Consider the following 42002-nt stretch of genomic DNA (forward strand, 5'->3'; position numbering starts at 1 on the left):
CTACGGGCGCAACCGGTGCCACAGGTGCTCAAGGCTCTACGGGCGCAACCGGTGCCACAGGTGCTCAAGGCTCTACGGGCGCAACCGGTGCTACAGGTGCTCAAGGCTCTACGGGCGCAACCGGTGCCACAGGTGCTCAAGGCTCTACGGGCGCAACCGGTGCCACCGGTGCTCAAGGCTCTACCGGTGCCACAGGTGCTCAAGGCTCTACCGGTGCCACAGGTGCTCAAGGCTCTACCGGTGCAACGGGTGCAACCGGTGCTCAAGGCTCTACTGGTGCAACAGGCGCAACGGGTGCTCAAGGCTCTACTGGTGCAACCGGTGCCACTGGTGCTCAAGGGGCGACGGGCGCTCAAGGCGCAACTGGTACTAGTGGTACTAACGGTACTAATGGTCAAGGCTTCTTCGATTGGTTCTCTCAAACAATCGGTGATGTACAAGGTGATGGCGACATCGACCAATTTGACGTACAAGCTTGGTTGAAGGGTGACAAAGGCGATACTGGCGCAACCGGTGCTCAAGGTTCTACTGGCGCAACGGGTGCTACTGGTGCTCAAGGCTCTACCGGCGCAACTGGAGCAACGGGTGCTCAAGGCTCTACAGGCGCTCAAGGCTCTACCGGTGCAACTGGAGCAACAGGTGCTCAAGGTTCTACCGGTGCTCAAGGAGCTAAGGGGGCACAGGGCGATAAAGGTATGACTGGTGCTCAAGGTTCTACTGGCGCAACGGGTGCTACCGGTGCTCAAGGTTCTACTGGTGCTCAAGGCTCTACGGGTGCAACCGGCGCAACGGGTGCTCAAGGTTCTAAAGGTGCTCAAGGTTCTACCGGTGCTCAAGGTTCTACCGGTGCTCAAGGCTCTACGGGTGCTCAAGGTTCTACCGGTGCTCAAGGCTCTACGGGTGCTCAAGGTTCTAAAGGTGCTCAAGGCTCTACGGGTGCTCAAGGTTCTAAAGGTGCTCAAGGTGCTCAAGGTGCAACTGGCGGAATGGGCGGTGGTTGTGATTGGGGTTGGGGTTGGGGCTGGTGCTAATCTTTAGCCCAAGCTAAACTTGATCCTAGTTTGATCTAAAGAAACCCCGCAGTGAAAATTGCGGGGTTTCTTTTTTGGGTTACGTTTATCTTGAAAATTGGCAATTCGTTAGCAGTTAAGGCTAACTAACAAGAAAAAAGTCATCACTGATCGCTAAGGTGCTATTTATGCAACAGGATTTATCTGTCGTGCTTCTCCGGCATTTAAAGCCGATTTTAACCATGCTACGCCAAACGATTTTAACTTGCCCAGATGAGGTTTTTTCTGGAGATAAACTACTTGTACGTGAGCAGCTTTATCATTCTTTAGTAGGCATGGATATTTGGTTTAGCCATGAACCCAGTCAATATCCATTTCATCAGATTCTAGATATGGAAGCTGCGCAAATGCATAAGATCGCGCCAGAATCCGTTTCAAGACGTTTTTTACTATCTTATTTGGGAAAAGTAGAGCATAAGCTTGCGAATATGCCCATGAATACTGAGAAGTTACTAGAGAAGCGCGAAATAGATGGTGAAGAAATAACTTATCTAGATCAATGCTTTATACAGATTCGCCATGTACAGCATCATCTCGGTGAGATCGATGAGATCATGCGTGATAATCAATTGCCTTTACTCAAGTGGCAGGGTTATGGTAAGGGAACACAATAAATAGATTTATATTAAGATAACTAACCTAGGTTATTAAGTAAAATTTTGATATTTTTTATAAATTTTTAGATTTTGAATATAACTGACTAATTGTTTGATTATAAAAAAGAAGAGACAGTAGTTATGCGCTTTAGTATTTTTACTCCTACTCACAAGCCAACCTTTATTGGCGAGGCTTTTGATAGTTTATTAGCTCAAACGTTTAAAGATTGGGAATGGGTGATTGTACCTAATGGGACTGCAGTCATTCCAGAACATATTGCTAACCACCCACAAGTACGGGTTGTCCGAGCACCTGATGATATTGCGGTTAAAGGTGTCGGCTCTTTAAAACGGTTTGCCTGTGGCAATTGTCACGGCGACTATTTTGTGGAGCTTGATCATGACGATTTACTCACCCCTGATGCTTTGCAAGTCATTGATGCACGTGCTCAAGCGACGGATGCAGGTTTTCTGTATTCAGATTTTACCAATTTTCGGGTGGATCATTCATGCCAGATCTTTTATGCGAGCCATGGTTGGGAGAGTTATCCGTTTAATTGGCAAGATAAGCGCTATACCGCGATGCGTGCCTTTGAAACGGATGCCAGTTCTTTGCATCAAATTTTCTATGCACCTAATCATGTGCGTGTCTGGTCGCGTGAGGCTTATGAAAAAGCGGGTGGACATGACCCAGAACTGCATGTAGTCGATGATCATGATTTGATTTGTCGTACTTATTTAGTAGGTGCGCATTTTGAATATATCCCGAAGTGTTTGTATTTGTACCGCTTATTGGAAAATGAAGATAACACCTATCTACGCTTTAATGCTGATATTCAGCGTATGCAGCAGGAAGTTTCTAATAAATATATTTATCGGATGATTGCTGAGTGGTGTCGGCGTAATAACCTGCAAATGCTGGATTTAGGTGGCGCACATAATTCACCTCCCGGTTTTACCAGTGTGGATTTAGTGGATGCGGATGTAAATTGTGATATTCGTAAAGGTTTGCCGTTCCCAGATAATTCCATTGGCTGTGTACGTGCTTATGATTTCTTAGAACATATGCCACATTGTGCTGACTCAAGCTGTGATCATGGCGCTTCTGGTGGGTCGTTATGTACGGTGGGCTTGATGAATGAAATCTATCGGGTGTTAGTACCCGGTGGTTGGTTAGTCTCGCGGACACCTTCTACGGATGGGCGTGGTGCTTTCCAAGATCCGACCCATATTTCATTCTGGAATCAGAATTCATTCTGGTATTACACCAATCGCGAGCAAGCCACTTATGTACGCGGGATTACTTGCCGTTTCCAAGATACACGCTTGTGGCAAGGCTTCCCGACAGACTGGCACAAAGAAAGCAATATTCTTTATGTCTATGCAGATTTGGTGGCTTTGAAAGGCCAACGCCAACCCGGCCTAGTAAAAATTTAACTAGGCGGCAAGGCTAAAGAAAAGGCGCGAATTTCGCGCCTTTTTTGTTTGATGCCTTTGATCTTAATCAGGCTATATCAAAGAAGAACATATGGAAAAGACGGCTATTTTTCATATTGTCACCGAAATAAGCCGAAGCAGCATGTACGCGTTTCGCATCGAAAATCACCAATCGATTGTAGACATTGCCAACCGTGTCTACTAAATCCCAACGAGTTTTGTCATAGAAGTTACCAGCGAACATTTCATCAAACAGCTCATCTGCAGATTTGTTATGTTTTTTGCAATCCGCCGGTGTTGGATAGGCCATCAGACCATTGAGTTTGCTTTTATAAAAGCTGGTGCCGCATTCTGGTGGAGCATCAGGGGTAAGAAAAACTACTGCAGCATAGCTTTGATTGTCGGTGTGATAAACTAAAGGTTCTTCGGCAGTACAGTATTGGAAAACACCGTTATAAATATGGCTTTCCCAAACGCTTATTTTTCTACCTAAAAGCTTTTCAAAAGTTTCTTTAGTGCCTTCAAAAATAGTCTTTACCTCAGTACGCGAGCCTTTGTGGTATTTAACATTGGGGTTAAAATCTAAGGTCATGGCATATTCGCGTACTGCATCCGGGTCGCTATAAAAATTATCGACTACCACCACAGCAGGTGGATGTGGATCAATACGAATAGCTGGATGTATAGGCTTGGCAGGCTGTGAAACCTGTTTAGCGGCTACTTGGCTGTTTTGCCTAATCTCAGCAAAGACTTTGTAGGCTGACTCGCCTTGGAATTTGACACTGAAGGTGATGGTGGCAAAAACTTCATCTGGGGTCAGAATAAACTTAAAACCGGTTTGGGTGCCTTCAGGCAGCTTGTAGAAATTGTTGACATCATGGCGCACCTCGAGATTGATCAGTTCACTGCTGTAATTTTCGGAAGTGTCCACGCGAATCGACTCAATCGTGCGACCCGTACTAAAGATCCAGCCTGCTAGAAAGTAAGTGCGGTCATAGCTATCTAAATGATCAAGATGAAATTTAATATCTTCTAATAATGTTTCATGCATAGCGCTCAACCCGTCATTTTTGTAAATAGAATAATTAAGTTCTCAAATTATTATCCTCGCTACAAATAAGGGTAAAGCAGTCAACGACAAACTGCTGGAGCTACCTGATAGTTAGTTGGTAGGAGTGAATTAGTTGATTTTATTCTCAGGTTTGATCAAACGGGGTATAGGTTCAGGGTTTTTAGCAAGGTGTGTAACTTGGTTCGAGCGTTCTTGCTTAAGGCGTAGTAAATATCCTCCTAAGGTTCCACTCGCTGTGCCCAGCAGTAAAACACCTATCGTCACAAATTGAGTTAGCAGTAAAAAGCCTCCTAGACTGGCCGCTCCAGCTACTGCTAAGCCGACCTTAAAGTTGGCTTGTGCAGTGGTACGCTTAATTTCTTGTTGAACTTGTTGTTGGGCTTCTTTTGTCACTTGATGCTTAGCGCGTTCTGCATTGACCTTAATTTTTTCACGCTCACGTGCATGGTTTTCTTGCAAGCGCATCATTTCATCTTTACGTTGATGATTAGACAGCGCGCTAAACCATAAAGCCATTAAACTGGCTATAATTGCTAGAGGAACTGCAATACGCAACCAACCCCAGCCAGCCAGTTGTTCGGGGGCGAGCAACATTAAACTCACGGTAATGATCTCAAGCAACAGCAGGCCGGGAAGAAACTTTAGCATCGGATAGACTCATTCTGATCAGCATCGAGATAGGGTATCATTCGCGCTTTGCTTGGCAAAGTTAAGACCTTGCCAGACTTTTCAACAAATCTTTATAGCCACAGTAATTAATAAACTATGACTCAATTCGTCCATCTGCGCTTACATACGGAATATTCATTGGTTGATAGCACGATTCGTATCAAGCCTTTGATGAAAGCAGTTGAGAAGTCTGGCATGGCGGCGGTGGCAATCACCGATCAGAATAATTTCTTTGGCCTAGTTAAGTTCTATAAAACCGCAATGGGGGCGGGTATTAAGCCAATCTTTGGGGTGGATTTACTGCTTGCGAATGAGCAATCCGACCAGCTCTTTCATATCATTCTGCTTTGCCAAAATAATACAGGCTATCGAAATTTAACGCGTTTGATTTCTAAAGCTTGGCAACAAGGTCAAGTTTTGGGTGTGCCCAGAGTACAACGCGCTTGGGTGAAAGAGTTTAGCGAAGGCGTGATTATGCTGTCGGGTGGGCGTGAGGGCGATGTCGGACAAGCCTTACTCATGGGGAATAGAGATTTAGCCGAAAAGCGTTTGCAAGAATGGCAAGCGGCCTTTCCTGAGCGCTACTATTTAGAGCTGCAGCGCACTGGTCGGGAAGGTGAAGAGGATTATATTCACGCCGCCATTGATCTAGCAGTTAAGTATCAAGTGCCTGTAGTGGCCACCAATGATGTGCGCTTTATAGCTAGTAGTGACTTTGATGCTCACGAAGCGCGGGTTTGTATCAATAGTGGTCATGTGCTAGCTGATCCTAAACGCCCTAAAAACTATAGCCAACAGCAATATTTACGCTCACCTACAGAAATGCAGGAGTTATTTGCGGATATTCCCTCCGCGATTGCGAACACCGTGGAGGTTGCCAAGCGCTGTAATGTCTCCCTGACTTTGGGTAAAAATTATCTTCCACAGTTTCCGATTCCTGCAGGTATGACGACCGAAGCCTATTTCTGCAAAGTCGGTGAGGAAGGTTTAGAGGAACGTTTAGATTTTCTCTTCGGTGAGCAATTTCCGCGTGGTACGCCGGAGTTTGCTGAAAAGCGTAAGCCTTATGATGAGCGTCTGAAGATTGAGTTAGACGTGATTAATAAAATGGGTTTCCCCGGCTACTTTCTGATTGTTGCTGACTTTATTCAATGGGCTAAAGACAATGATATTCCGGTAGGGCCTGGACGGGGATCGGGTGCGGGTTCGTTAGTCGCGTATGCTTTAAAGATTACTGATCTGGATCCACTGGCTTACGACTTATTATTTGAGCGCTTCTTAAATCCTGAACGGGTATCCATGCCAGATTTTGATATCGACTTCTGCATGGATAATCGCGATAAAGTGATTGATTATGTGGCGCAAGCTTACGGACGTAATCAAGTCTCGCAAATTGTTACCTTCGGTTCGATGGCCGCCAAAGCAGTGGTACGTGACGTGGGACGGGTACTCAGCCATCCTTATGGTTTTGTGGATCGGGTGGCTAAATTAATTCCTTTCGTACTCGGCATTACTTTAGAGGATGCCCTCGGGCGTTCAGCTAAATCCAAAGAGGATGCAGAGCGGGTTTCTCCGGAGCTTATCGAGCTTTACGAAAAAGATGAGGAAGTGAAAGCGCTTATGGATATGGCGCTGTCCCTAGAGGGTTTAACTCGTAATACTGGTAAACACGCGGGTGGCGTGCTGATTGCACCCTCTGACTTAACTGATTTCACCCCGATCCTCTGTGATGAGGCAGGTAAGGGGGTAGTGTCACAATATGATAAGGATGATGTCGAGGCAGTCGGTTTAGTTAAGTTCGATTTTTTAGGTTTGCGTAATCTCACCATTATTCAGTGGGCACTAGAGACTATTAATCGCCAGCAGGCGGCGAAACATTTACCTTTGGTCGACATCAATCGGATTCCCCTTGATGATCAAGCCTCTTTCGATTTACTCAAAGCACAGAAAACCACTGCTGTCTTCCAGTTGGAATCGCGTGGGATGAAAGATTTGATTCGCCGTTTACAGCCGGATGTGTTTGAAGATGTCATTGCGCTCGTAGCACTTTTTCGTCCGGGGCCTTTGCAATCAGGGATGGTGGATGACTTTATCAATCGGAAAAAAGGGATTGCTAAAGTTGAATACCCGCACCCCAGTTTAGAGCAAATTCTCAAACCCACCTATGGGGTCATCGTTTACCAAGAGCAGGTCATGCAGATCGCACAGGTACTAGCGAATTATACGCTAGGTGGTGCGGACATGCTGCGACGTGCGATGGGCAAGAAAAAACCTGAGGAGATGGCCAAGCAGCGTTCTATTTTTATGGAGGGTGCTCGTGCTAATCAAATCGACGAAAATCAAGCCGGTTTCATCTTCGATTTGATGGAAAAGTTCGCTGAGTATGGTTTCAATAAATCGCATTCTGCAGCCTATGCACTCGTTGCTTTTCAAACAGCTTGGCTGAAAGCACATTATCCGGCAGCTTTTATGGCAGCGGTGTTATCTGCGGATATGGATAATACTGATAAAGTAGTCATGCTGTTAGATGATTGTAAGAAGTTAGGCGTAAAAACTTTAGCACCTGACTTAAATAAGTCCGAATATCATTTCATTGTCGATGATAAAGGTAACGTTATTTATGGCTTAGGTGCAGTGAAAGGGGCGGGTGAGTCGGCCATTTCGGTGATTATGGAAGAGCGTGCCGCCAACGGATCTTATAAGTCATTACTCGATTTTTGTCAGCGTATTTACTCGCATAAGGTCACCCGTCGGGTACTCGAAACTTTGATTAAAGCGGGTGTATTGGATTCTTTGCCAGGTTCACGGCATGCCAAAATCGAGTTTCTGCCTGAAGCACTGAAGCGCGCTGAGCAATATCATCGCGATCAAGGAGTTGGGCAGGTAGATTTATTTGGCGGCGCGATGATAAGCCACAGGGTTGAAACAGCTATGCCAGATCTACCGGAGTGGCCTGAAAAAGAGCGCTTGCGTTTAGAAAAGGAAACCCTAGGTTTATATTTAACTGGTCATCCCCTAGATGAATACGAGCAAGAGTTGCACGCTGTTAGTAAAATGAACCTACGCGAGATTATGGAGTACGATGGCAGTGGCTCACAGCGTTATGCAAAAGAGCCAGTTTTGTTTGGTGCTTTAATTGCGAATATTCGTGTGCAGGCTTCAGATCGAGGTAAGCGCTATTTTGTGAAGCTGGAAGATCGTACTGTCTCGGAATATGAAATCTTATTATTCGCTGACACCTTTACTCAATTTGGGCATCTTTTAGAAAAAGAAGCGATTGTCGCGATAGAAGGTACCGTTAGTGTAGATCAACGTACCGGTTCATCCCGTCTAAGAATAGACTCGATTTATGATATGCAAACTTTGCGTGAAAGTTTTCTACGGCGTTTAAAATTACGGGTGGATGCTCAGCAAGTCGTAGCAGGTTTGATGGAGGATTTACAAACTTGGCTAGTGGAAGCGTCTGAGCCGCGTTATCCGGTTTTATTGGATTATTGTAATCAGAGTGCGCGTGCTGAGTTACGCTTAGATGATAAGTTTTATATCCCTTTGCATGACAATAACTTACGGAGTTTGCGCCAGAAGCTAGGGCAAGATGCAGTACAATTAATTTTTTAACGCTAGGTCACTATGTCGGCACTTAAGTACCTTCCTAATCTAATCACCATCGCGCGCATTATTTCAGTAGTGCCGGTAGCTTGGCTATTATGGATAGGTTCTTATCATACGGCTTTAATCTTATTGGTGTTAGCGGGGTTAAGTGATGGTTTAGATGGCTACTTAGCTCGACGTTATCAATGGTTTACCCCTTTAGGTGCTTTGCTTGATCCACTGGCTGATAAGCTCTTTATTGTGACGATTATGTTGGTATTTGGCTTTAAGGGTTTCCTACCGTGGTGGATAGTATGGCTGATTTTTGGGCGTGACGTGCTTATTGTTGCAGGTGCTATGCTGTATCGCTGGGTAACGGGTGCTTTAGAAATGAGGCCTTTATTTATTAGTAAAGTGAACACAGCCTTACAACTGATTTTGTTAGCAGCTACTTTATTACATGTTGGCTTCTATCCTTTGCCACAGGGGGTAATAGATAATTTAGAGTTGTTAGTAGCAACTAGCACTATCATCAGTGGAGCCGCTTATGTATTTTTCTGGAGTTATTATGCCTTTGCAAATAAAAAGCAGGTCTAACTGATGGATTCAAAATTTTGGTTTTGGCTCATTGTCCTAACCATTGCTGCGACTTTGTTCTATCTGCTCTCACCCATGTTGACCCCTTTCTTTGTTGCAGCGCTCTTGGCTTATCTAGGCGATCCGTTAGTAGATCGGTTAGAAGGTATGAAGCTCTCACGTACTCTATCGGTTACTGTGGTTTTTGTAGTAATATCATTGATTATTCTAGTCTTTTTTCTATTTTTAGTACCGCTACTTGAGATGCAAATTAAGCGGCTCGGTGAGAGGTTACCGGGTTATTTAGATTGGTCTTTGGGGATGTTTGGAGCTTATTTACAGGATCAGCTAGGTGTTGACCCAGCGATTTTGCAGGGTGAAAAACTCAAAGAATTGGTCACTTCTAACTGGCAGCAGACCGGTGGCTTAATCAAAAGCGTGATTCAAACCGTTTCTAAATCAGGCTTCATGATTGTTGGTTGGATTGGTACCTTGGCGCTTATTCCTGTCATTTTGTTTTATTTACTACGCGACTGGGACAATCTCGTCGCTTATATTCACGATTTGCTACCACGCTCTGTAGAGCCAACTGTATCTAGCTTGGCAAAAGAGTCAGATGAAATGTTGGGGGCTTTTTTGCGTGGTCAGTTTATGGTAATGATCGCACTTAGTATTTTATACTGGTTAGGCTTAAGCTTAATTGGCTTAGATTTCGCACTCTTAATTGGTTTTATTGCAGGCTCAGTGAGCTTCGTGCCTTACTTAGGGCTGATCGTAGGGATTACTATCGCTGGTATTGCTGTGTTGTTTCAGACCCAGGATCCCCTGAACTTGCTCTGGGTATTAGGTGTATTTGTGGTGGTGCAAGTTATTGAAGGCTCGATACTCACACCTTGGCTAGTGGGGGAGCGGATCGGTTTGCATCCTGTAGCGGTTATCTTTGCCGTCTTAGCGGGTGGACAATTGTTTGGATTTGTTGGTGTCTTATTGGCCTTGCCAGTAGCCGCTATCTTGGTGGTCATCATGCGGCATCTGCACGAAAAATATAAGCAAAGTAATGTTTACACTGATGCATCGCCACCATGAATCAGCTTACTTTAAAAATTGCTTTATTAGACGGTTTTGATTTCGATTCATTTTATCCGATGCAGCAGAATCGAGATGCATTGGCACTGTTGCATTCGGCGTTCTGGCAATCTTTTCAGCAGGTTTTTTTATATGGCGAGGTAGGCAGTGGCAAGTCCCACTTACTCCAAGCTTGTTGCTATAAAGCCCAGGAAACTAGTAATGCTGCGTCCTATTTTTCACTAAAGCAATTAGCCCCTTATGGTGTGCGCGTTTTAGAGGGCTTAGATCGCTGTACCTTACTAGCAATTGACGATTTAGATCATGTTATTGGAAACTTAGAGTGGGAGACTGCAGTTTTTCACTTGATTAATCGCTGCCGGCAAAATGGGCAACCTTTATTACTGGCAGCTCACACTAATCCGCACCAAATAAACTGCTTATTACCTGATTTAGGCTCACGTTTAATTTGGGGGCCAGCTTATAGGATCTACAATTTAGACGAAATGAGTGCTTTAGAAGCGTTTAAATGGCGAGCCTATAAGCGAGGTTTGCAAATACCAGAGCACATTATAAAATATATCAATAAAAATTTCCCTAAGGATATTCAGTCTTTAATGTTAGTCTTAGATCAACTTGATAAAGCTAGTTTGCATAAAGGCAGGAAGATTACTCGTAACTTAATTCAAGAAATCTTCCCAGATAATACCCTAAGTCACTTAATCCAATAAAAAGTCTTCATCGAAAATATCCTTCAAGCGCCTTTGCAGAGCTTGCTTCTCTAGATAATCTTCAATATTGCGTCTAACTACATGAGGTTTAGTTTTTTTATTAGGCTCTGTAATTAATGGAGTTGATACTTCTTCCTGTTCATAGTCATTCTCATGGTCACGCATGCTAAGCACTCCTAGATCTTTTTTTATATTATGTGTTGAGTATAGCTTGGCTAGATGAATTTTTGCTGAGTAAAATATTTATCTAACATTAACGCTTAGGCAATTGTTCAGTTACTTTAACAAATTGCTCAGGATTTTTGTAACCTTGTACGCGAATCTTCCTGATTTCCTTACCATTAGCGTCAAAAAACAAAATAGCCGGTGGTCCAGGAACGGTGAATTTTGCCGCTAAAGCCCGATCTTGCTCATCTTGCGCAGAAACATCAGCTCTTAATATCTGCACTCCTTGTAAACTCTTTACGACATTCGCATCGATAAAAGTAACTTTTTCTAGAGTTTCGCAATCAGGACACCAAGTTGCTGTAAAGTCTAGCATAGTAGCTTGTTGATTTTGTTTAGCGAGCGCTAATTTAGCCTCTAAGTCATTAACACTTTTAATTGTTTGAAAATTTAAGTGGTTAGTTTGTACAGGATTGGCAGCAAGGGTCAAAACACCTTTTAAGGGCTGGAATAGATTAGTACTCCCTACCGCCACACCTAATAGCTGCATTGCACCATAAAATACCATAATAAGACCAAGACTTTTCCAGAAGCGCTTCCAGCCCGTGGATTCCTCAGAAATTTTATCTAATGCTCCCATGTAAATGCCTGAAGCGACTAGCAAAGTTCCAGTTAAGGCCATGGTCACCTCAATGGGGATAATGCGCTTAAGCATCGAGATGGCCAATCCCAACATAATCATGCCAAAGATTGCCTTAGTGGTATCCATCCAAGTACCAGCACGTGGAAGTAAATGACCTGCTGAAGTACCCACAATCAATAAAGGGATACCCATCGCAAAACCCATCGTGAATAGGGCTATGCCCCCTAAAAAGGCGTCTTTGGTTTGAGCAATATAGGTCAAAGCGCCAGCTAGAGGTGGTGCTACGCAGGGACCAACAATGAGCGTGGAGATAAAGCCCATGATGGCTGCACCCAATAAACTTCCGCCTCGTTGTTTATTACTGAATTCGTTTAGACGCGACTGTAGGCTAGTTGGCATTTGGAGATCGAAAAAGCCAAACATTGAAAAAGCCAAAATGACAAACAGCGTAGCAAAAATACCAATGGCGACTGGATGTTGGAGAGTAGTCTGTAAATTGGCGCCAAACAAGCCAAAGAAAACGCCAATTAGTGCATAAGCGATAGAACTAGCGGTCACATAAGCTAAAGACAGAAAGAAGGCTTTGCGTGCAGATAGGTCAGATTGACCTGCTATCACCCCCGATAAAATCGGGAACATAGGGAATACACAAGGGGTAAAAGCTAACAACAGACCACCGCCAAAGAAAATAAGTAAGGTCCCAAATAAACTAGCTCCTTCTAATGCAGAGGTATAAGCATCGTTTTGAGTAGTTTGTGGGGCTTTAGTGTCTGGTAGGCTTTCTAGCTTAGGAGGTGCAGTACTTAGATCTAAATCCACCAATTGTTTAACAGGTGGATAACAAATCCCCGTGCTGTCAGAGCAGCCTTGGTATTCAGTAACAACCGTAAGTTTTTTAGGGGGTGCAACGTCGGTTTCAGTTTGGCGAATAGGAATACTGACATCGAGTGAGCTCGTGTAAACCTCTAGACTGCCATAATAATCGTCCTTGACCATTTCGCCTGCAGGAAAAAGTGGAGGGTCTAGATGGAAATCCGCGTTACCCTGTATCGAGAAACTAATTCTGCTACGGTATAACTGATGATCAGGCTGAATATCCCAGTGAGCAACTAAAGTTTTCTGGTCAACTGCTACTAAACTATATTTAAACGCCTGATCAAGCGGTAAAGGTTCAACAGCAGGGTCAGCAGTTGCGGCTAGAGGTTTAATCTGTTTTGGTTTTGCAGTATCAATACTGGTGGTGGTTTCGACAGAAGCAATTTCACTTTGATTAGTCTTTGAACTGGCAGGAGCGGCGTTCTCAAAAGCTGCTAGTTGTAGCTTAATTATTTTCTTTTGTGGTGGGTAGCATAAACCAGCATCTGCACAACCTTGGTATTTAGTTTCAAGTTCTAGTTCGAGAGCTTGTTGAACTTTATCAGAGCGCGTTATAGGTATATCGATTGCAAAATCTTTATGATAAACCTCCATTTGCCCAAAATTAGCATCTGTCTTGGAATCACCTGTAGGGAAAGCAAGTTGCTCTAAATCTGGCAGTTGAATTTCTGGATGTTTAGAGCTTAGGTCAATCTTTTTGCGGTAAAGATAGTAGCCGTCAGCAATTTTCCAAGTGACTCGTATCTGCTCTTTGTCAAGGGGTTCGGCAGAAACTTTGAAGGCTTGGTCAACCTGCAATGGTTCTGGGAAGGCTGCTGTATTCAAACTTAAGATGAATAAAAAGCAGATTAGAATCAGATTTTTCATGCCAAGGAAGCTCTTTTGTATCCAATCAAAAGCAACAACATTAAAGTACAGGAGTTCAGCCCTTGATGGGCAAGCGGTAAACTGTTAGATATCCCTTGTCTACAGTTCAACCTGAGCTAATCTCCGCTTAGGTCTGGGAAGCTGCTTATAGTAGATTAAATAGTTGCTAACAGCAAAGCTCTTCATGGAAAGTGCACAAACTTGCTGGGATATCAGTTATAGAGCTTTAAGTAGGTGTTGGGTTTCGGAATTTTTGACACAGAGATCATGTTGATAAAAGCCTGACTAGCAGACTTTTATCGCTGACTGCTTTAGTAATTTAGCCGATTAAATCAGTAAATCGGCTAAAGTTTTACCAGCGTTCAAGGCTTGCTCGACCCATATTGGACGACGGCCACGGCCTGTCCAAGTATTTTCTGAGTTTTCTGGATTGCGATATTTCGGTTGGACAGGTTTGCGCACTGATTTAGCTTCTAATATTTCTTGCAAGGTAAAACCAGAGTTGTCAACAAGTTCGTCTAACTTTCTACGTACATCTAATAATTCAGTTTGCTTACGATTACTGATGGCATGTTCGATGTTATATTTTAGCTTGCCTAATTCAGCAACACTTAAAGAATCTAAATTTATGTTTGCCATGTTATTACTTTCTCTCTACAGTTGTTCAGAAACTGTTAAAATATACTTTACCATTAAATAATGTCAACTATAACAAGATTGAAATTTACTGAGTTTTTCAAAGATTGTTCTTAAAAAATTAACTTGCTGCTAAGAAAAAATAACTAACATCGTTTTAGAGTTGATCATTTTTTTTACAATTTTTACAATAAGTATATTGATTTGAGCACTGAGATACGATAGGCGGTGTAGCATCTTTGAACATATCCATGTATAGTCATAAGTGTAATTAATATAAAAATAATTTAATCCTGACTGTGGGGGCGCAATGCGTTTCTTCAAAACCTTCTTCTCATTGACATTACTAGTGGTTGGTCTAGGAGTAGGCACTTGGCAGTCTATTTATGGTAATACCACTAGCTTTCCAGCCATTTTATGGATTTTATTAGGCTTGTTGGTGGGGCAGACGGTAATTTTATTTCTGCATAGTAATTTGAGCTGGAGCAATACTTTACTCGGTTTAGCGACCAAAAATTTTAGCACTTATGCGTCTTGTTCTAGCACTGATGGTTACCTAGCCACAGAGAATAGCCCAACGGAATGGATTCTTGAGGAGTTAGCAGGTGGTGTCATTACGGTCAGTAGTGAGGGCGCAATCATCTATTTAAACAAAAGTGCAGAAGTGCTTATTGGGCACAGCCATGAAGAGGTTGTGGGTAAAGCTATTCACAACATAGTACAAATTGAAGATGCTCAGGGTAAAGCTATTGTCCCAAGGGTCATGGACGTGCATAAAGCTCACCCACAACATTTATTGCAATTTGGGCAAGTAAAATTAACATCTAGGGTAGGTAAGGTACGCTATGTAGAGCTATACACTACACACTTACATGATCCAGCTAATACTCTGGTTTTTATTTTTCGTGATGTGACCGCTGATCGTAAAGTAATAAATAGGCTTTATCAGCAAGCTTCCCATGATGCCTTAACAGGATTAATGAATCGGCGTAGCTTTGAGGAGTATTTAGAGCAGGTTGCTCATGATGATTCGGGGCTGCTTAAGACCCATGTGCTAGTCAGTATTGACTTAGATAACTTCAAAATTGTCAACGACACTTGTGGACATCAAGCGGGTGATGAGTTGCTTAAGCAAGTTGCACAGATTTTTCAACGGTTTGTACGACAAACTGACAAAGTAGCTCGCATGGGCGGTGATGAGTTCACTATTTTCTTAGAAAATTGTGCTTTAGAAAAGGCGCGCGCGATTATGGACTCCATATTCATAGAGTTGCGTAATTTCCGCTTTAGCTGGGAAGGTAAAATCTTCAGTGTCACTGCTAGTGTTGGGCTAGTCGAGTTTATTCCAGCTCCTGAACTCACCTTAAAAAATCTTTTCGCTGATGCAGATAGAGCCTGCTATACAGCTAAAGCCTTAGGACGGAATCAAACTTTTGCGCATCTTAATTCAGAGGAGGTTTATCAGTCAGAGCAGCGGCATACTGACTGGGGTAAGGTCTTAGAAAAAGCGCTGGAAAATGATAGGTTTATCTTGTTTGTACAACCTATTATGCCGTTACAAGCTACTAGTCAGTTTGCTTCCCATCAATATGAAGTTCTGTTACGACTACCTTTTAGAAAGCACCTGTTAAGTCCAGGAAGCTTCTTACCTGCTGCTGACCGTCTAGATATGATGACTAGGATTGATCGTTGGATCATTCGTAAAGTTTTGGAGATGATCACTACTACTAATCTATGTAGTAAGGAAGGCATAGAGCCAAGGTTGATGATTAATCTATCATCACAAGCAGTACAAGAGCCTGAGCTATTTGAGTTCATTCATGCAGAAATCATTAAACATAAGGTTAATCCTGCTTTATTGTGTTTTGAAATTGCTGAGTCAGTGGCTATAGCCAATTTTGTACAGACTAAGCGACTGATGAAGGCTTTACATGGTTTAGGTTGTCATTTAGTCTTAGACGATTTCGGTAGTGGCTTTTCATCCTTAAATTATGTGCGCGATCTCCCACTCAGTTACCTCAAGATCGATGGGAATTTTGTGCATAACTTAGTTTCTAATCCGGTGGATGCAGCCATGATTAAAGCAGTTCATGAAGTTGGACAAGTAATGAACCTCCTTACGATTGCTGAATTGGTTGAGGACGCAGAAACCTTAGAGCGTTTGCGAGGGATTGGGGTAGATTTCGCGCAAGGCTACTATTGTGGGAAACCTTTTCCCTTTAAACATCTATGTGCGCAAAGGGTTGAGTTACCTCAGTCAGTTAGAAAAATAGCTTAAGCCCTTATATTCATCGTTTTTGCTTGAAAAATGGTGTAAAAACTCAATACTAAGTTCTATCTTGCTACAAAAGGACTTTGTTTTTGCGTACCTTACCCATCTTAGCGTTATTATTTTTTGCAGTACCCTTGGTTGAGATCTATTTGCTGATCCAAGTAGGGCAAGTGATTGGCGCTTTACCCACAATTCTATTAGTAATTGCCACCTCAGTGTTGGGTGCTTATTTATTAAAGCAACAAGGCCTAGCGGCGTTGACGCGTTTCCAAAATAATTTACGTCAAGGCCAGCTACCTGCTGACGAATTGAAGGAAGGTATCTTCATTGTTTTAGGCGGTATCTTGCTCATGACTCCCGGATTTTTCACGGATTTTCTGGGGTTATTTTGTCTATTACCACCTACCCGTAAGCTTCTCATGAAGCTGTTTGCGAAGCGTTTGCAGCGTCAGTCAGGCGCGGTTTACAACGATGTCTATATCCACAGTAATACCCGTGTTCAAGAGACCAGTGCTACGCGTCCTACCCCTGTTGCTTTGGAAGGTGAGTATGTTCGTAAGCAGGAACCTTAAAATTTTTTCATTTTCTTACCCTTGACTTTGCTCAAGTCGCCCTTATTATTAGCACTCGTTAACACTGAGTGCTAACAGGTTGAAGATTCCCTGCTAGCCCCAAAATAAATCCTGATTCAATAAATCCAAGGAGTATCCACAATGAGTATTCGTCCTTTGCATGATCGCGTTGTTGTGCGTCGCATGGAAGAAGAGCGCAAGACCGCCAGCGGTATCATCATCCCCGATAATGCAACTGAGAAACCAGATCGTGGCGAAGTTTTAGCCGTTGGCCCAGGTAAAGCAAGTGATAACGGTGAGCGTATCGCTCCGCAAGTTAAAGTTGGCGACAAAGTACTGTTCGGCAAATATGCCGGTACTGCAGTGAAAGTCGATGGTCAAGAAGTATTGATCATGCGTGAAGAAGACATTTTGGCTGTTATTGCTTAATTCACCCAGCTAACTGATTTAAAGAGGATTAAAAAGAATGAGTGCTAAAGACGTACGTTTTGGTGATGATGCGCGTTCACGGATGGTGAAAGGCGTTAATGTATTAGCCAATGCAGTTAAAGTAACTTTAGGTCCTAAAGGCCGTAACGTTGTTTTAGAAAAATCTTTCGGTGCACCGACTGTTACGAAAGACGGTGTGTCAGTTGCCAAAGAAATCGAACTCGAAGACAAGTTCGAGAACATGGGTGCGCAATTAGTGAAAGAAGTTGCTTCTAAAACTTCTGATGCTGCCGGTGATGGTACAACAACTGCGACGGTATTAGCGCAAGCTATCGTGCGTGAAGGCATGAAATCCGTGACTGCAGGCATGAATCCAATGGATCTAAAGCGTGGTATCGACAAAGCAGTGACCGCTGCTGTTGAAAAATTACATTCTATGTCTAAGCCTTGCGAAGACAATAATGCTATTGCTCAAGTCGGTACCATTTCTGCTAACTCGGATGAATCTATCGGTACGATCATTGCTAATGCAATGGATAAAGTCGGTAAAGAAGGCGTTATCACCGTTGAAGAAGGTAACTCTTTAGAGAACGAATTAGCTGTGGTTGAAGGTATGCAGTTTGATCGTGGCTACCTGTCTCCTTACTTCGTGAACAATCAACAAAGCATGACTGCTGAGTTGGATAGCCCTTATATTCTGTTGCACGACAAAAAAATCTCTAATATCCGCGAATTATTGCCCGCTTTAGAAGGCGCTGCAAAATCAGGCAAGCCTTTATTGATTATTGCTGAAGATATCGAAGGCGAAGCCTTAGCCACTTTAGTCGTGAACAATATGCGTGGCATCGTGAAAGTAGCTGCAGTCAAAGCGCCCGGTTTTGGTGATCGTCGTAAAGCGATGTTACAAGACTTAGCCATTCTGACAGGTGCAACAGTCATTTCTGAAGAAGTGGGCATGAGCTTAGACAATGTGACTTTAGAGGACTTAGGCCAAGCGAAGCGTGTGGTCATCACTAAAGAAGACACCACTGTGATCGATGGCGTTGGTTCTGCTGATGATATCAAAGCTCGCGTTGAGCAAATCCGTGCGCAAATGGAAGTGACTACTTCTGATTATGACCGCGAAAAATTGCAAGAGCGTATGGCTAAATTGGCTGGTGGTGTAGCGGTTATTAAAGTAGGCGCTGCGACTGAAGTCGAAATGAAAGAGAAGAAAGCTCGCGTAGAAGATGCTCTGCATGCAACACGCGCTGCGGTTGAAGAAGGCGTAGTTCCAGGCGGTGGTGTTGCATTGGTACGCGCTTTACAAGCGATTGGTAGCTTAAAAGGCGAAAACCACGAGCAAGATGTGGGTATCCAAATCGCTATGCGTGCTATGGAAGAGCCTTTACGTCAAATCTGTGCCAATGCAGGTGACGAGCCTTCAGTGATTCTGAATGCAGTTAAAGCGAGTGAAGGTAACCAAGGTTATAACGCACGTACTTCTGAGTACGGTGATATGATCGCTATGGGTATCTTAGATCCTACTAAAGTAACACGTACAGCTCTACAAAATGCTGCATCTGTAGCAGGTCTAATCATCACTACTGAAGCGATGGTGGCTGAATTACCAAAGAAAGAGGCGGCTCCAGCCATGCCAGACATGGGTGGCATGGGCGGCATGATGTAATTTAAGACTTAAGCAGTCTTGATAAGAAAAAGGCTCCAATCGGAGCCTTTTTTCTTTAAGGAGCTAACTTATTTACGCTCACTATCAGGGATTTCTTCTTCAGTTGGTGCTGCTAAACCGCGTACATTTAAAACACCTTGATTATTAATTGTACCTGCGGTCACTGAGATGGGTTGAGGAGAGGGTAGTACCATTTCTACAGGCAGTTCTTCAGCTTGAGTAGCAACGGGTGGGGTTGGCTCGACCAATGCAGGTTGGCTAATTGTTGGCGGGAGTGGCTGCTCGATCATTTCTACCTGAGCGGGCCCGCCTTCGATGATCTGCTCTGTTGGCTGTTGTGCAGGTGGTACGGGACGTGGACGCACGGGTTTAGTCACAGTCTGTAAGGGCGTAGCAGCTTCAGGATTTTGTACAGGTGCTGCACTAACAATTGGTTGCCCAATCGCTGTTTCGTTGGTAGGTGGGGCTGCTTGATCCAATAAGGTTAGATCATCATTTGCGGTTACAGAGCGCTCACCTTCAGCAGGGAATGGCGCAACAATAGCAGATTGTTGAACAACTGCTTGTTCGGCCGCAGTTAAATTAGTTTCTGTCGCTGGTCTTTGGCTGTTAGGGGTTTGCGCCTGCTGTGCTTCCACAGCTTGCCGGTAGTCTTGTTCTAAAGAGCTTTGGGCTTTAGATAGACCAGTCAAATTGTATTTGCGAATTAAACGACTGGTTTCATCCAAATAATCGCCTGCTTTGCTGAGCTTATTGCGATCTAAATTAGTTTTAATTTGTGCTTGGCGTGCTTGCACCACATCTTCTAAGAGTAAGCGTCCTTCAGCGTTGTTGGGCAGAACAAACATGAGCTTATTCAGATAAGCAAGGGCATTATTCTCACTCTCTTCTTTACTCAAATTGCCACGTTTGATCGCTGCTTTTGCTTGTTGCAATAGCTCGTCAGCCTCGCGTTGTTCGCGCTCCCGAATTTCCAAGATGCTTTCTAAACGTACTTGTTCTTCAATTCGATCCGTTAAAGTGAATTCACGAATCAAATCATCAGTTTGACTTAAAGAGGTTTTAGCTTCTTCAGGTCTATTCAGATTGAGGTGGTTTTCAGTCTGCTGCTGCTGTTGCGCAATGATTTTATTTAGCAAAGCACGCGCATTGGGGTCTTGTCGGTTAACTGTCCACGCTTGGCGTAAAGTTGCTAAGGCACCATCAGTGCCAGTGGTATTGCCAGCATTAAACGCTGCAGTGGCTTTTAAAATCAATTGCGTGAGTTGCGCTTGCTGTTCGGGATTGGCTTCAGAGCTTGCTTCAGAACTAGTAGCAGGTAGGCTGGTTTCTGTATTAGTGGCGCTAAGTGTGGCTTGATCGGGCATTACATTAACGGCTGCTCTTGAGTCAGTTGTCGTGCTGTCGGTAGTAGTTGTAGCTTCAGTAGTAATAATGGGATTGGAGGGTGCTGCTAAGGTATTCGTACCAGCAGTGTTAGTCGGAGCGGTAATCGTTGAGGCAGCAGTTGTATTAGTTGAAGAGTCGTTGACTAAACCGACCTCTTCAGTTGGTCGGCTAGCGGTATCAGTTTTGCCAACCTGCGCTTCGGTAAGGGGAGCTGGCAGCGGGTTAACAGATGCTTGTGTTTGCTCGCTTGGCGTAGATTCATTGAGTAAACCATTGAATGTTGAAACTAAATGATAGCTGGCATAAACCACTACACCTAGAGCGGCTAACGCTGCTAATGGTAATAAAGCCTTGCGATAGTGTTTGCGCCCTAAGGCCTTTAATAAAGCTTCGGGGTTTTCTGGGCGTTGGTTGCGCTGTAGCGATAGTGCTTGACTTAAAACTTGTTGCGCTTCGGTTTTAAGTTTGGGATTAATGGTGAAGGGTATTCCACGTGCCAAAGCAGTTAAAGTACTTTGCTGACCATAAGGGGGGTGCAAGCTTGATAGCATCTGATAGAGGCAAGCCATTGAGAAGCTATCATCTTCAGTGACCGGCAGATCACCGACCGCTACAGAGGGGCTTAGCCATGACGAATGTAAAGCTAAAGGTGAGCGCACACCCGTTTGTTGTAAAAGTAGTGAATGCATGATTTTAACGAGCGGTGCATTCAGTAAAACATAGCCCTGATCCGTGCGCATAGTGCTACCCGGTTCGAAATAACCAAAAGCGCCGGCTTGCACATTACTTAAGGCATGACTGACGGCCTCGGTTAGCTTAAAAGCTTGATCAGGCGCTAAGCCTCGCTTGTCAATTTCATTAAAATACTCGCTCAGCAAGCTGCCTTGAGTATTCGCGCAGCTAAACCAGTAGTTATCTTCGGCACTGCCCCATGCCAGAATAGTTGGATAGGCTGCCGCCGGTGGCGCTGGGCGTGACATGACGGCAGACCATGCTTTAGCAAAGTCCGGTAGAGTGCTAATGGCTGGGGCTGCTAACACGAGCAGAACCATATGATCTTGTTCACCTTGCGTGGGGGTGTATAGATCATCAGCCCAATACACATCAGCTAAAGCGGTAGAGGACATTTTTCGGCGTACACTAAAACGGTTATCAATTAAAAATAAGTCCGTGGGTGACGCTACGGTTTTTACTGAGGTCGACATGGTTTCAATTGCCCATCAAGTCGCGATAGATTAAGAATAGCAGGCAAGTATAGAGCATTCAGCCGGTACATAGCACCTAAGCTAGATTAAATGCAGTACTATCAGGATACTTAGTCAACTGGAGGATTCCAATTGTTCAGTTTAACTTGCTTAAAGCTCATCTCGTTTAGTGTTTTACAAAATCTGCCCTTAGTTCCGCCCACTGATTTGTTTGTATAGGAGCCAGTTATGCCCGCTGCATCCTTCTTTGCCTTTGATACCATAGCACTGCATGCAGGTTACCAACCTGAACCACTCTATGGCGGTCGTGCGGTGCCGATTTATCAAACTACTAGCTATGCTTTTAGTGAGGCTAACAAGGGGGCTGCCCTATTTAATGTCGAACAAGGTGGGCATATTTATAGTCGCATGAGTAACCCCACTGTGGCTGTTTTAGAGCAGCGCTTAGCCGCTTTAGAAGGAGGTGTTGGCTGTGTCTGCACGGCATCAGGTATGAGTGCTTTATTCACCACGTTTTTAAGTTTGTGCTCGGCGGGCGATCACATTGTTGCTGCCGCACAAATCTATGGTTCAACAGCCACTTTATTGGGCCATACTTTAAAGCGTTGCGGAATTAACACTAGTTTCGTGGATATTAATGATCATGCAGCCGTGGAGGCTGCTATTCAAAGTAATACCAAATTAGTTTTTTGTGAATCTATCGGTAATCCAGCTTTAGATATTGCTGACTTACCTACACTAGCAGTAATCACCCAAGCACAAGCTCTGCCTTTAGTCGTGGATGCTACCTTCGCTACTCCAGCTTTGGCCAAATCTATCGAGCTAGGAGCAAATATTGTCGTACATTCTTTAACTAAGTGGATTGGTGGCAGCGGGAATGCTTTAGGTGGCGCTATTATTGACGGTGGAAATTTTAATTGGGGTACTGAGCAGCGCGCTTTTCCAACTCTCACCGAGGATTATGCGCCCTTCCAAGGTTTAAATTTCTGGGAAGAGTTTGGTCCTGCGGCTTTTAGTATGCGTGTCCGCGCTGAAGCTATGCGTGATTTTGGTGCAGCCTTAAGTCCGCTGAATGCTTTTTTACTGCTGCAAGGTTTAGAAACCTTAAATTTACGTATGGCTAAGCATGTAGATAATGCACGTGTTTTAGCAGAATGGCTGACTCAGCAAGCGGGAGTGGCTTGGGTAAATTATCCGGGTCTAAGTACGCATCCGCAGTATAGCTTAGCTCAAAAGTTGATGCCCAAAGGGGCAGGTTCTATTTTAAGCTTTGGCATTCAAGGTGGTTTAGCAGCCGGTTTAGCTTTTATGGATGCTTTACAGCTCGCCACTAATCTCGCGAATGTAGGCGATTCGCGTACATTAGTATTACATCCTGCGTCAACGACCCATTCCCGTTTAGATTCCCAAGCACAACAGGCGGCGGGTATTAGTGCAGATCTATTACGCGTTTCGGTCGGCTTGGAGGCATTACAGGATATTCAAGCCGATTTCAGTCGCGGCTTAAAGGCCGCTGCGAAATTCGCTAAGGAGTAAGTCGTGTATCTAGACTTCCAACAAGCACGCATTTATCTAGGCACAGGCGGTAAAGTATTTGATGTGAATTTGCCAACAATACTCTTTTTACATGGAAGTGGCATGGATCATCGCGCTTGGCAGCTCCAAACCCGTTGGTTTGCATTTCATGGTTTTTCTGTACTTGCCCCTGATTTTCCTGCACATAGTCTTTCCACGGGGCAAGCTTTAAGTTCTATTCAAGCCGCCGCCCTTTGGGTTTGGGATTTAATTGATCAATTGCAGATTAAGACTGTGAGCTTGGTGGGTCATTCCCAAGGAGCTTTAATAGCGTTAGAGGCGGCTGCTTCTCAACCAAAACGAGTTCGTTCGCTGAGCTTGATTGCAACTGGAGCCGCAATTCCAGTAAATGATCAGCTTTTGCAGTTGGCTAGTAAGAATAAACCATCGGCAGTGGCTGCGATGCTGAATTGGGGTTTTGGCAAAGCTTATCAATTGGGATGCTCACAAGTACCGGGTTTAGCTCCCTTAGCGATAGCGGGGCAAATTATGCAACAGAATCCGCTCGCCATTGATTTAGCGGCCTGTCAGGCTTATCAAAACGGTGAGCAAGCTGCAAAACAAATCACTGCCCCCACCCAATTAATTTTTGGCGAATATGATCGCATGACTCCCCTTAAGGCAGGACGAGCCTTAGCGGGAGTCTTACCAAATCTACAGAGTCATACGGAATTAGCTTCAGGGCATATGTTGCCAGTGGAAGAGCCTGCAGCTTGTTTACAGTTATTGCGTGATTTTATTAAGCCACTTGCCTTAAAGGAATGATGCATTTATTAATAGGTTTAGCCTTGCTATTAATTGGTTTTTCAGTGATCAATGCAGGCTTATTAGTGCTCTATGCATGGCGTCAGTCTAGTCAAGCGGTGACTTATTTAAGTGTCGTGTTACTAGCCATTTTGGCAGCTATCCAACTCTTAAATTTTAGCTATTTAGAATTTGGCACTGAGTGGGTGCATAGTCGCTTTTATAATGCTCTACTGTTCATGGTGGCACCGACTTTTTATCTACTCAGTGCACCCTTGTTAGAGGCAAAAATCCAGCCATTTGCTGAGCGTTGGCAGCATTTTTTACCTGTTCTCCTAGCGCTAATTTTGCCACCGGCTTGGGCTTTGCCCTTAGCTTTTGTGGTCGGTTCGGGGTATTTGGTGCTTTTAGGTTTCAATATTTATGCTTTACGCGCGCAACGTAGTCGTTTCCGCTTAGAGCTCTTGGGTTTAGCACTGATGTTTGTGCTGGCAATTTTGGTTATTGTACTCGGAGTGAGTAATGCCTTAGTGCCGGATCAAGTATTTTTTAGTTTATATGCGGCTGCGATTGGCTGTGGCTTTGTCTTGGTGAGTGCGGTGTTAAGTTTTGCTCCACAATTACCCACTGAAGTCGCTGAGGCAGCACGTGAGACTTATGCGGTTTCTACCTTAAGTAAAGTCGATTGTGAGGCTGCTTTACAGGTATTGCAGCAACTTATGCACATGCAAAAACTGTATCAGAACACAGAGCTAGATTTGCCTAGTTTGTCGGAGGCTCTAGGTTTAAGCCATTATCAATTATCCGAATTGATCAATACTCGTTTGGGCAAAAGTTTCTCGCGCTATTTACGCGAGCAGCGCGTGGAGGCCGCTAAGCTGCAATTAATCCATGAACCGAAAGCCACCGTACTAGGGATTGGTTTAGCGGTCGGATTCAGTTCACAGTCGAATTTTTATGAAGCCTTCCGCGAAATTGTTGGCATGACACCGGGGCAGTTTCGTAAATTAAACCAAAAATCCATTCCGAAATGATCAAAACGGAAGTATAACCAACAATTTTGCCTTAGCTTAGCTCTAAATTCATGCAAAAAGGAGCGGCTATGAAAGTATTAGTTACGGGTGCTAGTGGGTTTATTGGTGGAGCGATTAAAGCAGCCTTGGAACGAGCTGGGCATATGGTTGTACCGATTGCTCGCCGCTATGGAGTCAATTTCAATGAAATGCTAGAGCCGAAGCAATGGATTCCATATTTGGCAGGTGTAGATGTGGTGATCAATGCGGTCGGCATTATTGCGGAAACTCGTGGGCAGTCATTTGAAAATCTGCATACCCGTGCACCCTTAGCATTATTTAAAGCGAGTGAGCAGCAAGGGGTTAAACGGGTTATCCAAATCTCTGCCCTTGGTGTTGAGCAGGCTTTTGTACCCTATCAGCAGAGTAAAAAGGCCGCCGATGAAGGTTTGCAAGCCTTAAACCTAGATTGGTTTGTGCTGCGGCCCTCTTTGGTTTATGGAGCCGGTGGCTCTAGTGATGCTATGTTTCGCCGCTTAGCGGCTTTACCCATCATTAGTTTGCCCGGTGGGGGGCAACAACGGATTCAGCCCGTGAATGTTAGCGATCTGGTGGCGACGGTGCTGCATTGTCTGACCGCAGAGCCTAGCAAACAAGTGATCAATGTCGTTGGCCCCAAAGAATATACTTTGGAAACTTGGCTACAAGCTTTGCGAGCGCAACAAGGGAAAAAGCCAGCGCTGACCCTTTCGATTCCTTGGTCTTTAATTATGCTGAGTGCAAAGCTTGGCCATAAGCTGATTCCTGTGCTGCATCCAGACAATATGCGCATGCTGGAAAAGGGTAACACCGCGGATGTCTCAGGTTTTAAGCAGTTTCTGGGGCGTATGCCGCTGGAGCTAGGGCAAGTTGCATGAGCTATCTTAGTCTCAAATATCTACATATTTTAAGCATGGTACTGCTGTTTGGTACGGGCTTAGGGAGTGCTTTTTATAAATGGATGGCGGATCGTAGCGGAAATCTTGCGCATATTGCAGTGATGAATCGACATGTGGTACTAGCTGATTGGCTCTTTACTACACCAACGATTATTTTTCAGCCCATTAGCGGTTTGTGGATGGTGTATCTCTTACATTATCCACTCACTACACCATGGATTATGTGGAGCTTAGTTTTGTATGGGGTAGCGGGCGTTTGTTGGCTACCTGTCGTTTGGTTGCAAATTCAAATGCGCCACTTGTCCGAGCAAGCTTTAGCCACACAGACCGATTTACCCGCTTTATATTGGCGTTATGCGCGCTATTGGTTTTGGCTAGGCGTACCAGCTTTTATTGCCATGCTGTTTATTGTGTTATTGATGGTGTTTAAATTTACGGGGGTAGCATAAGCGTGGCAGCAGTTTCTATTATGCAACAGGCTTTGGGGACACAATGGAGTGCCTTGGCTCCTGCTCTAAAAATGCATTACATGACAGCGGGTAATCGAGATGTAGGGGTACTCAGTATTGAATATCCCAAGTGGATGCAATGGCCCCTGAATTTTTTACGCTTATTCGGTACTTTGATTAATCAGCAAGCGCAACATACGCCGACACAGGTCAGCAAACGTATGCTTGGCGAACAACAGGTCTGGCAGCGTCGTGTCGAGTTACCCAAGCGAGTCCTAGCTTTTGATAGTGTTTGGCAGTATTGCGGTGGTAATGAGTTGATTGAGTACGTCAAACCTTACTTGGGCTTAAAAATGGCAGTTAAAGTACAAGAGGGTAAACTCTATTATGAGGGGCGTGCTTATATCTTGAAATTAGGCAGTTTACTGATTCCTATCCCTGAAGCTTTAGTCTTAGGGCATACCACGATTGAAGAAGTCGGGGTTGATGAACAACATTTCACGATGGATTTTCGCTTAAAGCATCCGCTGTTTGGGCAGGTTTATCGTTATTCGGGGCGTTTTCGTACCGAGGTCATGCCTTCTTAATAAATCCGTTGCCCTACTGTACTAGCTTGTTTAAACAGCTTCTTATGTGCAGCACTATTAATCAAGAAAGCATCACTCGGTAATTCTAGGCTGCTTAACAAGTGTTCTTGTAGCTTGTCTTGATTGAATATCCAGCCACGCACTTGAACTGCAATCACATACACCGGATAGTTCGGGAAATGCTCTAGCTCTTTTTGTGCAAGCCAAATAGCTTTGACTTTTTTCTGCTTGGCTAAGCTATCAAGTAGCATAGGTTTCAAGCTGGTAATAGCATGGATGCTAGGATCAATTAAGACATCGTTAGGATGCAGGTGTGCACGCTCTTGATGCGCTGCCGCCATCATATCGGTAGCCGCTTCTAAATGGAGTAACCAACGCCTACTTTGTTCTAGATCATTCTGTTTAGTATAAAAACGCCAAGCGGCTTCAGCCGCCGCTGGTTGCAGCTTGGGTTGCAACATGGCTTCTTCTAAATAGCTAATTCCCTGAGGATCATCACGCTCTAGGAGTAACTGTCCAATTGCTAAATCCGCTTCAGTATCTTCTGGGTGATATTCAGCGTATTTTTGATACAAGGGTAGAGCATCTTTTTCAGGTAAATATTTGGCGGTCAGTTCAGCTAATTGCCAACGTTCTTTAGGCGTTAAATCTTCGTATAAACGCATTCTTAACTGATTGACTGTTTCGCGTGCAAGTTTCGAGCGCTCATGTAATTCATCCCATTGAGCGCCATGTGTTTCGATCCATTCCCGATTAAAATGTTTAAGCACTTGCTCTAGTTCTGGCTCTAACCAAGTAATGGCTTTGGCTTCATGTACATAGTTTGCGGGCAGATTGTTGAATTTGAGTGCTTTCAAACGCTCCATTAAAGCCGGATGGGTATCGCTAGAGTCAGTTTTGCGACTTAAAGCGGCCCGTAAATAACGTTTAAAATCTTCATTATTCAGATTAGCTTGCTGATAGAACTGCCTAAGTAGACTGTAAATTTGGCTTTCAGCTTGGGCTTGTGTGTAAGGCCGCTCGAATAGTGGTTTCCAAAAATGCTGCTGGGTAAATTCGCCTAAGACGTTTAAGGAGACTAAAGCAGAAGCTGCTGCTTCGCGAGAACTGAGTTGGCTGGCAATGTAGTCTGCTTCATATTCGTTAGCACGCGCTAATACATAAGAGTAGCCTGCAAAGTAGGGCGCATACCAATTGAAAAATTTACTAATTAAACCCGTGCCTAAGGCATTAGCTTGCATGAAAGATTGGTTGATTTGCGTCCAGCTCTGGCGGAGTCGATAAATTTTTCCGGCAAATTTACTATGATTACCCGACAAATGTGCTAATTCATGGGCTAGTACCGAGCGTGCTTGTTGCACAGAGAGGGCGAGTAGTAATTCTAGGCCGATGATGAGCGTATTTTGAGTAGGGCCGATTAAACCCATGCGTGGTGTTTGTACCAGAGCTGCATTGAGTTCTGTATTAAGCAGGATCTGGTGAATCGGTGGAGTATTTAAAGTTTTGCTGATTTGATCCACTTCTTCCCAGATCTTAGGATACTGCTTGCGCTCTAGGCGGTAACCTTTTGGGCTAGGAATGCGGATTACAAGCGACCTGAACAAGATCCAAATTAAAGCGCAAACAACCAAAATCAATTTGGTTTTGAGCAGCAGCAAGAGCAAGGCAGAGCTAGTGAAGGCCAACCAAGCAGTGCCTCCCGCTAATAGCACTAAGCTGAAGAGCAGACCTAAAATCACTGCATAACCTAGATAGACTAGATGTTGCAGGCGACGTTTATAAGCGACTGGTTGCAGACGGAGTTCATGCTCAGCTTTGGCGACTAAGCTTTCAAAGTAGAGACGCTGTTCGGTTGTTGTTTTCATTGGGGCTAGGGTAGCGAAATCTCTGTTTAGCCTAACAAACTGCTGAGCTTGTTGATGCTTTTTCCGATTGATGGCTAGTTCCAGCACTGATTTAAAAGATTGCATAGCAGGCTTTTCAAACTGTGGACTTCTTTAGCAAAGAACCTAGCTGTGCTAGTATGCGCGCGCATTGCAGTTCACAACAGGTTCAGCCTCCCACTATGGCACGATACATATTTATTACTGGCGGTGTCGTTTCTTCCCTTGGCAAAGGCATCGCAGCCGCCTCTCTTGGTGCAATCCTCGAAGCGCGTGGCCTCAAGGTCACGATGATGAAACTAGACCCCTATATTAACGTCGATCCCGGTACGATGAGCCCTTTTCAACATGGCGAGGTGTTCGTCACTAATGATGGCGCTGAGACCGATTTAGACTTAGGGCACTATGAGCGCTTTGTGGGATTTACCGCAACGCGCTACAACAATTTCACCACGGGTCGCATTTATGAAGCTGTGATTCGTAAAGAGCGCCAAGGTGAATACTTAGGCGCGACGGTGCAAGTCATCCCGCATATTACCGATGAGATTAAAAGCAGCGTGCGCGCGGGCGCGGGCGATGCGGATATTGCGATGGTCGAAATCGGTGGTACGGTTGGCGATATTGAATCTCTACCCTTTATGGAAGCGATTCGGCAGATGGGCGTGGAAGAAGGGCGCAACAATGCCTTATATATCCATTTAACCCTCTTGCCCTATGTGGCTGCGGCAGGTGAACTTAAAACCAAGCCCACGCAGCACTCCGTCAAGGAATTACGTTCGATAGGAATTCAGCCCGATATTTTGCTCTGTCGCAGTGAAAAAGCCTTGCCCGAAAATGAGCGCCGCAAGATAGCTCTTTTCACTAATGTCGAAGAGCGTGCTGTCATTTCAGCAATTGATGTCGATAATATCTACAAAATGCCCTTGTGGTTACACGCGCAGAAGCTAGACCGGATTGTGGTAGAGCGCTTTGGCTTAAGTAATCTGCCGGATGCGGATTTGACTGACTGGAAAAATGTCGTGAATGCGATGGAGTTTCCAGAAGCTGAAGTCAGCATTGCCATGGTGGGTAAATATGTTGATCTCACCGAATCCTATAAATCCTTAAATGAAGCCTTGCGTCATGCGGGGATTCAAACCCATACCAAAGTTAAAATTAATTACATCGACTCAGAAAAGCTGGAGTCGGATGAAGATTCGCCAGAGATGGATATTGTTAAAGCAGCCGATGCGATTTTAGTCCCCGGTGGCTTCGGCAAGCGTGGTGTGGAAGGCAAAATTCGTGCAGTTCAATACGCGCGTGAAAACAGAATACCTTATTTAGGGATTTGTTTAGGCATGCAGGTCGCGGTGATCGAATACGCGCGGCATTGTGCGAATCTTTTGGGGGCGCATAGTACTGAATTCGTGAAAGATACCGCGCATCCGGTGATTGGTTTAATTACCGAATGGCAAAATCAGGATGGTTCGGTGGAAACGCGTACTGAAACTTCGGACATGGGTGGAACCATGCGTTTAGGTGGGCAAACTTGTCATTTAGTCCCCGGTTCTTTGGCTAACAAGGCTTATGGGGCAAGTGATATTGTAGAGCGTCATCGCCATCGCTATGAATTTAATAATAATTATCGTAAGGTACTCGAAGAACACGGTTTAAGTTTTTCGGCGATGTCGGCGGATAGTAGCTTAGTGGAAATGATCGAATTAAAGGATCATCCATGGTTTTTGGCCTGTCAATTCCATCCAGAGTTTACGTCCCGTCCGCGTCAAGGCCATCCGTTATTTAGTAGCTTTATTCGTGCCGCCCGTGCTCAGCACGAAGCTAAAGGGGCTTAAGTATGCAAATCTGTGGATTTGAGGTCGGTTTAGAACAGCCTTTTTTTCTAATTTCTGGTCCCTGTTCGATTGAAGGTGACGGTTTAGCTTTAGAAACAGCACAAAAGCTGAAAGAAATCACGGTACGCTTAAAGATTCCTTTTATCTATAAGTCTTCGTTTGATAAAGCCAATCGCTCTTCGCATAACAGTCGGCGCGGTGTAGGAATTGAAGAGGGCTTGCGGATTTTGGAGCGAGTCAAGCGCGAAATTGGCGTGCCAGTTCTCACGGATGTGCATGAAGATACGCCGATGGATGAAGTAGCGAGTGTCGTTGACGTGTTACAAACGCCCGCATTTTTGTGTCGCCAAACGAATTTCATTCAAAGCGTGGCGCGTACCGGTAAGCCCGTAAATATCAAAAAAGGCCAATTCTTAGCACCTTGGGATATGACCAATGTGGTTGAGAAAGCGCGGGCTGTGGGTAATCAGCAGATTATGGTTTGTGAGCGTGGCTATACCTTTGGCTATAACAATTTAGTATCGGATATGCGTAGCCTTGCGATTATGCGCACGACCCATTGCCCCGTCGTATTTGATGCGACGCATTCAGTGCAGTTGCCGGGTGGACAGGGAAGTGTCTCCGGTGGTGAGCGTCAGCATGTACCGGTGTTAGCCCGAGCTGCGGTGGCGGTCGGGATTGCGGGTTTATTTATGGAATCGCATCCAGATCCTGCGAATGCTTGGAGTGACGGCCCGAATTCTTGGCCGCTCGATAAAATGGAAGCGCTGTTAGCATCTTTAGTCGAGCTGGATCAAGTGGTTAAAGCTAAACCATTCATTGAACAAACTTTGTAAATTTTCTAGGGATTAAGATCATGTCTGAAATCATCTCTGTATTAGCCCGTGAAGTGATCGACTCACGCGGCAATCCTACGGTTGAAGCCGATGTTAAATTAGCCAGCGGTGCGCTAGGACGTGCTGCAGTGCCATCCGGTGCTTCGACCGGCTCGCGTGAAGCTATTGAATTACGCGATGGTGGTTCACGCTATTTAGGCAAGGGCGTACAAAAAGCCGTTGCTAATGTGAATGGCGAAATTGCGGCAGCTTTAAAAGGTCATGAAGTCACTGATCAAGCGGGTATTGATCAAATCATGTTAGAGCTGGATGGCACTGAAAACAAAGCGCGTTTAGGTGCGAATGCTTTATTAGCGGTGTCGATGGCGGCTGCTCATGCGGGCGCGAAAGAGCAGGGCTTACCGCTGTACCAATACCTGAAAAAATCGGACACTTACAAGTTGCCCGTGCCAATGATGAATATCATCAATGGGGGTGCGCATGCGGATAATAGCGTTGATTTACAAGAATTTATGATTCTGCCGGTCACTGCACCTTCGATGGAAGAAGCGATTCGTTATGGTGCAGAAGTCTTCCATAATTTGAAATCGGTATTGAAAAAGCGGGGTTTAAACACGGCGGTGGGCGATGAAGGTGGTTTCGCACCGGATTTATCTTCCAATGAACAAGCGATTGAAGTTATTTTAGAAGCGATTAATAAAGCTGGCTTTAAAGTCGGTGAAGATATTTGGTTAGGCTTAGATGTAGCTAGCTCTGAATTCTATAAAGATGGTAAATACGTTTTAGAGTCCGAAAATCGCAGTTTCACCGCTGAAGGTTTCACCGAGTATTTACATAATTGGGTACGTCAATATCCGATTTTAAGTATTGAAGATGGCATGGCAGAAGGCGATTGGGCGGGCTGGAAACATCTGACGGATGTATTAGGCAGCAAAGTGCAAATCGTTGGTGATGATTTATTCGTAACCAATACCAAAATCCTGCAAGAAGGGATTGATAAAGGTATCGCTAACTCCATCCTGATTAAAGTAAACCAAATTGGTACTTTAACTGAGACCTTAGCCGCCATCCAAATGGCACATAATGCGGGTTATACCGCAGTCGTTTCGCATCGCTCCGGTGAAACGGAAGATTCAACAATTGCGGATATTGCAGTGGCAACGGGGGCAGGACAGATTAAAACCGGCTCTTTATCACGTTCAGATCGTATTGCGAAATACAATCAATTGCTGCGTATTTCGGGTGAATTGGGTAGCCGTGGCATTTATGCGGGTAAGTCAGCATTTAAGCAGTTTAACTAATTAAATTCGCTTTGAGTATTCATACAGGGCATCTGCGCAAGTGGTTGCCCTTTTTTATATCATATCAGCAGGGCTTCTAACACTAATTCCCGGTGTGTTCAGTACATGGGTATAAATCATCGTCGTCGACACATCTGAATGTCCCAACAACTCCTGCACCGTGCGAATGTCATAACCGGATTCGAGCAAATGGGTAGCAAACGAATGGCGGAACGTATGGCTGGTAGCGTGTTTGGTGATGCCCGCTTGTTTCACCGCCCGACGAATGATTTTCTGCAAACTGGTTTCATGCAGATGATGGCGACGCACCACCCCAGAGCGTGGGTCAGCAGCGACACCACTGGAAGGAAACACGTATTGCCAACGTAATTCTTTCGCCGCATTTTGGTATTTACGCCCCAAGGCATCAGGCAAGTACACTTCGCCAAACCCGTTTTTTAAATCCAGTTGGTGTTGACGCTCGACAAAATCGATTTGTTGTTTAAGCGCCTCTTTGAAACGTTCAGGCAATGGCACTATCCGATCTTTAAACCCTTTGGCATTGCGGATCAGCAGTTGGTTGTAATCAAAATCCACATCCAGAATCCGCAGGGTCACGCATTCCATGAGGCGTAAACCGCCACCGTAGAGCAGTCCGGTCATTAAATGATGCGTCCCTTGCAGGTGTTGGAATACGCGGCGTACTTCATCGCGGGACAGCACCACTGGCAATTTACGCAGGCGTTTTGAGCCGATAAAATCACCCAAATTATCCAGCGGCTTTTTCCAGACTTGGTTAAACAGGAACGCAAGCGCATTTAATGCCTGCTTTTGGGTAGAAACTGAAACATTGCGTTTAAGCACAAGGTATTCGAGGTATTGCTTGACTTCTTTACCCCCCAAATCATGCACATCATTGGGTTTATGGAAGTAAAAAAAGCGGGCAATCCAACCGCGATAGGTTTGCTCGGTGCGCATCGCGTAGTTTTTGAGGCGTACCACTTTGACCACTTCCGCTAATGCAGGTTGGTAACGTTGGTAAGGCTCATTGGAACAACGCTCTTCGCCCTCAGGCATTTCCAATTCTTCTAAACCTTCGAGGGCGTTTATGTAATCGCGGGCAACGGTGGCATGGTTGGCTTCTAACTTTTTCGCGGACGCTGACCAATATTCCCAATCGAAGTCGTTTGCCCAACTTTTTTTCAATGCCAGACAAAACAGAATCCGTATAGCATCGACGACTTGACCAAATTGCCAAGCCTTCAAGTTGACTTCACGCCCCACTTTGGTGAGAAATTCTTCTACTTGTTGGGGCTTATGGGTACGGATGTGATCGTCGGGAAAGTAGGCAATATACTGCTTAGTACGCAACACATACCACGTCACATACTTCTGAATAACACCTTGTTTAACAAGAAAAAGCGTGTAATTTTCCCAGAACTCATGGGAATACGTAGTTGCCGGTTCTACGGGGCTTCGTGTATGCTTCTTATCCATTAACATAAGCTGAATTTTGGGTGCACAATTTATGATAATGCCAGACTATGCGGAATTCTCCACGAACCAGATAGGCGGCGCGTGCGCAGAATTCAAGCGAAGGCTGGCTATTCTGATATTCCAGAACGCCGCCTAATAAACTGTTGGCCATAACAAGCCGCCGACAGTATCAACACTAAAAAAGAAGATTTAAATATGGGGTCATTTTATACACAAATTCTTGTTCGTGAGTCAAACGAAGCTCGTTGTGCAGAAGTCATGCACACTTTTCGTCGTTCAAGCGTCATTATCCCTGCACATAAAGGCATCACGGTTGTTTGTGATAAATTATCAGAAGATCAATCTTTTGATACACTTGATAGCGTAGCTATGACATTAAGCCATAAATTAAATACACCGACAGTTGCATTACTCAATAATGATGATGACTGGTTAGGCTTCAGATTTTTTGACAAAGGTGAGTTTGTTGGTAGCCTATTGATAGGGCATACAATTTTTTCCTTAAATGGCTCAATTAATATGCTCAAAAGATTCATAAATCCAAACGCATCAACTATAAAATTGTATTTGGTTTTTATAAAACCCTATCTTTTCCAGTTTCGACGCCATCGAGACATTGCGCAGATTCTTGATTTACCAGCACGTAGTGTTGGCATGGGTTATAAATACATTACCACTGATGACCATCCAGAAGATTACGATAAGTCAGATTTTATTAAAACATGATTACAATGTGCTAACGCGGGAAACAGCGTGCCAGATTCAAAGGCCGAAAAATTGGCCTTCCCGTTCGCTGATGCTCTGATAGGCCGTACCGCGTTCGCCGTGCCAGCCCACAAAAGTCGTGCGCTGATGCGTGATAAATTGTGCCAGACTGGCAGCCTGAAAATAGAACGGTTGCCCTTTGCCACAACAAAAATAGTTCTGTTCATTTACCAAAAACGGGGGCTTACCCAACTTTCACGGTGCGCTGATGCGTGACAGATCGTGCCTGCCCTGAGGTTTTAATGGAGCGAGAGCGCACCTTTTACAAACAAAGGTTGATTCGTCAAAGGCTTTAAATTATTGGCCAACAAGCCATTCGACGACGGACGCGGTGACAGACCGCAATTTTTAACAGCTTACTCCCCGCCGCGCCCGTCAATTACGACGTTAGCTTTAGAAACAAATAACCACCATGCCTACTGAAAAACAATGTTTTATTATTATGCCTTTCTCAGATACAAATAATTACGAGAAAGGCCATTTTAGACGAGTCTATGAATACATTATAAAACCAGCTTGCAAATTAGCTGACTTTGAACCAATAAGAGGAGACGACGTTACCAACTCAAATTATATTGTCATAGATATATTAAGAAAAATAATTAATAGTGACTTAGTAATTTGCGATTTAAGCAATAACAATCCGAATGTTTTATATGAACTTGGTTTAAGACAGGCTTTCAATAAGCCAGCAGTCTTAATAAAAGATAAAATTACAGACAAAATATTTGATATACAAGGCTTTAGATACCTAGAATATGATTCAAGCTTAAGAATTGACGAGGTTGAGAAGACAATTTCAAAACTTTCCGACTTCATTAAAAACACTCATGACAATAAAGATACTGAAATTAATTCAGTTGTTCAGATGCTTGGCATAGAACCAGCCACACTAAAAAACAAAGTTGAATTATCCGAAGAAAATAGCGTAATACTAAATGCAATAAACAACCTCTCAAAGAAAATAAATAAACTAGAAATCTCTAGTGACCTAAAAATAAATCATGTCAGATCAAATATTAATATTGGTAGATCAAGTGATATAAAAAATGAGAATGTTGATTTTTTAATAGGATCAGATTATTTCATAAACGGAGATTTCACTGGTAAATATATAGGGTTTAATCCAGAGAATAGCACACTAGAATTCAGCATTGGAGAGGAAGTTAAATCAATACAACTTCATTCAAGAGAATTTTATTTGATTGATGACATTCCTTTTTGATTAAAGACACATTAGAAAGCTAACAATTTATTCGACGACGGACGCGGTGACAGCCCGCGACTTCGCTCAACTGACTCCCCGCCGCGCCCGTCAATTACGACGTTAGCCTTTATACTTCCACTAAATTAAACCTTTAGCATTAGATTAAGATGAAAAAATATAAATATTTATTGATTTGCGATCGAAGAAATAATCTTATATATGGAGAATGCATTGAATGGGAGCTGAGTAAATTTGACAGGGATAATATAGACATTATAAGCGGCAAGCTAAAAAAGAAATATAAATATTACATCATGTCAATCAATGAGGAAATACATACCGTTAACAACCAAAATATTACATTTAGCTTGGGAGATGAAAAAATATTATTTACATTTTCTGAGAGTTTTCAAGATACTATATACTTATCAGATGATGAAGAGTTATATAATCCATTAATAGATCATTGCACAGATATTAATATTTATCTTAATGATAAAAAAAGTGAGCTACTAAACCTAGAATGGCTTAAGGAAAACAAATCACTGATTGATGATGTGGAAAAGAGATTTAATATAAATCTTGAAAAAAATCAAGAGCTTATAGGTTCTTTTTCTGTATACAATCCTATCAGATTACTAATAAAAATTAGATTCACTGACAAACCAAGAAAGAATGAAGACAAACTGCCAAAGTCTCTTCAAGTATCTATTCTCGATGAGTTCGACTTATATAAAGATACTTGTGCAAAAATTAATATATGGGATAAGGATGACATAATACAAACTGAATTTTTCAAGACTTCAGAGAAGATTTTTGATTTTATAGCAAAAGAATATCCACACAAAATTGAACTAATAATCATGGACAAAGATAGAAAAATATATAAAAGCAAACACGGCTTTGTACGAAGTATAAATTTTGATGTAAATATAATTGCTGGATCAGTTAGATTGGAAAATGGAAAAACAAAAAGTCTTATTCACAATACAAAACTTTCTGTAGGTTCTTGATAGTGTCCAAGTTAAGAGAAGCACTTAAAAAACGTAAAGATTCTCACGTCATACCATCTATATCGTGCATCCCCAGTATGCTAAGTGATACACCGTTAGAATATGCTGAGAGCTTATTCAATAAAATACTAGACAAAAATAAAGACACCGCCAAAATAAGCGTAATAGACCCATATGTTATTCCGAGCGATATGTATACTTTGGCAAGTTTTTTTGGAGGTTTTTCGAGCATCACTTTAGAAATAATATCTAAATTTGAAACGGTAAGTGCAGAGGAAAATAAAGAAGAGAGAAAAGAGAAGCTAAAAACAATATCTGGCCACTTAAGTAAAAATGGTTTATTTAAAGAAGTATCTTATTGTCATTCCACAGAAAAAATGCACGATAGATATTATATATTTTGGAAGGACAATAATGATAAAATCATAATATCAATAGGTGGATCAGTAGCTCAAAACTTCTTGACTCACACTAATATAATAGAAATAAAAGATAAATATTTGGAATTATGCATCGCAAAATATTATTTTTTACTTACGGAAAAAAAATGTTAAAGAAAAATTCTAGGTGCTTCACATGAATAACCAAAATGAAGATAAAATCGAAGTATCCGCTGCCATCTTACCTAGACATAGTGATGATGATGCCTCATGGATATTCAAGTCAAGAAAATATATATATCCATATGACCTTTTAGATGCTGCAAAAAAAATTTATCCTAATAAAGAAGAGTTTAAACCTTTAAGCCTCACTGAGTGGGATAAATAGTTTCACCCTGATGATACAGAAGAATTACGGGATATACTAATCACAATAAATTCTATATTTCCCGCTTTTACAGAAGAAAATATTAATGATTATTTAAAACATAACTCCACCAAACCTCTTGGGTTGGCACTTGCCATTGAAAATCGCTTACTTGATAAAGTGATTGCTTACGGAAATACGAATCAACTATTTCTATTTTTGGAAGAGTTTGATATAAACCAAGAAGAAATAAAATTATTAGAAAATAAAGACATAATTGATAAAATATCTGACAGAATAGTTGATAAAAATAAAGTCATGTATTCTCAGCTTGTTAGTAATTATTTGAGAATATTAGCTAAAAATCCAAACATAGAAGTTACGTCAGATTTCATAAAGAAATATATAGAACATGCTCATTTTTATGGGGATGCTCCAAATAAATTATTGCAGTATTTATTATTTACCCAAAAGAAACATCCTCGTTTTTCAGAAATACCTTCGCTTTTCTGGGATCCTTATACCAAATCCAGAAAATATTCTTCATGGCTTGAATCAATTCGGCGAATGGATGATATTTCCATGTATTACAAAAAAATTAAAGATGCGCAAATAGAGAATTTTCATGAAAACTTATTATATTTGAATTTATATCTGGAATTTAAAGAAGATTATAAAATTTGCTTTAAATTTCTGGGCTAACAATTATGTCGACGACGGACGCGGTGACAGCCCGCGACTTCGCCCAATTTACTCCCTGCCGCGCCCGTCACACATGACGTTGGGCGAGTTAAAAACCAATACACATCGCCAGACTCAAAGACCGAATAAAGATGATTTCGTCATGCGCTAACGCGGGAAACAACGTGCCAGATTCCAAGCCTGAAAATATTGGGTTTGGTGGCCGCGCTGATGCGCGGGAAAGTTTGTGCCTCGCCGCTTTCGTGCCAACCCAACAAAATCGTGCGCTGATGCGTGACAAAACGTGCCAGCCTGACAGACTGAAAATAGAGCGTTCATCCTTCGCTGATACAAAAGGTGGTTATGTTCGCTTGCCCAAAATGGTGCCAATCCAACAAAACTCTGCGCTGATGCGTGATGGACCGTGCCCGGCTGACAGCCTGAAAAAAGAACGTTTGCCCTTCGCTGATAATAAAAGTGCTTCGGTTCGTTCGCTAAAATTGGTGCCAAATCAACAAAACCCTGCGCTGATGCGTGATACAACGTGCCAGCCTGACGATCCGAAAAAAGAACGCTTACCCTTCGCTGATAGCACAACTGCTTCGGTTCATTGGCTAAAACTGGTGCCAACCCAACAAAACCGTGCGCTGATGCGTGGCAGATCGTGCTTACCCTACGGTTTTAATCGGTCGAGAGAGTGCCTTTTGCAAAAAAACGTCGATTCGTTAAAGGCTTCAAATAAAGGCCCAACAAGTGTTTCGACGACGGACGCGGTGACAGCCCGCGACTCCGCCCAACTTACTCCCAGCCGCGCCCGTCACACATGACGTTGGTTAGCAGAGTACAAGCTTTTAGCGCGTGGATGCCTTGGAAGAAACAGGGATATAGTCGGAACAAAAAATCAATGACTTACTGGTTATATTATAAGGATATTATAGATATGAACAGCTCTATAATACGACAGAAGGTCAATATTATATAAACCAACCCATTGATTATTTGTAAAAATAAACTGTATACTTATAAAGTAATATATAAAATTATAGGCGTGTAATATGTTCGATTTTTTGTATGGAATATTTTCAATTGGTGCTTTAATAGTTAAAGCTGTTTCCTTTTTTAGCTCTGCATTTGAAGTACATCCTAAACGAGGAGCCAATAGTAACAACATTTCTTCAAGAAAAAAACTCGACAACATAATCAACGTAAATAATGAAATAACTGATCTTGAGAGAAAAAATCATTTGATAAAAAGCTTAACCCACATGATGAAAACAACTTAAGTCAACTTTACAAATTAAGAGAAAATGAATTTGACATTTTTCAAGAACTAAAACAACAAGAAATTCTAACAGAATCAAGTAAAAATAAAGATAATTTGTTACCATATCAAATTGACAGTCAAACTCCTCACATTCTTGCTTGGCATACAGGTCAATTAGTACTAAAAAAACGTTGCAACAAATGTGGGAGACCAATGTTTATACAACATCGACAACGCATTAATGACGCTGAACTTCTTGGTATAAAAGATTTTTTTTGGTCTTGTATTGGATACTATAATACAGGAAACGCTAAATGCAATGGCTTAGAATGGTTAACAACAAAAGATATGTCTTTATTGCATAATAAAAATATAAATGAATTTCAGGTTACTAATCAAGAGCTTACTTTAATTTGTAATCAAAAAAGTATACAAAGAAATATCAACAGTAGAATTATTCAACATATCAAAGAACATGATGAACACATTCTTTGTCCTATTCATCACACTCCTATGATTCTTAGAGAGAAATATAATCATAATGATAATACACTAGACCGCTATTTTCTTGGTTGTACTAATTATCCTAGTTGTACTCAAATAGTTAAATTAAAGTCATGGTCTCAATTGGCTGGATATTTACACCGAACAGAAGGTGCTGGAATTCTTCAATAACCATAGGCTTTTATTTGAATAATTAAGAATAATGCTAACAAGCACATCGACGACGGACGCGGTGACAGCCCGCGATCCTTAATTTCTACTCCCCGCCGCGCCCGTCATGTTAGACGTTATGCAACCCAGAGACAAAAAAGTGTGCTAGATAAAATTATCTCCAAATTTAAAAGAAAAGAAGATTTAACATCATTAAACCATAAGTCATCAAAAGGAGAGTTAATTTATCATTACTGTAACTCCATAGCTTTTTGGTCAATTTGCACAAATAGATCAATGTGGTTATCGAGCATCTTTAATATGAATGATACAAAAGAATTAATATGGGGTAGAGATTTATTATTAGATATTCTAAAAAACAATAAAAAATTATTTCCTCAAGAATTTAGAATGTTTATAATTTTGAGTATATATAGTGTTGACGGCGACCTTTTACCATTAATAGCATCTTTTTCGAAAAATGATGACTTATTAAGTCAATGGAGAGCCTATGCTGACGACGCCAAAGGCTTTTCAATTGGGTTTTGCAAAAATACTATGTCAAACACTCTTCCGGTAAATATGAAGAATGTTTCCTACAATAAAAAAGAACAAGAAGAGTTAATATTCAATAGTCTTGTCATCTTTCATAAATGGTGGAAAAAAATTAAAGACAATAATTTATCAATTATGACAAACACTTTGTTAGAATTTTCAATGGACTTAGCTTCTCTCAAAAATCCGAGCTTTTATGAAGAACAAGAAGTTAGAGTAATTCACCTACTAACCAAAAACAAGGATAACAATACGTGGTTTGATGCTGGCGGGCATAATTCAAAAGAAGAGAGCATTCCTGGATTACCGGTACTGAGTCGCGTTTCTATGAGTAAAGATATTCCTTATATTAATATGCCACTCACTGACCAAAACAGCATTCAAAAAGTTATTCTTGGTTCTAAGAATCCAGAATCTATTGACAGTGTTAGAGAAAAATTAAACTCTCTAGGCTTAAGCCATGTATTAGTTGAAAAGTCTTTATCAACATATCAATAAAGGCATAACGAGTGGTTCGACGACGGACGCGGTGACAGCCCACGACTCCGACCATTCGACTCCCCGCCGCGCCCGTCAACCGAGACGTTGGCGGGTGCTATGATAAATAAGCATACCAAACTGAAAAATAGACAGAATATTTATGTTTTGCTGATACGAGAAAATTGATGAGGTTAAATTATGGCATTAGCTATTGATCATAGAGAAGAAATTGAAGTGTATGCTGGAAATCGTGGGCATATCTGTATTAAACAAAAAAGCTACAATGATGAATACATGACAATTATTGTCCATCCTGATGATATTCCTTCTCTGATCTACCATCTTAATCAAGAGTGTAAAGAAGCTCTCGCAATAAGAGAGGCAATAAAGTTAGAGCCACAAGAGAATCAATAAAATAGGGTCATGCACCAGAGGAGTTGAAGAGCCACTAAAGCGGTAGTAACTTAAGCGA

The 42002-nt window shown here is 42.8% G+C and carries 39 protein-coding genes; 31 read left to right on the forward strand and 8 right to left on the reverse strand.

What is annotated here, in order from left to right:
• From Q0307_RS17450 to Q0307_RS17460, 3 genes are all read left to right on the forward strand, one after another.
• On the forward strand, positions 1 to 1031 hold a 1031-nt coding region (locus Q0307_RS17450), incomplete at its 5' end, for a hypothetical protein (protein WP_298662393.1).
• A 167-nt stretch (positions 1032 to 1198) separates the two neighbouring features.
• Entirely contained in the window at positions 1199 to 1684 is a 486-nt protein-coding gene (locus Q0307_RS17455) for a hypothetical protein (RefSeq protein WP_298662395.1), read from the forward strand.
• Between the two features lie 123 nt (positions 1685 to 1807).
• Positions 1808 to 3103, forward strand: coding sequence for a glycosyltransferase (locus Q0307_RS17460; protein ID WP_298662396.1), 1296 nt, complete (start codon positions 1808 to 1810; stop codon positions 3101 to 3103).
• A gap of 67 nt (positions 3104 to 3170) precedes the next feature.
• On the opposite strand, the gene Q0307_RS17465 is transcribed toward Q0307_RS17460, so the two are convergent.
• Both Q0307_RS17465 and Q0307_RS17470 read right to left on the reverse strand, forming a co-directional pair.
• The gene (locus tag Q0307_RS17465) at positions 3171 to 4154 is read right to left on the reverse strand and encodes a DUF6445 family protein (RefSeq protein WP_298662397.1); all 984 of its coding nucleotides are present in this window, start codon (positions 4152 to 4154) and stop codon (positions 3171 to 3173) included.
• A gap of 129 nt (positions 4155 to 4283) precedes the next feature.
• Entirely contained in the window at positions 4284 to 4823 is a 540-nt protein-coding gene (locus Q0307_RS17470; RefSeq protein ID WP_298662398.1) for a hypothetical protein, read from the reverse strand.
• A 117-nt stretch (positions 4824 to 4940) separates the two neighbouring features.
• On the opposite strand from Q0307_RS17470, the gene dnaE reads away from it, so the two are divergent.
• Genes dnaE through hda form a run of 4 tightly spaced genes read left to right on the forward strand, consistent with a single transcriptional unit; the run spans position 4941 to position 10807 of the window.
• Entirely contained in the window at positions 4941 to 8462 is a 3522-nt protein-coding gene (gene dnaE / locus Q0307_RS17475; protein ID WP_298662399.1) for a DNA polymerase III subunit alpha, read from the forward strand.
• 12 nt (positions 8463 to 8474) lie between these two features.
• Positions 8475 to 9032 (forward strand): CDP-alcohol phosphatidyltransferase family protein, encoded by a 558-nt coding sequence (locus tag Q0307_RS17480; protein WP_298662401.1) that lies wholly within the window; start codon positions 8475 to 8477, stop codon positions 9030 to 9032.
• A gap of 3 nt (positions 9033 to 9035) precedes the next feature.
• On the forward strand, positions 9036 to 10097 hold the full coding sequence (locus Q0307_RS17485) for an AI-2E family transporter (RefSeq protein WP_298662403.1): 1062 nt from the start codon (positions 9036 to 9038) through the stop codon (positions 10095 to 10097).
• Positions 10094 to 10807 (forward strand): DnaA regulatory inactivator Hda, encoded by a 714-nt coding sequence (gene hda / locus Q0307_RS17490; RefSeq protein WP_298662404.1) that lies wholly within the window; start codon positions 10094 to 10096, stop codon positions 10805 to 10807. Before Q0307_RS17485 ends, hda begins: the two co-directional genes overlap by 4 nt.
• Here hda and Q0307_RS17495 read toward each other — a convergent pair.
• The 3 genes from Q0307_RS17495 to Q0307_RS17505 form a co-directional block, all read right to left on the reverse strand.
• Positions 10796 to 10972: a PA3496 family putative envelope integrity protein gene (locus Q0307_RS17495; protein ID WP_298662405.1), complete on the reverse strand. Its 177-nt coding sequence runs from the start codon at positions 10970 to 10972 to the stop codon at positions 10796 to 10798. The genes hda and Q0307_RS17495 overlap by 12 nt on opposite strands.
• 88 nt (positions 10973 to 11060) lie before the next feature.
• On the reverse strand, positions 11061 to 13358 hold the full coding sequence (gene dsbD / locus Q0307_RS17500) for a protein-disulfide reductase DsbD (protein WP_298662406.1): 2298 nt from the start codon (positions 13356 to 13358) through the stop codon (positions 11061 to 11063).
• Between the two features lie 327 nt (positions 13359 to 13685).
• Positions 13686 to 13997, reverse strand: a complete 312-nt coding sequence (locus tag Q0307_RS17505) for an H-NS histone family protein (RefSeq protein WP_298662408.1) — start codon at positions 13995 to 13997, stop codon at positions 13686 to 13688.
• Positions 13998 to 14304: 307 nt separating this feature from the next.
• Between Q0307_RS17505 and Q0307_RS17510 the strand changes: the two genes are divergently transcribed.
• The 4 genes from Q0307_RS17510 (at position 14305) to groL (ending at position 18936) form a co-directional block, all read left to right on the forward strand.
• A complete protein-coding gene (locus tag Q0307_RS17510) occupies positions 14305 to 16272 on the forward strand; it encodes an EAL domain-containing protein (protein ID WP_298662410.1) in 1968 nt (655 codons plus the stop codon).
• An 83-nt stretch (positions 16273 to 16355) separates the two neighbouring features.
• Positions 16356 to 16838, forward strand: a complete 483-nt coding sequence (locus Q0307_RS17515) for an FxsA family protein (RefSeq protein WP_298662412.1) — start codon at positions 16356 to 16358, stop codon at positions 16836 to 16838.
• 141 nt (positions 16839 to 16979) lie between these two features.
• On the forward strand, positions 16980 to 17267 hold the full coding sequence (gene groES / locus Q0307_RS17520) for a co-chaperone GroES (RefSeq protein ID WP_298609050.1): 288 nt from the start codon (positions 16980 to 16982) through the stop codon (positions 17265 to 17267).
• Positions 17268 to 17304: 37 nt separating this feature from the next.
• Positions 17305 to 18936 carry a chaperonin GroEL gene (gene groL, locus Q0307_RS17525; protein ID WP_298662414.1) on the forward strand — a complete coding sequence of 544 codons (1632 nt, stop codon included), beginning with the start codon at positions 17305 to 17307 and terminating at the stop codon, positions 18934 to 18936.
• A gap of 68 nt (positions 18937 to 19004) precedes the next feature.
• Here the strand turns inward: groL and Q0307_RS17530 are convergent, their stop codons facing one another.
• A complete protein-coding gene (locus tag Q0307_RS17530) occupies positions 19005 to 21530 on the reverse strand; it encodes a hypothetical protein (protein WP_298662416.1) in 2526 nt (841 codons plus the stop codon).
• A gap of 228 nt (positions 21531 to 21758) precedes the next feature.
• Here Q0307_RS17530 and Q0307_RS17535 point away from each other — a divergent pair, with 228 nt between their 5' ends.
• From Q0307_RS17535 to Q0307_RS17560, 6 genes are all read left to right on the forward strand, one after another.
• Positions 21759 to 23066 carry an O-acetylhomoserine aminocarboxypropyltransferase/cysteine synthase family protein gene (locus tag Q0307_RS17535; protein WP_298662418.1) on the forward strand — a complete coding sequence of 436 codons (1308 nt, stop codon included), beginning with the start codon at positions 21759 to 21761 and terminating at the stop codon, positions 23064 to 23066.
• A 3-nt stretch (positions 23067 to 23069) separates the two neighbouring features.
• On the forward strand, positions 23070 to 23870 hold the full coding sequence (locus Q0307_RS17540) for an alpha/beta hydrolase (protein WP_298662420.1): 801 nt from the start codon (positions 23070 to 23072) through the stop codon (positions 23868 to 23870).
• A complete protein-coding gene (locus Q0307_RS17545) occupies positions 23867 to 24883 on the forward strand; it encodes a helix-turn-helix domain-containing protein (RefSeq protein ID WP_298662422.1) in 1017 nt (338 codons plus the stop codon). Before Q0307_RS17540 ends, Q0307_RS17545 begins: the two co-directional genes overlap by 4 nt.
• Before the next feature lie 68 nt (positions 24884 to 24951).
• Entirely contained in the window at positions 24952 to 25779 is an 828-nt protein-coding gene (locus Q0307_RS17550; protein WP_298662424.1) for an NAD-dependent epimerase/dehydratase family protein, read from the forward strand.
• Entirely contained in the window at positions 25776 to 26249 is a 474-nt protein-coding gene (locus tag Q0307_RS17555; protein ID WP_298662425.1) for a DUF2269 domain-containing protein, read from the forward strand. Before Q0307_RS17550 ends, Q0307_RS17555 begins: the two co-directional genes overlap by 4 nt.
• A 2-nt stretch (positions 26250 to 26251) precedes the next feature.
• Entirely contained in the window at positions 26252 to 26836 is a 585-nt protein-coding gene (locus tag Q0307_RS17560; protein ID WP_298662426.1) for a DUF4166 domain-containing protein, read from the forward strand.
• Here the strand turns inward: Q0307_RS17560 and Q0307_RS17565 are convergent.
• Positions 26833 to 28806 (reverse strand): M48 family metallopeptidase, encoded by a 1974-nt coding sequence (locus Q0307_RS17565; RefSeq protein WP_298662427.1) that lies wholly within the window; start codon positions 28804 to 28806, stop codon positions 26833 to 26835. The genes Q0307_RS17560 and Q0307_RS17565 overlap by 4 nt on opposite strands.
• A gap of 95 nt (positions 28807 to 28901) precedes the next feature.
• Between Q0307_RS17565 and Q0307_RS17570 the strand changes: the two genes are divergently transcribed.
• The 3 genes from Q0307_RS17570 to eno are packed head-to-tail and all read left to right on the forward strand — an operon-like array spanning position 28902 to position 32688.
• Positions 28902 to 30551 carry a CTP synthase gene (locus Q0307_RS17570; RefSeq protein WP_298662428.1) on the forward strand — a complete coding sequence of 550 codons (1650 nt, stop codon included), beginning with the start codon at positions 28902 to 28904 and terminating at the stop codon, positions 30549 to 30551.
• A gap of 2 nt (positions 30552 to 30553) precedes the next feature.
• The gene (gene kdsA / locus Q0307_RS17575) at positions 30554 to 31387 is read left to right on the forward strand and encodes a 3-deoxy-8-phosphooctulonate synthase (RefSeq protein ID WP_298662429.1); all 834 of its coding nucleotides are present in this window, start codon (positions 30554 to 30556) and stop codon (positions 31385 to 31387) included.
• A gap of 20 nt (positions 31388 to 31407) precedes the next feature.
• Positions 31408 to 32688: a phosphopyruvate hydratase gene (eno, locus tag Q0307_RS17580; protein WP_298662432.1), complete on the forward strand. Its 1281-nt coding sequence runs from the start codon at positions 31408 to 31410 to the stop codon at positions 32686 to 32688.
• A gap of 54 nt (positions 32689 to 32742) precedes the next feature.
• On the opposite strand, the gene Q0307_RS17585 is transcribed toward eno, so the two are convergent.
• On the reverse strand, positions 32743 to 34170 hold the full coding sequence (locus Q0307_RS17585; RefSeq protein WP_366936795.1) for an integron integrase: 1428 nt from the start codon (positions 34168 to 34170) through the stop codon (positions 32743 to 32745).
• Between the two features lie 189 nt (positions 34171 to 34359).
• On the opposite strand from Q0307_RS17585, the gene Q0307_RS17590 reads away from it, so the two are divergent.
• The 11 genes from Q0307_RS17590 (at position 34360) to Q0307_RS17640 (ending at position 41944) form a co-directional block, all read left to right on the forward strand.
• The gene (locus Q0307_RS17590; protein WP_298662433.1) at positions 34360 to 34890 is read left to right on the forward strand and encodes a hypothetical protein; all 531 of its coding nucleotides are present in this window, start codon (positions 34360 to 34362) and stop codon (positions 34888 to 34890) included.
• 451 nt (positions 34891 to 35341) lie between these two features.
• On the forward strand, positions 35342 to 36154 hold the full coding sequence (locus Q0307_RS17595) for a hypothetical protein (RefSeq protein ID WP_298662434.1): 813 nt from the start codon (positions 35342 to 35344) through the stop codon (positions 36152 to 36154).
• A 149-nt stretch (positions 36155 to 36303) separates the two neighbouring features.
• Positions 36304 to 37149 (forward strand): hypothetical protein, encoded by an 846-nt coding sequence (locus Q0307_RS17600; protein ID WP_298662436.1) that lies wholly within the window; start codon positions 36304 to 36306, stop codon positions 37147 to 37149.
• Positions 37150 to 37226: 77 nt separating this feature from the next.
• A complete protein-coding gene (locus tag Q0307_RS17605; protein WP_298662438.1) occupies positions 37227 to 37703 on the forward strand; it encodes a hypothetical protein in 477 nt (158 codons plus the stop codon).
• Between the two features lie 22 nt (positions 37704 to 37725).
• Complete coding sequence (locus Q0307_RS17610; protein ID WP_298662439.1) at positions 37726 to 37917, forward strand: hypothetical protein; 192 nt, start codon at positions 37726 to 37728, stop codon at positions 37915 to 37917.
• Positions 37918 to 38040: 123 nt separating this feature from the next.
• Positions 38041 to 38598 (forward strand): hypothetical protein, encoded by a 558-nt coding sequence (locus tag Q0307_RS17615; RefSeq protein WP_298662441.1) that lies wholly within the window; start codon positions 38041 to 38043, stop codon positions 38596 to 38598.
• A gap of 164 nt (positions 38599 to 38762) precedes the next feature.
• Positions 38763 to 39404 carry a hypothetical protein gene (locus tag Q0307_RS17620; RefSeq protein WP_298662442.1) on the forward strand — a complete coding sequence of 214 codons (642 nt, stop codon included), beginning with the start codon at positions 38763 to 38765 and terminating at the stop codon, positions 39402 to 39404.
• A 228-nt stretch (positions 39405 to 39632) separates the two neighbouring features.
• On the forward strand, positions 39633 to 39860 hold the full coding sequence (locus Q0307_RS17625; protein WP_298662444.1) for a hypothetical protein: 228 nt from the start codon (positions 39633 to 39635) through the stop codon (positions 39858 to 39860).
• Between the two features lie 194 nt (positions 39861 to 40054).
• Positions 40055 to 40516: a hypothetical protein gene (locus tag Q0307_RS17630; RefSeq protein WP_298662446.1), complete on the forward strand. Its 462-nt coding sequence runs from the start codon at positions 40055 to 40057 to the stop codon at positions 40514 to 40516.
• A gap of 300 nt (positions 40517 to 40816) precedes the next feature.
• Positions 40817 to 41548 (forward strand): DUF2971 domain-containing protein, encoded by a 732-nt coding sequence (locus Q0307_RS17635; RefSeq protein WP_298662448.1) that lies wholly within the window; start codon positions 40817 to 40819, stop codon positions 41546 to 41548.
• A gap of 180 nt (positions 41549 to 41728) precedes the next feature.
• Positions 41729 to 41944 carry a hypothetical protein gene (locus Q0307_RS17640; RefSeq protein WP_298662449.1) on the forward strand — a complete coding sequence of 72 codons (216 nt, stop codon included), beginning with the start codon at positions 41729 to 41731 and terminating at the stop codon, positions 41942 to 41944.
• Positions 41945 to 42002 lie beyond the last annotated feature (58 nt).

The organism is uncultured Thiothrix sp. (assembly GCF_937873765.1).
In the GTDB taxonomy this organism is placed as follows: domain Bacteria; phylum Pseudomonadota; class Gammaproteobacteria; order Thiotrichales; family Thiotrichaceae; genus Thiolinea.

Bases quoted from the DNA above. Each gene is read 5' to 3' on its own strand.
- Q0307_RS17455 (WP_298662395.1), top strand. From the start codon at position 1,199: ATGCAACAGGATTTATCTGTCGTGCTTCTCCGGCATTTAAAGCCGATT.
- Q0307_RS17460 (WP_298662396.1), top strand. From the start codon at position 1,808: ATGCGCTTTAGTATTTTTACTCCTACTCACAAGCCAACCTTTATTGGC.
- Q0307_RS17465 (WP_298662397.1), bottom strand. From the start codon at position 4,154: ATGCATGAAACATTATTAGAAGATATTAAATTTCATCTTGATCATTTA.
- Q0307_RS17470 (WP_298662398.1), bottom strand. From the start codon at position 4,823: ATGCTAAAGTTTCTTCCCGGCCTGCTGTTGCTTGAGATCATTACCGTG.
- dnaE (WP_298662399.1), top strand. From the start codon at position 4,941: ATGACTCAATTCGTCCATCTGCGCTTACATACGGAATATTCATTGGTT.
- Q0307_RS17480 (WP_298662401.1), top strand. From the start codon at position 8,475: ATGTCGGCACTTAAGTACCTTCCTAATCTAATCACCATCGCGCGCATT.
- Q0307_RS17485 (WP_298662403.1), top strand. From the start codon at position 9,036: ATGGATTCAAAATTTTGGTTTTGGCTCATTGTCCTAACCATTGCTGCG.
- hda (WP_298662404.1), top strand. From the start codon at position 10,094: ATGAATCAGCTTACTTTAAAAATTGCTTTATTAGACGGTTTTGATTTC.
- Q0307_RS17495 (WP_298662405.1), bottom strand. From the start codon at position 10,972: ATGCGTGACCATGAGAATGACTATGAACAGGAAGAAGTATCAACTCCA.
- dsbD (WP_298662406.1), bottom strand. From the start codon at position 13,358: ATGAAAAATCTGATTCTAATCTGCTTTTTATTCATCTTAAGTTTGAAT.
- Q0307_RS17505 (WP_298662408.1), bottom strand. From the start codon at position 13,997: ATGGCAAACATAAATTTAGATTCTTTAAGTGTTGCTGAATTAGGCAAG.
- Q0307_RS17510 (WP_298662410.1), top strand. From the start codon at position 14,305: ATGCGTTTCTTCAAAACCTTCTTCTCATTGACATTACTAGTGGTTGGT.
- groES (WP_298609050.1), top strand. From the start codon at position 16,980: ATGAGTATTCGTCCTTTGCATGATCGCGTTGTTGTGCGTCGCATGGAA.
- groL (WP_298662414.1), top strand. From the start codon at position 17,305: ATGAGTGCTAAAGACGTACGTTTTGGTGATGATGCGCGTTCACGGATG.
- Q0307_RS17530 (WP_298662416.1), bottom strand. From the start codon at position 21,530: ATGTCGACCTCAGTAAAAACCGTAGCGTCACCCACGGACTTATTTTTA.
- Q0307_RS17535 (WP_298662418.1), top strand. From the start codon at position 21,759: ATGCCCGCTGCATCCTTCTTTGCCTTTGATACCATAGCACTGCATGCA.
- Q0307_RS17545 (WP_298662422.1), top strand. From the start codon at position 23,867: ATGATGCATTTATTAATAGGTTTAGCCTTGCTATTAATTGGTTTTTCA.
- Q0307_RS17550 (WP_298662424.1), top strand. From the start codon at position 24,952: ATGAAAGTATTAGTTACGGGTGCTAGTGGGTTTATTGGTGGAGCGATT.
- Q0307_RS17555 (WP_298662425.1), top strand. From the start codon at position 25,776: ATGAGCTATCTTAGTCTCAAATATCTACATATTTTAAGCATGGTACTG.
- Q0307_RS17565 (WP_298662427.1), bottom strand. From the start codon at position 28,806: ATGCAATCTTTTAAATCAGTGCTGGAACTAGCCATCAATCGGAAAAAG.
- Q0307_RS17570 (WP_298662428.1), top strand. From the start codon at position 28,902: ATGGCACGATACATATTTATTACTGGCGGTGTCGTTTCTTCCCTTGGC.
- kdsA (WP_298662429.1), top strand. From the start codon at position 30,554: ATGCAAATCTGTGGATTTGAGGTCGGTTTAGAACAGCCTTTTTTTCTA.
- eno (WP_298662432.1), top strand. From the start codon at position 31,408: ATGTCTGAAATCATCTCTGTATTAGCCCGTGAAGTGATCGACTCACGC.
- Q0307_RS17585 (WP_366936795.1), bottom strand. From the start codon at position 34,170: ATGTTAATGGATAAGAAGCATACACGAAGCCCCGTAGAACCGGCAACT.
- Q0307_RS17590 (WP_298662433.1), top strand. From the start codon at position 34,360: ATGGGGTCATTTTATACACAAATTCTTGTTCGTGAGTCAAACGAAGCT.
- Q0307_RS17595 (WP_298662434.1), top strand. From the start codon at position 35,342: ATGCCTACTGAAAAACAATGTTTTATTATTATGCCTTTCTCAGATACA.
- Q0307_RS17600 (WP_298662436.1), top strand. From the start codon at position 36,304: ATGAAAAAATATAAATATTTATTGATTTGCGATCGAAGAAATAATCTT.
- Q0307_RS17605 (WP_298662438.1), top strand. From the start codon at position 37,227: ATGCTAAGTGATACACCGTTAGAATATGCTGAGAGCTTATTCAATAAA.
- Q0307_RS17610 (WP_298662439.1), top strand. From the start codon at position 37,726: ATGAATAACCAAAATGAAGATAAAATCGAAGTATCCGCTGCCATCTTA.
- Q0307_RS17625 (WP_298662444.1), top strand. From the start codon at position 39,633: ATGTTCGATTTTTTGTATGGAATATTTTCAATTGGTGCTTTAATAGTT.
- Q0307_RS17630 (WP_298662446.1), top strand. From the start codon at position 40,055: ATGTTTATACAACATCGACAACGCATTAATGACGCTGAACTTCTTGGT.
- Q0307_RS17635 (WP_298662448.1), top strand. From the start codon at position 40,817: ATGAATGATACAAAAGAATTAATATGGGGTAGAGATTTATTATTAGAT.
- Q0307_RS17640 (WP_298662449.1), top strand. From the start codon at position 41,729: ATGGCATTAGCTATTGATCATAGAGAAGAAATTGAAGTGTATGCTGGA.